General features: G+C 69.4%; 53 protein-coding genes (2 of these 53 running past the window's edge). 23 read left to right on the forward strand and 30 right to left on the reverse strand.

Annotated features, from left to right (window positions below; translation table 11 throughout):
• The 3 genes from AC0QTQ_RS12660 to AC0QTQ_RS12670 form a co-directional block, all read right to left on the reverse strand.
• On the reverse strand, positions 1-390 hold the 5' portion of the coding sequence (locus tag AC0QTQ_RS12660; RefSeq protein ID WP_480256869.1) for an adenylate kinase. It extends 300 nt beyond the left edge of the window; only the first 390 of its 690 coding nucleotides appear in the window; the start codon lies at positions 388-390; its stop codon lies off the left edge, out of view.
• Between the two features lie 3 nt (positions 391-393).
• The gene (acs, locus tag AC0QTQ_RS12665; RefSeq protein ID WP_480259230.1) at positions 394-2,328 is read right to left on the reverse strand and encodes an acetate--CoA ligase; all 1,935 of its coding nucleotides are present in this window, start codon (positions 2,326-2,328) and stop codon (positions 394-396) included.
• 392 nt (positions 2,329-2,720) lie between these two features.
• Complete coding sequence (locus AC0QTQ_RS12670) at positions 2,721-4,316, reverse strand: SulP family inorganic anion transporter (protein ID WP_480256870.1); 1,596 nt, start codon at positions 4,314-4,316, stop codon at positions 2,721-2,723.
• A gap of 120 nt (positions 4,317-4,436) precedes the next feature.
• Between AC0QTQ_RS12670 and AC0QTQ_RS12675 the strand changes: the two genes are divergently transcribed.
• On the forward strand, positions 4,437-4,940 hold the full coding sequence (locus AC0QTQ_RS12675; RefSeq protein WP_480256871.1) for a HugZ family pyridoxamine 5'-phosphate oxidase: 504 nt from the start codon (positions 4,437-4,439) through the stop codon (positions 4,938-4,940).
• Positions 4,941-4,986: 46 nt separating this feature from the next.
• Here the strand turns inward: AC0QTQ_RS12675 and AC0QTQ_RS12680 are convergent, their stop codons facing one another.
• Positions 4,987-7,275: a glycosyl hydrolase family 28-related protein gene (locus AC0QTQ_RS12680; protein WP_480259231.1), complete on the reverse strand. Its 2,289-nt coding sequence runs from the start codon at positions 7,273-7,275 to the stop codon at positions 4,987-4,989.
• 202 nt (positions 7,276-7,477) lie between these two features.
• Here AC0QTQ_RS12680 and AC0QTQ_RS12685 point away from each other — a divergent pair, with 202 nt between their 5' ends.
• On the forward strand, positions 7,478-8,392 hold the full coding sequence (locus tag AC0QTQ_RS12685) for a CHAD domain-containing protein (protein WP_480256872.1): 915 nt from the start codon (positions 7,478-7,480) through the stop codon (positions 8,390-8,392).
• A gap of 33 nt (positions 8,393-8,425) precedes the next feature.
• On the opposite strand, the gene AC0QTQ_RS12690 is transcribed toward AC0QTQ_RS12685, so the two are convergent.
• A complete protein-coding gene (locus tag AC0QTQ_RS12690) occupies positions 8,426-10,036 on the reverse strand; it encodes a lysine--tRNA ligase (RefSeq protein WP_480256873.1) in 1,611 nt (536 codons plus the stop codon).
• A 103-nt stretch (positions 10,037-10,139) separates the two neighbouring features.
• Here AC0QTQ_RS12690 and AC0QTQ_RS12695 point away from each other — a divergent pair, with 103 nt between their 5' ends.
• Both AC0QTQ_RS12695 and AC0QTQ_RS12700 read left to right on the forward strand, forming a co-directional pair.
• Entirely contained in the window at positions 10,140-10,562 is a 423-nt protein-coding gene (locus AC0QTQ_RS12695; protein WP_121533101.1) for a tellurite resistance TerB family protein, read from the forward strand.
• A 111-nt stretch (positions 10,563-10,673) separates the two neighbouring features.
• Positions 10,674-11,573: a type IV pili methyl-accepting chemotaxis transducer N-terminal domain-containing protein gene (locus AC0QTQ_RS12700; RefSeq protein WP_480256874.1), complete on the forward strand. Its 900-nt coding sequence runs from the start codon at positions 10,674-10,676 to the stop codon at positions 11,571-11,573.
• On the opposite strand, the gene dacB is transcribed toward AC0QTQ_RS12700, so the two are convergent.
• From dacB to AC0QTQ_RS12735, 7 genes are all read right to left on the reverse strand, one after another.
• Positions 11,574-12,989, reverse strand: a complete 1,416-nt coding sequence (gene dacB, locus AC0QTQ_RS12705; protein ID WP_480256875.1) for a D-alanyl-D-alanine carboxypeptidase/D-alanyl-D-alanine endopeptidase — start codon at positions 12,987-12,989, stop codon at positions 11,574-11,576.
• A 90-nt stretch (positions 12,990-13,079) separates the two neighbouring features.
• Positions 13,080-13,655 (reverse strand): nicotinate-nucleotide adenylyltransferase, encoded by a 576-nt coding sequence (locus AC0QTQ_RS12710; protein WP_480259232.1) that lies wholly within the window; start codon positions 13,653-13,655, stop codon positions 13,080-13,082.
• 92 nt (positions 13,656-13,747) lie between these two features.
• The gene (locus AC0QTQ_RS12715; RefSeq protein ID WP_245965247.1) at positions 13,748-14,782 is read right to left on the reverse strand and encodes a GGDEF domain-containing protein; all 1,035 of its coding nucleotides are present in this window, start codon (positions 14,780-14,782) and stop codon (positions 13,748-13,750) included.
• Positions 14,779-15,375 carry a heme NO-binding domain-containing protein gene (locus tag AC0QTQ_RS12720; RefSeq protein WP_480256876.1) on the reverse strand — a complete coding sequence of 199 codons (597 nt, stop codon included), beginning with the start codon at positions 15,373-15,375 and terminating at the stop codon, positions 14,779-14,781. Before AC0QTQ_RS12720 ends, AC0QTQ_RS12715 begins: the two co-directional genes overlap by 4 nt.
• Positions 15,376-15,438: 63 nt before the next feature.
• On the reverse strand, positions 15,439-17,163 hold the full coding sequence (locus AC0QTQ_RS12725) for a DUF4153 domain-containing protein (RefSeq protein WP_480256877.1): 1,725 nt from the start codon (positions 17,161-17,163) through the stop codon (positions 15,439-15,441).
• A gap of 83 nt (positions 17,164-17,246) precedes the next feature.
• Positions 17,247-17,948, reverse strand: a complete 702-nt coding sequence (locus tag AC0QTQ_RS12730; RefSeq protein ID WP_480256878.1) for an HAD family hydrolase — start codon at positions 17,946-17,948, stop codon at positions 17,247-17,249.
• 7 nt (positions 17,949-17,955) lie between these two features.
• Positions 17,956-18,234, reverse strand: a complete 279-nt coding sequence (locus AC0QTQ_RS12735; protein ID WP_121533085.1) for a DUF3572 domain-containing protein — start codon at positions 18,232-18,234, stop codon at positions 17,956-17,958.
• Between the two features lie 93 nt (positions 18,235-18,327).
• Here AC0QTQ_RS12735 and AC0QTQ_RS12740 point away from each other — a divergent pair, with 93 nt between their 5' ends.
• A complete protein-coding gene (locus AC0QTQ_RS12740; RefSeq protein WP_480256879.1) occupies positions 18,328-19,740 on the forward strand; it encodes a diguanylate cyclase in 1,413 nt (470 codons plus the stop codon).
• A gap of 5 nt (positions 19,741-19,745) precedes the next feature.
• On the opposite strand, the gene AC0QTQ_RS12745 is transcribed toward AC0QTQ_RS12740, so the two are convergent.
• The 4 genes from AC0QTQ_RS12745 to AC0QTQ_RS12760 form a co-directional block, all read right to left on the reverse strand.
• Positions 19,746-20,288 carry a periplasmic heavy metal sensor gene (locus tag AC0QTQ_RS12745; RefSeq protein WP_480256880.1) on the reverse strand — a complete coding sequence of 181 codons (543 nt, stop codon included), beginning with the start codon at positions 20,286-20,288 and terminating at the stop codon, positions 19,746-19,748.
• 17 nt (positions 20,289-20,305) lie between these two features.
• Positions 20,306-20,689, reverse strand: coding sequence for a dihydroorotate dehydrogenase (locus tag AC0QTQ_RS12750; protein WP_480256881.1), 384 nt, complete (start codon positions 20,687-20,689; stop codon positions 20,306-20,308).
• Complete coding sequence (locus tag AC0QTQ_RS12755; protein ID WP_480256882.1) at positions 20,682-21,266, reverse strand: RNA polymerase sigma factor; 585 nt, start codon at positions 21,264-21,266, stop codon at positions 20,682-20,684. The genes AC0QTQ_RS12750 and AC0QTQ_RS12755 overlap by 8 nt, the downstream gene beginning before the upstream one ends.
• Positions 21,267-21,358: 92 nt before the next feature.
• Positions 21,359-22,147 carry an EF-hand domain-containing protein gene (locus AC0QTQ_RS12760; RefSeq protein ID WP_480256883.1) on the reverse strand — a complete coding sequence of 263 codons (789 nt, stop codon included), beginning with the start codon at positions 22,145-22,147 and terminating at the stop codon, positions 21,359-21,361.
• Positions 22,148-22,337: 190 nt separating this feature from the next.
• On the opposite strand from AC0QTQ_RS12760, the gene AC0QTQ_RS12765 reads away from it, so the two are divergent.
• Complete coding sequence (locus AC0QTQ_RS12765) at positions 22,338-22,736, forward strand: DUF983 domain-containing protein (RefSeq protein WP_121533073.1); 399 nt, start codon at positions 22,338-22,340, stop codon at positions 22,734-22,736.
• Positions 22,729-23,439, forward strand: a complete 711-nt coding sequence (locus tag AC0QTQ_RS12770) for an NUDIX hydrolase (RefSeq protein ID WP_480256884.1) — start codon at positions 22,729-22,731, stop codon at positions 23,437-23,439. The genes AC0QTQ_RS12765 and AC0QTQ_RS12770 overlap by 8 nt, the downstream gene beginning before the upstream one ends.
• Here AC0QTQ_RS12770 and AC0QTQ_RS12775 read toward each other — a convergent pair.
• The 7 genes from AC0QTQ_RS12775 to AC0QTQ_RS12805 all read right to left on the reverse strand — a co-directional run bounded on the left by AC0QTQ_RS12775 (position 23,436) and on the right by AC0QTQ_RS12805 (position 29,174).
• Positions 23,436-24,317: an EamA family transporter gene (locus AC0QTQ_RS12775; protein ID WP_480256885.1), complete on the reverse strand. Its 882-nt coding sequence runs from the start codon at positions 24,315-24,317 to the stop codon at positions 23,436-23,438. The genes AC0QTQ_RS12770 and AC0QTQ_RS12775 overlap by 4 nt on opposite strands.
• On the reverse strand, positions 24,317-24,817 hold the full coding sequence (locus tag AC0QTQ_RS12780; RefSeq protein WP_121533067.1) for a lipocalin/fatty acid-binding family protein: 501 nt from the start codon (positions 24,815-24,817) through the stop codon (positions 24,317-24,319). The genes AC0QTQ_RS12775 and AC0QTQ_RS12780 overlap by 1 nt, the downstream gene beginning before the upstream one ends.
• A complete protein-coding gene (locus tag AC0QTQ_RS12785) occupies positions 24,805-25,152 on the reverse strand; it encodes a hypothetical protein (protein WP_480256886.1) in 348 nt (115 codons plus the stop codon). Before AC0QTQ_RS12785 ends, AC0QTQ_RS12780 begins: the two co-directional genes overlap by 13 nt.
• Positions 25,130-26,176 carry an aldo/keto reductase gene (locus AC0QTQ_RS12790; RefSeq protein WP_121533063.1) on the reverse strand — a complete coding sequence of 349 codons (1,047 nt, stop codon included), beginning with the start codon at positions 26,174-26,176 and terminating at the stop codon, positions 25,130-25,132. The genes AC0QTQ_RS12785 and AC0QTQ_RS12790 overlap by 23 nt, the downstream gene beginning before the upstream one ends.
• Before the next feature lie 68 nt (positions 26,177-26,244).
• Positions 26,245-26,877, reverse strand: a complete 633-nt coding sequence (locus AC0QTQ_RS12795) for an aminotransferase class IV (protein ID WP_480256888.1) — start codon at positions 26,875-26,877, stop codon at positions 26,245-26,247.
• Complete coding sequence (locus AC0QTQ_RS12800) at positions 26,838-27,965, reverse strand: aminodeoxychorismate synthase component I (RefSeq protein ID WP_480256889.1); 1,128 nt, start codon at positions 27,963-27,965, stop codon at positions 26,838-26,840. Before AC0QTQ_RS12800 ends, AC0QTQ_RS12795 begins: the two co-directional genes overlap by 40 nt.
• Before the next feature lie 60 nt (positions 27,966-28,025).
• Positions 28,026-29,174, reverse strand: a complete 1,149-nt coding sequence (locus AC0QTQ_RS12805; protein WP_480259233.1) for a CaiB/BaiF CoA transferase family protein — start codon at positions 29,172-29,174, stop codon at positions 28,026-28,028.
• Between the two features lie 255 nt (positions 29,175-29,429).
• Here AC0QTQ_RS12805 and AC0QTQ_RS12810 point away from each other — a divergent pair, with 255 nt between their 5' ends.
• The 8 genes from AC0QTQ_RS12810 to AC0QTQ_RS12845 all read left to right on the forward strand — a co-directional run bounded on the left by AC0QTQ_RS12810 (position 29,430) and on the right by AC0QTQ_RS12845 (position 38,499).
• Complete coding sequence (locus tag AC0QTQ_RS12810; RefSeq protein WP_480256890.1) at positions 29,430-30,605, forward strand: M24 family metallopeptidase; 1,176 nt, start codon at positions 29,430-29,432, stop codon at positions 30,603-30,605.
• A 171-nt stretch (positions 30,606-30,776) separates the two neighbouring features.
• A complete protein-coding gene (locus AC0QTQ_RS12815) occupies positions 30,777-32,381 on the forward strand; it encodes an ABC transporter substrate-binding protein (protein WP_480256891.1) in 1,605 nt (534 codons plus the stop codon).
• A gap of 69 nt (positions 32,382-32,450) precedes the next feature.
• A complete protein-coding gene (locus tag AC0QTQ_RS12820; RefSeq protein WP_121533055.1) occupies positions 32,451-33,458 on the forward strand; it encodes an ABC transporter permease subunit in 1,008 nt (335 codons plus the stop codon).
• A gap of 59 nt (positions 33,459-33,517) precedes the next feature.
• The gene (locus tag AC0QTQ_RS12825; RefSeq protein WP_394342952.1) at positions 33,518-34,372 is read left to right on the forward strand and encodes an ABC transporter permease subunit; all 855 of its coding nucleotides are present in this window, start codon (positions 33,518-33,520) and stop codon (positions 34,370-34,372) included.
• 7 nt (positions 34,373-34,379) lie between these two features.
• Positions 34,380-35,219 carry an ABC transporter ATP-binding protein gene (locus AC0QTQ_RS12830; RefSeq protein ID WP_480256892.1) on the forward strand — a complete coding sequence of 280 codons (840 nt, stop codon included), beginning with the start codon at positions 34,380-34,382 and terminating at the stop codon, positions 35,217-35,219.
• Positions 35,216-36,058, forward strand: a complete 843-nt coding sequence (locus AC0QTQ_RS12835) for a dipeptide ABC transporter ATP-binding protein (RefSeq protein WP_121533050.1) — start codon at positions 35,216-35,218, stop codon at positions 36,056-36,058. The genes AC0QTQ_RS12830 and AC0QTQ_RS12835 overlap by 4 nt, the downstream gene beginning before the upstream one ends.
• Before the next feature lie 132 nt (positions 36,059-36,190).
• Positions 36,191-36,655 (forward strand): MarR family winged helix-turn-helix transcriptional regulator, encoded by a 465-nt coding sequence (locus AC0QTQ_RS12840; protein WP_480256893.1) that lies wholly within the window; start codon positions 36,191-36,193, stop codon positions 36,653-36,655.
• Entirely contained in the window at positions 36,652-38,499 is a 1,848-nt protein-coding gene (locus tag AC0QTQ_RS12845) for an FUSC family protein (protein WP_480256894.1), read from the forward strand. Before AC0QTQ_RS12840 ends, AC0QTQ_RS12845 begins: the two co-directional genes overlap by 4 nt.
• A gap of 3 nt (positions 38,500-38,502) precedes the next feature.
• On the opposite strand, the gene AC0QTQ_RS12850 is transcribed toward AC0QTQ_RS12845, so the two are convergent.
• From AC0QTQ_RS12850 to AC0QTQ_RS12870, 5 genes are all read right to left on the reverse strand, one after another.
• Positions 38,503-38,874: a DUF1850 domain-containing protein gene (locus AC0QTQ_RS12850; RefSeq protein WP_480256895.1), complete on the reverse strand. Its 372-nt coding sequence runs from the start codon at positions 38,872-38,874 to the stop codon at positions 38,503-38,505.
• Complete coding sequence (locus tag AC0QTQ_RS12855; RefSeq protein WP_480256896.1) at positions 38,871-40,973, reverse strand: TRAP transporter permease; 2,103 nt, start codon at positions 40,971-40,973, stop codon at positions 38,871-38,873. Before AC0QTQ_RS12855 ends, AC0QTQ_RS12850 begins: the two co-directional genes overlap by 4 nt.
• 93 nt (positions 40,974-41,066) lie before the next feature.
• Positions 41,067-42,017, reverse strand: coding sequence for a TAXI family TRAP transporter solute-binding subunit (locus AC0QTQ_RS12860; protein WP_480256897.1), 951 nt, complete (start codon positions 42,015-42,017; stop codon positions 41,067-41,069).
• A gap of 212 nt (positions 42,018-42,229) precedes the next feature.
• Positions 42,230-43,549, reverse strand: a complete 1,320-nt coding sequence (locus tag AC0QTQ_RS12865) for a sigma-54-dependent transcriptional regulator (protein WP_480256898.1) — start codon at positions 43,547-43,549, stop codon at positions 42,230-42,232.
• A complete protein-coding gene (locus AC0QTQ_RS12870) occupies positions 43,546-45,330 on the reverse strand; it encodes an ATP-binding protein (protein WP_480256899.1) in 1,785 nt (594 codons plus the stop codon). The genes AC0QTQ_RS12865 and AC0QTQ_RS12870 overlap by 4 nt, the downstream gene beginning before the upstream one ends.
• A gap of 317 nt (positions 45,331-45,647) precedes the next feature.
• Here AC0QTQ_RS12870 and bioB point away from each other — a divergent pair, with 317 nt between their 5' ends.
• From bioB to AC0QTQ_RS12900, 6 genes are read left to right on the forward strand one after another with little or no spacing between them, the layout of a single operon-like run.
• Positions 45,648-46,652, forward strand: a complete 1,005-nt coding sequence (gene bioB, locus AC0QTQ_RS12875; RefSeq protein ID WP_480256901.1) for a biotin synthase BioB — start codon at positions 45,648-45,650, stop codon at positions 46,650-46,652.
• On the forward strand, positions 46,649-47,779 hold the full coding sequence (locus AC0QTQ_RS12880; protein WP_480256902.1) for an aminotransferase class I/II-fold pyridoxal phosphate-dependent enzyme: 1,131 nt from the start codon (positions 46,649-46,651) through the stop codon (positions 47,777-47,779). The genes bioB and AC0QTQ_RS12880 overlap by 4 nt, the downstream gene beginning before the upstream one ends.
• Positions 47,776-48,405, forward strand: a complete 630-nt coding sequence (bioD, locus tag AC0QTQ_RS12885; protein ID WP_480256904.1) for a dethiobiotin synthase — start codon at positions 47,776-47,778, stop codon at positions 48,403-48,405. Before AC0QTQ_RS12880 ends, bioD begins: the two co-directional genes overlap by 4 nt.
• Positions 48,405-49,691, forward strand: coding sequence for an adenosylmethionine--8-amino-7-oxononanoate transaminase (gene bioA / locus AC0QTQ_RS12890; protein WP_480256905.1), 1,287 nt, complete (start codon positions 48,405-48,407; stop codon positions 49,689-49,691). Before bioD ends, bioA begins: the two co-directional genes overlap by 1 nt.
• Complete coding sequence (locus AC0QTQ_RS12895; RefSeq protein WP_480256906.1) at positions 49,688-50,302, forward strand: pimeloyl-ACP methyl esterase BioG family protein; 615 nt, start codon at positions 49,688-49,690, stop codon at positions 50,300-50,302. Before bioA ends, AC0QTQ_RS12895 begins: the two co-directional genes overlap by 4 nt.
• The gene (locus tag AC0QTQ_RS12900) at positions 50,299-51,060 is read left to right on the forward strand and encodes a methyltransferase domain-containing protein (RefSeq protein ID WP_480256908.1); all 762 of its coding nucleotides are present in this window, start codon (positions 50,299-50,301) and stop codon (positions 51,058-51,060) included. Before AC0QTQ_RS12895 ends, AC0QTQ_RS12900 begins: the two co-directional genes overlap by 4 nt.
• Here the strand turns inward: AC0QTQ_RS12900 and AC0QTQ_RS12905 are convergent.
• Both AC0QTQ_RS12905 and cyoE read right to left on the reverse strand, forming a co-directional pair.
• A complete protein-coding gene (locus AC0QTQ_RS12905) occupies positions 51,039-51,647 on the reverse strand; it encodes a GntR family transcriptional regulator (protein ID WP_121533023.1) in 609 nt (202 codons plus the stop codon). The genes AC0QTQ_RS12900 and AC0QTQ_RS12905 overlap by 22 nt on opposite strands.
• Before the next feature lie 75 nt (positions 51,648-51,722).
• Positions 51,723-52,670, reverse strand: a complete 948-nt coding sequence (gene cyoE, locus AC0QTQ_RS12910; protein ID WP_480256910.1) for a heme o synthase — start codon at positions 52,668-52,670, stop codon at positions 51,723-51,725.
• A 382-nt stretch (positions 52,671-53,052) separates the two neighbouring features.
• On the opposite strand from cyoE, the gene cyoA reads away from it, so the two are divergent.
• Together cyoA and cyoB are read left to right on the forward strand one after the other, a co-directional pair.
• On the forward strand, positions 53,053-54,126 hold the full coding sequence (gene cyoA / locus AC0QTQ_RS12915) for a ubiquinol oxidase subunit II (RefSeq protein ID WP_480256911.1): 1,074 nt from the start codon (positions 53,053-53,055) through the stop codon (positions 54,124-54,126).
• Positions 54,116-55,216 carry the 5' portion of a cytochrome o ubiquinol oxidase subunit I gene (gene cyoB, locus AC0QTQ_RS12920; protein ID WP_480256912.1) on the forward strand. 894 nt of this gene lie beyond the right edge of the window, so the window shows 1,101 of its 1,995 coding nt (coding positions 1-1,101); it begins with the start codon at positions 54,116-54,118; its stop codon lies beyond the right edge, outside the window. The genes cyoA and cyoB overlap by 11 nt, the downstream gene beginning before the upstream one ends.

A 55,216-nucleotide genomic window follows, 5' to 3' on the forward strand; every position in this document is an offset into this window, starting at 1 on the left:
CTCGTCGTCGACCTCGAGGCTCACCGCTGCGGTGACCTTCTGGCCGGCATCGGCCAGAAGCGTATCGAGCGCCTCGGCCTGCCCCGCGGTGCGGGGAAAGCCGTCAAGGATCACGCCCTTCGCCACGTCGGGCTCGGCCATGCGGTCCTTGAGGATGGCCAGCACGATCTCGTCCGAGACGAGCCCGCCCGCTTCCATCACCGCCTTGGCGGCGAGCCCCGCGGGCGTGCCCTGGGCGACGGCGGCGCGTAGCAGATCGCCGGTCGACAGCTGGACCAGGCCGAAGCGCTCTTCCAGCATCCGCGCCTGCGTGCCCTTGCCTGCGCCGGGCGGGCCCAGCAGGATCAGCACCGCGGCGGTGGTCTCGACAGTGTTTCCGGTCTCTGCCATGCCTCAGCCCCGGTTCATGCGGTTGTCGATCAGCTCCTGCACCACCGAGGGGTCCGCGAGCGTCGAGATGTCGCCAAGGCTGCCATAGTCGTTCTCGGCGATCTTGCGCAGGATGCGGCGCATGATCTTGCCCGAGCGGGTCTTCGGCAGGCCGGGCGCCCACTGGATCAGGTCGGGCTTGGCGATCGGGCCGATCTCGGTGCGGACCCACTTCTCGAGCTCCTTGCGCAGCGCGTCCGAGGGCTCCTGATCGTTCATCAGGGTGACATAGGCGTAGATGCCCTGGCCCTTGAGCTCGTGCGGGTAGCCCACGACCGCGGCCTCGGCCACCGCCGGATGCGCCACCAGCGCCGACTCGACTTCCGCCGTGCCCATGCGGTGCCCCGAGACGTTGATCACGTCATCGACGCGGCCGGTGATCCAGTAATAGCCGTCCTTGTCGCGCCGGCAGCCGTCGCCGGTGAAGTAATAGCCGCGATACTGGGCGAAATAGGCCTCCTGGAAGCGTTCGTGATCGCCCCAGAGGGTGCGCATCTGGCCCGGCCAGCTGTCCGAGATGCACAGCACGCCCTCGCATTCGGTCTCGCCGATGCGCACCGCGGTCTGCGGATCCAGAACCACCGGCTTCACCCCGAAGAACGGGTTGGTGGCCGAGCCCGGCTTCGTCGGCGTGGCGCCCGGCAGCGGGGTCAGCATGTGGCCGCCGGTCTCGGTCTGCCAGAAGGTGTCGACGATCGGGCAGCGGCCCTTGCCGATGTGCTGGTCATACCAGACCCAGGCCTCGGGGTTGATCGGCTCGCCGACCGAGCCCAGAACCTTGATCGAGCTGAGGTCGTACTTGTCGACCCATTCGGTGCCCTGCCCCATCAGCGAGCGGATCGCCGTCGGCGCGGTGTAGAACTGGTTGACCTTGTGCTTCTCGCACACCGCCCAGAACCGGCCGGCGTCGGGATAGGTCGGCACGCCCTCGAACATCACCGTGGTCGCGCCATTCGCCAGCGGACCATAGACGATGTAGCTGTGCCCGGTGACCCAGCCCACGTCCGCGGTGCACCAGAACACGTCGCCGTCGTGATAGTCGAAGGTGTATTGATGCGTCATCGAGGCATAGACGAGATAGCCGCCGGTGGTGTGCACGACGCCCTTCGGCTTGCCGGTCGAGCCCGAGGTGTAGAGGATGAAGAGCGGATCCTCCGCATTCATCGGCCGCGGCGGGCAGTCGGGCGAGACGTGGTCCATCAGATAGAGAAGGTCGACGTCGCGGCCCTGCACCCAAGAGATCTGGTCGCCGGTGCGCTTGACGACGAGGCAGCGCACCTTGTCCGAGCAGTGCAGCAGCGCCGCGTCGGTATTGGCCTTGAGCGGGGTCTTGCGGCCGCCGCGCGGGGCGCTGTCGGCGGTGATGACCAGCTTCGCACCGCAGTCGTTGATGCGGTTCGCGAGCGCGTCGGGCGAGAAGCCGGCGAAGACGATCGAGTGGATCGCGCCGATGCGGGCACAGGCGAGCATCGCATAGGCCGCTTCCGGGATCATCGGCAGGTAGATGACGACGCGGTCGCCGCGCATGATGCCCTGGCTGAGCAGCACGTTCGCCATCCGGTTCACCTTCTCGGACAGCTCCTTGTAGGTGATGTGCTCGGCAGGTTCGTTCGGATCATCGGGCTCGAAGATGATCGCGGTCTGCAGCGCGCGGTCCTTCAGGTGGCGGTCGATGCAGTTCACCGAGGCGTTCAGAACGCCATCCTCGAACCACTTGATCGAGACCTTGCCGAAGGTGAAATCGGTGTTCTTGACCTTGGTATAGGGAGTCATCCAGTCGAGGCGTTTGCCCTCGCGGCCCCAGAAGGCATCGGGGTTCTCGACCGATTCGCGATACATCTCGCGGTATTTCTGCGTGTTCGCGTGAGCGTTCTCAAAGCCCGGCGGAATGTCCCGCATCTCCGGCGCAACGACAGCCTGTTCCTGAGCGGCCATAGCCAATCCTCCCTGGAAATCGAGCGGCCCTGCGGCCGCACCCTCTGCCCGCAGCCGAGGCCGCAGGCGTTCTACCCGCGACCACTGTAAACCAGAACGCCCCTTTCCGTTAAGCCCTCATGATGATTGAATTTTTCTGTAAATTACTTCACAGCACATACGGTAAGTTTGTAAATGTGACGAAAAGTGACCAGAAATAGACATTTTGTTTCAACCGCTTGTCTGTTCACGGAGTCGCGATCTGACGTCACGTCTGAAAAGCCGCAACGCAGCGTCGCCATGCCGCAGCGCAGAAAACAAACGGGCGCGGCAGTCCCCTGCCACGCCCGTTCCGAAGGTGATTCGCCTGCCGCGACTCAGGGGGCAAGAAGCGCCCCCGCCGCCCCGGCATCGGCGGCATAGCGCAGCGCAGGCTCGGTCAGCCCCTGTGCCTTCAGCACAGTTTCGACCGCAGGCCGCGCGCCGACGATCACCAGCGCCCCGCCGCGCGAGGAAAGCTTCTGCGCGAGTTGCAGGATCATCCGCGCGCCGGTCGAATCGACGAAGGTCACTTCGGAAACATCGAGCAGCACCGCCCGCGGCCGCTGCGCGATGCGGTCGAGCACCGTGCCAAGCCGCGCGACCGAACCGAAGAACACCGCCCCGTGCAGGTGATAGGTGACGAGGTCGGCACTCTGGGTGTCGGCGTCGCGCACCACTGGCTCGCCCTCGCGCAGGCCGGTCATCTCGGACATGCGGCGGATGAAGACCAGCCCGCCAAGCGCGAAGCCGAGCACGATCCCCTCGGCAAGGTCGCGGAAGACGACGACGAGGAAGGTCACCCAAAGCACCAGCGCATCGCCCTTCGACACCCGGGTCAGCGCGGCGAACTCGTGCCGCTCGATCATGTTCCAGGCGACGATGCCCAGCAGCCCGGCAAGAGCCGCGAGCGGGATATAGCCCGCAAGCGGCGCCGCGATCAGCATGAAGGCCAGCACGAAGAGCGCATGCAGCATGCCGGCCATCGGCGTGCGCCCGCCCGAGCGCACGTTGGTCGCGGTGCGGGCGATCGTGCCGGTGACGCAGAAACCGCCGAAGATCGCCGCGCCCATGTTGGCGATGCCCTGCGCCACCAGCTCCATGTTCGAGCGGTGCAGCGTGCCCGACATGCCGTCGGCCACCATCGCCGACAGCAGCGACTCGATCGCGCCGAGAAGGGTGAAGGAGGCCGCCCAGGGCAGTGCCGCGCTCACCGCCTCGGCGCTGAGCGGCGGCAGATGCGGCGCCGGCAGAAGCCGCGGCAGACCGCCGAATTTCGAGGCGATGGTCTCGACCGGCAGCCCGAGGAGCGCCGAGGCGGCGGTCACCAGCGCGATGCCCAGAAGCAGGCTCGGCCAGCGCGGACGGAAGCGCTGGATCGCCAGGATCACGCCCACCGTCGCCAGCGCCACGCCGACCGCCGCGGGGCTGAGTGTTGACCGCGCGGCCCACAGCGCCTCGACCTTCGGCACGATCGGGCCGGGTTCGGCGCCGCTCAGGCGCAGCCCGATCATGTCCTTGATCTGACTTGCGAAGATGATGACGCCGATGCCCGAGGTGAAGCCCACCGTCACCGGATAGGGCATGAAGCGGATGGTCGAGCCAAGCCGCAGCAGGCCCAGCACGGCCAGCATGACCCCCGACAGGAACGTGGCCAGCATCAGCCCCTCGACGCCCGTTTGCATCACGCAGGCATTGACCAGCACGATGAAGGCGCCGGCCGGCCCGCCGATCTGGAACCGCGAGCCGCCGAAGAGCGACACGAGGAAGCCGCCGACGATGGCGGTGAACAGGCCGCGCTCGGGCCCAACGCCCGAGGCGATGGCGATCGCCATGGAGAGCGGCAGCGCGACAATCGCCACCGTCAGCCCGGCCACCGCATCGGCGCGCAGTGCCGCCGGGCCATAGCCCTCGCGCAGCGCCGTGATGGACATTGGAATCAGGGGGTCACCCCCCGCTCGCGCCGTAAGGCTTGCGTTGGTTGTCATCGTTTCATACCGCTTGATGTGGCGCGAGCAGACGTCCGCCACCACCGATTGTCAAGAGAAAGCCAGATGACCGATATGCCCGCCGCTCCGCCCGCAGACCCGATCCGCCCGACCGATGACGAGGCCCGCGCCCTCGCCCGCGGCCTGATCTCGGGCGCGCGCTTCGGCGCACTCGGGGTGATCGACCCGGAAACGGGCTTTCCGGCAGTGACCCGCATCGCGCTCGGATCGGGCCCCGAGGGCGGGCTGTGGACGCTCGTCTCGGGGCTGTCGGCCCATGCCCGGGCGCTGCGCGCCGATCCGCGGGTCTCGGTGCTGGTGGGCGAGCCCGGGGCGAAGGGCGATCCGCTCACCCATCCGCGGCTGAGCCTGCAGGCCGAGGCGCTGCCGCTCGCCGCCGACGATCCGCGCCGGGCGGAGGCACGGGCGCGCTGGCTGGCCGATCATCCGAAAGCGAAGATCTACATCGACCTCGGCGATTTCTTCTTCGTCGAGTTCCGCCTGATCGGCGGTGCGCTGAACGGCGGCTTCGGCCGCGCCTTCCGGCTGACCGCCGAAGACCTCGCCTGAAAACGGGCGCCCGAGGGCGCCCGCCTCCCACCCTGCCGGAGGCGCCTCAGTTCGGGTTGTCCATCCGCAGCCGGATGTGCACCCGCCCCCTCACCGCCTCCTGCCAGGTCAGCGTGACCGCCTGCTTGCCCGCCCCCTGCTCGACCGTGACATAGGGCACGCCGTTGATCCGCCCGCCCGCGGCATTGGTGATCGGCCCCTCAGCGACGATCGCGCTCACGTTGCGCGCCCAGCCCCCGAACGGCAGATAGCCCGCCGCTGCCACCGTCCAGACCGCCTGCGCGCTGGCCTGATCGACCTGCACGCTGACCGGGTTCACCGTCATCTGGGTGACGCCGTTGAAGGTGTTCGCCTCGAAGACGACATTGCGCATCCGGCTGTTGTCGAGCGCGGCGAAGGTGGTGTCGACGCCGTCGATCCGCGTCACCACCCCGTCGATCGCCTTAAACACGTTGTTCGCGACGCTCAGCCCCTGGATGAAATGGCCGCGGCCATAGGGCTTGACCGAGAACCAGGTGAACCAGGGGGCGGCATCGATGCTGACGAAGGTGTTGCCGCTGACGGTGAGCCCACCGAAGGAATATTCGGTGCCGAAATCGGGGTTGGCCGAATATTCATTCGTCCATTCGATCGTCGAATTGTCGATGTAATTGCCGGTCACCGCCGACTGCACGTTCGGCTGGCAGAAGATCAGCCCCGGCAGGCGCGGCGCGGCATCGAGGTCGTCGCCCTGGAACCAGTGGTTGCCGACGATCAGATGGCCCGAGCCGTTCAGGACCATGGTGTGGCGGAAGCGCACGAAGCGGCTCTCGCGGATCTTGCTGTCATTGGCATTGACGTTGAGCGCGATCGAGCTGCGCTCGGTCGCCGCCATCGCCCCCTCGTTCGACAGGAACTGGCAGCGGTCGACCAGCAGGTCCTGACAGCCATGCCCGATCGAGGTGATGGCGCGATCCTTCGGCTTCACCACATAGCTGTCGCGGATCTGGAACATCTCGCCCGAGGGGGCCAGCAGGATGCAGCTTGCCTTGCCGTTGCACAGGAACTCAATGTCGTCGATGTTGAACCGGTCGAGTTTCGCAAGCCCCGAGAAATCAAGGACATACTTGTAGCGGGTGAAGGTGTAGCTGCGCGTGCCCGAACCGCCGAAGAAGGGCTGCGACAGGGTCAGCGAGCCTGCCGCGACATTCACCGCGCGCACATAGACCTCGCGGCCGACGCCCGCGCCACTGACCCGCGCGCCGACCGGGATGTTGGCGATATTGCCGACATTGGTCAGCGTCAGCGGCGTCGCGATCGAATAGGTCGCCTGCGAGGTGACGGTGGTATCGTCCCAGGCCGGCCCGTCGACGACGTTGAACTGGCCGTTGCGCAGCACCCGCCGGTTCGAGAACGAGCTGATGTCGGGCGACAGCGCCTTGACGTCGATGGGTTCCGTCACCTCGATCCGCCGCCCGCACAGATCGAGCGCATTGTGGTCGGTATAGCCGAAAAGCGCCTGCAGCGCCTTGCGGAACCCCGTCATCTCGTCGCCGAAGGCCGCGGCATAGGTCGGGAAGTCGAAGCTGCCGCGCAGGGCAAAGCGCGCCTCGGTCGGTGTGACGACGGTGCCGACGAAGCGGATCGGCGCGGTGAGGGTGACCGAGCCGCCGATGAAATAGGTCCCCTCCGGCACCAGGATCGAACGCCCCGCCGCGGCGGTGTCGGCCGCCTCGAAGGCCGCCTTGTCATTCGTCACCCCGTCGCCCGCGGCGCCATAGTCGCGCACGTCGACCCAGTCCATCATGTCGCGCAGGAAGGCCTCGGTGATATCCTCGATCACCAGATCCTCGATCCGCACCACGCCGCCGTTGAGCCCGGTCAGGTCGAGCCCGAAATGGCCATAGGCGGGCGCCAGCCCCCAGGGCATGTCGACCCCGCCGCGCGATCCGGTGCCGACGATCGCCTCGACGGTGACGACCGTGCCATAGGTCGGCAGCGCCACCTCGGGACCGGTCTCGATCAGCCCCGCGACATGGCCGGCCCCGCTCATCGCATAACCCGCGATCCGCACCGAGGGCAGGTTGCCGGCGACCGCCTTCACCCGCGCGCGGATCCGCAGATAGCAGCCCGGCACGATCGGGGTGTGCACCATCGCGCGCAGCTTCTGCACCGACAGCAGCTTGCTCAGCTCGAGGCAGGTGCCGAAATCCGCATCCGCCGCCACCAGCGCCGCGTTCACCACGCCGTCGTAGCTTGCCGAGCCCGCGGTGCCATTCTCGCTCGACCACGCGTCGAGCCCCTCCGCGAAGGCCGGCGGCATCAGCGCCAGCCCGTCGGTAATCGCCATGTTCATCTGCGGATCCTCCTTGTTCCGGCCCGCCCGCCGGGGCTGCACCGGCCCACCACCGGGCGCGACCAGAGCTAGGCCGAAACGGTTGACGAAGGCCGAGAGCAGCGTGCGCTGCCCCCTTTCCGTGACGTCGCTGCAACGCAGCATCTTGTCACGGAACGGCCATGGCCGCATGCTAGGCCGGTGTCGCTGCAAGGAGGCCCGCATGCCGTTCCAGTTCGACCCGAAAGACCCGCGCATCACGAAGACGGTGCGCCATATCGCCCGCGACGAGCTGCGCGCGGCGCTCGACCGGCTCTCCGCCGCCCCCGGCGAAGGCTCGCTGCTGCACGGGCTGCGCAAGCACATCAAAAAGACCCGCGGGCTGCTGCGCCTTGTCGCGCCGGTGTTTCCGGGGTTTCACCGCGAAAATGCCGTGCTGCGCGACGCCGCCGCCGGAATTTCCGAGCTGCGCGACGCCGAGGTGATGCGGATCTCGCTGCTGCGCCTCGGCGCGGCCGAGGATGCCGCCGGGCTTGCCGCACGGCAGATGCTGGCCTCGGTCGCGCCCGAGCCGCCCGCCGCGCCCCCGGCGGCGGCCCTTGCCGCCTTTGGCGAGCGCATCGCCGAGGTGCATGACCGCGCCGCGCATTGGGAATTCGAGAAGAAGGGCTGGGAGGCGCTGGCCCCGGGCCTTGCCACCACCTTCCACGACGCGCGCAAGCGCATGGCGCGCGCCGCGCGCAACGGCGATGACGAGCATTTCCACGCCTGGCGGTCGCGGGTGAAGCATCACTGGTATCAGGCGCGGCTGCTGCTGCCGATCTGGCCCGAGATGATGAGCGCACATGCCGACATCGCCGACCGGCTGGGCGAGGCGCTCGGCCAGCATCACGACCTTGCGGTTCTGGCCCGCGCGATGCCCGACCACCTCTCGCCCGAGGCCGCGGTGGCGCTCTCGACCCGCATCGAGGACGAGAAGAAGCGCCTGGAAACGCTCAGCTTCTTTCTGGGAGAACGACTGTTTGCCGAGGCGCCCGAGGCACTCATCGCCCGCTGGGGGGCATGGTATGCGCTCTGGCGGCAGGAGGATCACGCCTGCGATCCAGCCCTGCCCGAGGTCGAGGAAGCGGAGGACTGACCGGCCCGCGGCCGGTCCGTCCCCCGCCCCGGATCAGGCGTTGGCGAGCCCGCCCGCGAGCGCGGTTTCCATCCGCGCGATGGTTTCCGTCACGCCGTAGAGCGCGATGAACCCGCCGAAGCGCGGCCCCTGGCTTTGGCCCAGAAGCACCTCGTAAAGCGCGGTGAACCAGTCGCGCAGCGGCTCGAAGTCATGCTCCTTGCCGACGGCGAAGACGATGGTCTGCAGCCCCTCGGCCGGGTCCTCGTCCGGGAAGATCTCGTGCAGCTCCTGCGCGGGCAGCGCCTTCAGCCGGCCGATGAGATCCTCCATCGCCGCACGCTCCTTGTCGGTGGGCAGGCGGAAGGCCCGCGTCGGCGCGACGAAGTCCTGGAAGTAGCGCACCGCAAAGCCCGCCGCCGCGTCGAGGTCGGGGTGGCTTTCCGGCGTCGCCTCGGGGGCGTAGCGGCGGATGAAGCCCCACAGCGTTTCCTTGTCATGCGCGCCCGAGACCGAAGCCAGGTTGAGCAGCATGGCGAAGGGCACGACCAGCGTCGACACCGGCGGCTTGCCGCCGTGGATGTGCCACACCGGGTTGTCGATCTGCTTCTCGACCGGCTGCTCGGGGAAGGCGCGCAGCTGCTGGTGATACTCGTCCACCGCCTTCGGAATCACGTCCCACCACAGCCGTTTCGCGGTCTTCGGCTTCTGGTACATGAAATAGCTCAGGCTCTCGGTCGAGGCGTAGGTCAGCCATTCGTCGATCGTCAGCCCGTTGCCCTTCGACTTCGAGATCTTCTCGCCATTCGCATCAAGGAACAGCTCATAGGTGAAATGCTCGGGCGCGCGGCCGCCCAGCACCTTGCAGATGCTGTCGTAGATCGGCGTGTTGGTGGCGTGGTCCTTGCCGTACATCTCGAAATCGACGCCGAGCGCAGCCCAGCGCATGCCGAAATCGGGCTTCCACTGCAGCTTGACGTGACCGCCGGTCACCGGCAGCGTCCATTCCCGCCCGGTCTCGTCGTCGAAGGTCACGGTGCCGGCCTTGGCATCGACGTTCTTCATCGGCACGTAGAGCACGCGACCGGTTTCCGGGTGGATCGGCAGGAAGCACGAATAGGTCGAGGCGCGTTCCTCGCGCAGCGACTTCAGCATGATCGCCATGATGTCATCGTATTTCTCGGCGCAGCGCAGCAGCATGTCGTCGAACTTGCCGGCCTTGTAATACTGCGTGGCCGAGGCGAATTCGTATTCGAACCCGAAGGTGTCGAGGAAGCGGCGCAGCATGGCGTTGTTGTGGTTGCCGAAGCTGTCGAACTCGCCGAACGGGTCGGGCACCGCGGTCAGCGGCTTCTGGATGTTCGCCTTCAGCAGGTCCTGGTTCGGCACGTTCTCGGGCACCTTGCGCATGCCGTCCATGTCATCCGAGAAGCACAAGAGCTTCGTCGGGATGTCCGAGATGATCTCGAAGGCGCGGCGGATCATCGTGGTGCGCGCGACCTCGCCAAACGTGCCGATATGCGGCAGGCCCGAGGGGCCATAGCCGGTCTCGAACAGCACATAGCCTTTTTCCGGCGGCGCCTTCTCGTAACGTTTGAGCACCCGGCGCGCTTCCTCGAAAGGCCAGGCTTTGGAGTTCATCGCAGCGTCGCGCAGGTTGGTCATCGTCATCCTCTTCGGGGCACACCATGCGCCCATCCGCGCTTCACCTATTGAACGGGCGCGCCATCGTCAATAATTCATGGCGAAACCCATGAAAGGACAGACCGTGACCGACCCCCTCTCCTCGCTTTCCCCGCAGGACGCGCTGATCGCCGTGATGGTCGCGGTGTCGGCCTCGGATGAAACCATCCGCACCGTCGAACTCATCGCGATCGAGCGCATGGTGAACCACATGCCGATCTTCGCCGATTACGACATCGACCGCATCCGCCCGGTGGCGCAGACGGTCTATTCGCTCTTCGAAGAGGAAGAGGGAATCGAGGCGCTCTTCGGCCTCGTGCGGGCGGGCCTGCCCGAGAAGCTCTTCGAGACCGCCTATGCGCTGGCCTGCGACGTCGCGGCGGCGGATGGCGTGCTGCATCAGCCCGAACTGCGCATGCTCGAAGAAATCCGCGGCGAGCTGTCGATCGACCGGCTGCATGCGGTGGCGATCGAATGGGGCGCGCGGGTGCGCCACCTGACGCTCTGAGCCGGCCGGCGAAAGTTTTCGCCCTCTTTCGCGCGGGCGCGGGCGGCCGTTAACGGTTCGCTTGCGCTCTGCTGCTATGCGCATCGCACACCGGTTTGCGAGGAGTGCGACATGGCCAAGACCCCCCTTCCCCTCCGCATCGGCGCGCTGGCGCTTGCCGCCATCGCGCTGGCCACGCCCCTGCCCCTCGCCGCGGCCGGCGCGCGCAGCCCCGAGGAAACCCTGCGCATCGAGCTCGACATGGCCGGCCGGCAGCGGCTGCTGTCACAGCGGGTGATCTCGGCCGCCTGCCTGCTGTCGCTGGGGCTTGATCCCAGCACCCAGGAACTCGCCCTGGTCGAGGCGCATGACATCTTCGCCGCGACCCTCGATCAGCTCGAACAGGGCAGCCCGGCGATGCAGCTGCCGCCGGTTTCCGACCCGGTGGTGCGCTCGACCATCACCCAGGCCCGTCTGGCCTGGGCGCCGGTCTCGACGGTGATCGACGAGATCCTTGCGGGTGATGCCGGGGCCGAACGCATCGGCGCGCTCGCCGCGGCCGAACCGGCGCTGCTCACCGCCTCGCTGAACCTTGTCGCGGCGCTTGGCGCCACCGGCGCACAGGACCCGACCCGCGCCGCCGAGGCCCGCGCCCTCGACATGGCCGCACGCCAGCGCTCGCTGTCGCAGGCGGTGATGAAGGAGGCCTGCCTGATCACCGCGGCCGGCATCGCCCGGATCGACCCCGCCCCGCATGTCACCGCGCTCAACACCCGCGTCACGATGTTCGAGGACAGCGCCGGCACGCTGCGCGGCGGCGATCCGGATCTCGGCATCGCGCCACCGCCCGGCCCCGATGCCGAAACCGCGCTCGATACCGTGCAGGAAACCTGGCAGGACATGCGCGGCATGCTGAACCCCGCGCTCGAGGGCCAGCCGATGGATCTCGACACGCTCGAGGATCTCGCCCGCGATTACGAGCTGCTGCTGCCGCAGCTCGAGGATGTGGTGTGGTTCTACGTCAACCGCTGATCAGCTGCCGTAAAGCGCGCCCCAGCGTTCGAGAAGCGCGCTTTGCAGCACCTTCGAACGGCTGATCCAGGCCCGCCCGCCCTGCGGCTGCTCGTTCGCCCCGGCACGCGCACGCCGCGCCACGTCGCCGGTGAAGATCGCGAAGGCCAGATCGGTGCCGTCGGGCCCGGTCATGTAACCGGTCAGGGTCGAGACGAAGTTCAGCGTGCCGGTCTTCGCATCGACGCGCAGCGCCTGCCCCTGCTGCAGCTTGCCGCCTGCATCGCGCAGCGCGAAGGGCTTCATCAGCCCGCGCAACCCCGCCTTCGGGCCAAGCAGCGTCACCGCCCGCACCATCTCCATCGCCGAGATCCGCGTGTCGGCGCCCAGCCCCGAATGATCGACGAAGCGCGCCTGTCCGCCGCCCAGCCGGCCGTGCAGCCACTCGCTCATCGCCGCGCCCGAGGCGCCGCGGCCGGCCGGCACGCCGCGCACGACGCTCGTCGTCATGCCGACGGCCTCGGCGGTGATGTTGGTCGAATATTTCATCATCGAGCGTAGGATCACCGGCAGCGGGTCCGAGACCTGCTCGACCAGCACCGTGCCGCCGGGCAAGGTCGAGACGGATTTCGGCGGCGGCAGCGGCACGCCCTGCGCGCGGGCCAGCGTCTGGAACACGTCGCCCGCATAGGCCACCGGATCGCGCACCGGCAACCAGCGGCTGCCGGCCTTGCCAAGGCTGCCCGAGGCCACGGTCCAGTGCTCCTTGCCGCCCTGCCGCGCATAGGTGAAGAGCGGCGCCGTCCGGGTCGAGAGCCCGACATCGGCGCTGTAGACCCGCGGCACGTTGCGCGCGCCCCGCGCATCCATCGTCAGCGCATAGCCGCCCGCGGCGCGCTTCCATTCGAAATAGACGCGGTTGTAATTCAGGATCAGCCCGGAAATTCCGGGGTTGTAGCCGACCTGCACCGGCTGGTCGTCGGCGATCTGCTCGGCATAGGGCAGCGCGCCGCCCCAGACGAGGAAGCGCCCGGTGACACCGCTCACCCCCGCCTTCGCCAGCCGCGCCGCCATCTCGGCCAGCGTGTCGGTCTTGAGCGTCGGATCGCCGCCCCCCGCCAGCACCAGATCGCCCTGGATCTTGCCGCCGGCAATCGGACCGGTCGCGATCAGCCGGGTGCGGAAGCGGTAGTCCGGCCCCAGCGTCTCGAGCGCGTAAAGCGAGGTGATCGTCTTCGCGGTCGACGCAGGCGGCATGCCGCGATCGGCCCCGCGCTGTTCCAGCACCCGCCCGCTGCGCGCATCGACGACGACATAGCTGACCTCGCCGCCGAGCTGCGCCGCCGCGACCAGATCCTCGGCCGAGCCCGGCCGCAGCGCCGTGCCCTGGCCAAGCGCCGGCCCGCCCAGCAGGCCAAGCGCCGCCAGGCCCGTCATCGCTTCCCGCCGTGAAATCTTCATCCTGCCGCCGCCGTGATCGGGAGTCTCGGCGGGCATACTGCCCCCCGACGCGCGCGGCTGCAAGGCTCAGTCCCGCCCGCGCCAGGCGCCCTGCGCCCGGATCGCCGAGGAGGACAGATCCGACATCGGCATCTGCAGGAAACACCATGCCGGCGGCGCCGCGAAGGGCAGCTGCCGCGCCTCGGCCTCGGGCAACCGCATCGGCGCATACAGGCGGGCGGCGCGGGCATGGCGCACGACGAAGCGCGCGCCCGGCCGCGCCAGCACGCCCACCGGCATCAGGCCAAGGATCGCGCGCCAGTTGTCCCAGCGGTCGAACTGCAGCAGGTTGTCCGCCCCCATCAGCCAGACGAAATGCACGCGCGGATACAGCGCCGTGACCCGACGCAGGGTCTGTGCGGTAAAGCGGGTGCCAAGCCGCGCCTCGAGATCGGTGATGTCGACACGCGGATCGGGCATCACCCGCCGCGCCTCGGCCATGCGTCGCGCGATCGGGGCCGGGCCATGCGCCTTCAACGGGTTGCCCGGGCTGACCAGCCACCACACCCGGTCAAGACCGAAGCGGCGCAGCGCCTCGCGGGTGATATGCGCATGGCCTTCGTGGGCCGGATCGAAGGATCCGCCCAGGATGCCGATCCGCATGCCCGGTGACGCGATGGGAAAGCCCTGTCTCATGCAGCCCCCCTACCCGATCACGGCCCGGAATGGGAAGCGGAATGTGACAGCCTTGTGGCTCAGGCCGCCGCCCCCGCGGCATGGATCGAACAGCGCCCCCGCCCGCCGCGCTTCGAATCGTAAAGCGCCGCATCGGCATCGGCGAGCATCCGGTCCGCCTCGGGCACCGGGTAATCGCGCGAGAAGGCGATGCCAATCGAGGCCGAGATCCGGCAGGGCGTGCCGTCGACGACACAGGGTTCCTCGAGCCGCGCGATCATCCGCCGGCCCAGCGTCTGCAGCGCCGCGCGGTCGATCGCGCCGCGCAGCAGCAGCACGAATTCGTCACCGCCGGTGCGCGCCACCACGTCGCCGCGGCGCACCTCCTCGGTCAGGATCCCCGCGGCCCAGTTCAGCACCTGATCGCCCGCGGCATGGCCCATCCGGTCGTTGACCTGCTTGAAATGGTCAAGGTCGACCAGCACGAGCGCGAAGGGCGCACCGCCCTGGGTCTGGGCCCGCACCGCCTTCTGCAGCGCCCCGTCAAAGGCACGCCGGTTCGCCAGCCCGGTGAGCGGGTCGGTCAGCGCCTGCCGCTCGGCGGCGCGCCGCGCCTCCTCGAGCCGGCCGTTCAGCGCCCGCAGCTCGTCCATCACAGCGGCCTTGGCCTCGCGCAGATACAAAAGCTCGATCGCCAGATCGGAGGTGGCGAAATCGCCCTCGGTCAGGCCGAATTCGCGCACCGCATCGGCCAGGTGAATGCCGAAGGTGAGGTTCAGAAGCATCCCCTCCGCCCCTGCCGGACCGACCTCGACCGCGGTGCCGCGCAGGCCGATCTCGGGGTGCGAGAGCAGCATCAGGATCAGCTTGCGCCCGCCCGGGTGGGTCTCGTCCTGCTCGTGCCGCCGGGCGCGGGCGCGGCGCAGGTGGAAATGCGACTCGAAGGCGGTGCCGACCACCGGGCCGGGGCCGAGGATCTTCGTCAAGGTGGGCCCCGCCGCACAGATCACCCCGTGCCGGTCAAGCCACAGGAACATCGGCATCAGCTCGCCCAGCGCGGCAGGGCTCAGCCCGCCTTGCAGCACCGACATGCAGGGGGAGAGATCGCCGCTCATGCCGGCACCCGCGTCGGTGGCAACGCCAGATCGAAGCGCCGCCCGCTGGCATAGGCCGCCTCGAGCAGCATCACCTGCACCCGTTCGAGCCCCTCGCAGGGCGCGGCCGCCTCGATCAGCACCAGCGCACCGTAATCATCGGCCATCGCGCGCAGCAGCCCCGCCATCACCGCGCCCCAGCCGGCGATCGGGCCGCGCACCTCGATCACGAAGCGCCCGCCGCTTTCCGAGCGCAGCGACAGCTCGGGCAATTCGAGGTCGGGCAGCGTCATCAGCCCCCGCCCCTGCAGCTCGTCGAGCGAGAACAGGAACTCCCAGTAATCAGAACCGCCGAAGCGCAGCAGCCGGCGCAGCGGCTCGATGGTGGCGAGGAAGGCGCCGACATCCTCGAGCAGCGCCGCGCGCGGCTTGTCGAGCACGCAGGCCGCGGTGTCGATCAGCTCCTCGGTCAGACGATCGTCATAGCGCAGCATCGCCTCGAACCCCTCGGGGCCGAGGCCGAGGCCGAGGGCATGCGCAACCCGCGACCAGAGCGCGGCCCCGTAATTCTCCGTCAGGAACGCCTGCAGGGCTTTGTTGATCAGACCGTACATGATCCCTCCTGTTCGGAAGGAAGCATAGCCCAACGGCCTTAACAAAATCCCAACTGGTGCAGGTCAGGGCAGAACCGTCAGCTGTTGTCCGCCAAGCGGCAGCGCGCGCAGTTCGGTGGCGACCGGACCACCGCCCGCAGCGTAAAGCGAATCGATCATCGCCGCCCCGCTTGCCGGCACTCCGCCGCCAAGCCAGACCGGGCGCGCAACGCTCCAGCTTGCGCCGCTCTCGTGCAGCGCCAGAACGCCATCGAGGCGCAGCAACAGCGCCTCGCGTCCGGGCTGGGCCGGCACGAAATCGTCGATCACCAGAACGCAGCCCGGATGGCCTTCGGGCGTGCGCCCGGCACAGCCCGCGGCCCAGTCATCGGCGCCAAGCCGCGCGATCTCGTTCAACAGCGCCGTCGGCATCGTCTCGCCCGCGGGCAGCACGGTGATCGCCTCGCGCAGCGCGACCGCGCGGCCGGCGACATCGGGGCGCGCATAGCGTTCGAAATCCCAGCGATTCTCGGCCCGGTCGAGCTGCGCCAGCCAGTCGGCAAGCAGCTCCTGCCCCGGTTCCCCCGCCTGCGTACGCAAGCTTGCGAGCGCGCGCTGCCCGGGCAGGCCCCAGTCATGTGCCATCTCCCACAGCGGCAGCTGCTCGACGGCAATCTTGCCCTCGGCGAAACGGCCGAGCTGCGCGCGCGCCGCGATCGCCTCGGGCGAGATCAGCGGCGTCAGCCACAGCAGCGCCAGTGCCAGCGTGGCAAGTGCCATGCCGATGTTCGCGCGCCGGATCCGGCGCATCCAGCCGCGCCCGCTCAGCACCGCGCCCGCATAGCACAGCGCATAGCCCGCGATCACCGCGGCCAGCGCCGCCCCGGTCACGCGCACGGGCGTCCAGCCGTATTCGCGCACCCGCAGCACCAGCCCCCAGACCACCAGCCCGGCGAGCACCGGCAGCAGCAGCGCCAGCCCGCGCCCGGCCCAGGCGAGCAGCGGCCCATGCACCGCCTCCTCGTCGTCCTGATCGACGGCGATGGTGACGAGCGCGGTCGAGGCGAGCGCGGTCGAGATCAGGATGCCCACGACCGAGAACTGCCCGAAGAGATGGGCGAGCCCGCGCAGCGGCAGCACTGCGACGAAGACGATCTCGACCAGCAGCACCAGCGGCAACAGCAGCCGCAGCAGCCGCAGCAGCAGATAGGGCGAGACCATGTCCGACATCTCGGTGACCACGGCGAGCGCCAGCCCCAGCACCGCGCCCGACAGGATCCACACCACCGGCGCGCGGCCCAGAAGCACCGAGAGCGCGTCGATGCCGACGAGATCCAGAAGCGCCGCCAGCAGCCACAGCACCAGCCAGACCACGGCGACGAAAAGCCAGGCCCCCGCATAGCGCACGAAGATGTTCCAGCTTTCGAGGAACAGCACCCGGTAGTTCGACCAGCCCCGCCGGCCGCCCAGACCGATGGCGATCGCGAAAGGCACCGGCACGAGGCCCGCGACCGCCAGCGCCACCGGCACGTGGCTGCTGTCGAGCATCTGCCCGACATCGGTGAAGCCCAGCGATTTCAGCGCCGAAAGCCCGGCGAGCGGTGCCGCGATCACGGCCGCCGACAGCAGCGCGCGGCGCAGGCCCAGCTCGCTCAGCATCGCCAGCGCACCGCCGAAGAAGCTGAAGGCAAGCACGGCGACGACCAGGAAACCGCGGCTCTGGCGCAGCTCGAGCGGCAGGTCCGAGAGCAGCCAGAAGGCCAGCCCCGCCAGCGTCCCGAGAAGGATGAATTGCACGCGCCTGACCATGAAGCCCTCCCTGTCGCCGCACCGGCGGCATCCGGCGGAGACTAGCCGCGCGCGCCGCCGAAGGCCAGAGCGGCCGGGCGGCCTCAGGGCGCGCCGGCGTCGAGCCAGTCGGCCAGCTCGGCGATGGTGCCGAGCACGACATCGGCCGCCCCGGCGAGATCCGCGCGCGTCGCGGGCCCGCTCAGCACGCCCACCGCGCGCATCCCCGCCGCCCGCGCCGCCGCCATGTCGTGCAGGCTGTCGCCCACCATCGCGACAGTTGCGGGGGCAAGGTCGAAGGCCGCCGAAAAGGCCAGAAGCGGCCCCGCCCCGGGCTTCGCGCCATGACCGCTGTCATAGCCCGCGACATAGTCGAAAAGCGCCCCGACCCCGGCCTTTTGCAGATGCACCCGCGCCGAGGCCTCGGCATCGTTCGTCGCGACGCCCAGCCGAAGCCCCCGCGCCTTCAGCCCGCCAAGGCAGGCCGGCAGATCGGCCGCCGGCACCTGCGGTGCGCGCTGCGCACCGAGGTCGAGCATGGCGACAAGGCTTTGCTGATCGTGGCGCGGCAGCAGCGGCAGCATCAGCGCCGCGACCTCGGCCACGGTGCCCGCGATCACCGGCGAGGCGCGCTCGAACCGCGCGGCCTGCAGATCGAAGCCGATCGCCGTCGCCAGCCGCGCGGCCAGCGCCGGATCGCCCTCGGCCAGCTCGACCGCCATGCCCTGCGCCCAGGCCCCCCAGGTCGCGTCGAAATCGAAAAGCGTGCCGTCCTTGTCGAACAGCACTCCGGTGATCGTGCCCATCGTTCCCTCAGGTCCAGTGCATCCCGCCGCGCCCGCCCAGCACCGCCCGCGCGAGGCCGATGTCCTGCGGCGCAAGGTCCAGCGCCGCGGCGCAGTCGATCACCCAGTCGTCGCGCTGCGACAGGAAGTCAAGCACCGCGCCGAGGAAGGCCGGATCGGCCGCCGCGGCGCGCACCTGGGACACGTCCGCCCCGGAAGATGCGAGAAACGCATCGAAAAGTTCGTCCTGGGCGGCGAGCCAGCCGAGCGCGCGAATTCCCGTGACCTGTGCTGCATCGTGCTGCATGATGAACCGATCCAATCCTTGAAAAGGTTTTGTTAACCTTTTTGTCCGAAATCAGGCAGACAGTCGAGCACAGCTGAAGGAGCGCACGGAGCCATGGCAGGACGCATCCTGATCGTGGACGATGTAGCGACCAACCGGATCGTTCTCAAGGTGAAGCTGTCCGCAGCGCGCTACGAGACGATGCAGGCCGGTTCGGGCGCCGAAGCGCTGCGCCTTGTCGGCCAGTATGCGCCCGATCTGATCCTGCTCGACGTGCACCTGCCGGACATGACCGGGCTCGAGGTGCTGGCGCGGCTGAAGGCGGACCCGGCCACGGCCGAGATCCCGGTGCTGATGATCACCGCCTTCCCCGACCCGCGCACCCGCCTTGCGGCGCTGCAGGCCGGCGCCGCCGACCACCTGGTGAAGCCCTTCGACGAACAGATCCTGCTGGCGCGGCTGCGCGGCCTGCTGCGCACGCGCGAGGCGGATCAGGAGCTGAAGCTGCGCGAGCGCACCTTCCGCGATCTGGGCTTTGCCGAGGGACCGGCGCTGTTCGAGACCCGCGCGCTGATCGCGCTGATCGGCAGCACCCGCGAGGAGGCACAAAGCTGGAAGCGCTTTCTCGCCCGGCATCTGGGCCGGGCGGTGGTGGAGGTCGTGGCGCGCGAGGATGCACTTGGCGACGTGGCCCTCGCGCAGGGCTATGACGCCTATGTGATCTCGGCCGATCTCGGCCGGCCGGGCGACGGCCTGCGGCTGATGTCCGAGCTGCGCTCGCGCCGACGCTCGCGCGAGGCGGTGATCTGCATCGCCCTGCCCGAGGGGGCACGCGACAGCGCGGCGATGGCGCTCGACCTCGGCGCCTCGGACCTCGTGCCCGAGGTGATGGGCGCGCCCTTCGCGGCACAGGAGGCGGCGCTGCGGATCGACCGTGCGCTCGCCCGCAAGCGCCGGCACGAGCGGCTGCGCGATCACCTGACCGACGGACTGCGGCTGGCGATGACCGACCCGCTCACCGGGCTGCACAACCGCCGCTACGCGATGTCGCAACTGGCGCGGATGGCCGATCGCGCCCAGACGACGGGTCGCCCCTTCGCGGTGATGGCGCTCGACCTAGACCGCTTCAAGGCGGTCAACGACACCTGGGGGCATGCGGCGGGGGATGCGGTTCTGGTCGAGGTGGCGCAGCGGCTGCGCGCCCAGCTGCGCCAAGTCGACCTGCTCGCCCGCATCGGGGGCGAGGAGTTCCTGGTGGCGCTGCCCGACACCGCCCCCGAGGCGGCGCAGGCCACGGCCGAGCGGCTGTGTCACGCCATCTCCGAGGCGCCGATCGCACTCCCCGAGCCCGAGGCCCAGGGCCGTGCGGTGCGGATCACCGCCTCGATCGGGCTGGCGCCCTGCGATCCGCTGTCCGACAGCGCCCCGGTCGAGGCGCTGATCTCGCGCGCCGACCGGGCCCTTCTCGGATCGAAGGCCGGCGGGCGCAATCAGGTCCGCGTCTTCCGCCGCGACGCCGCGGCCTGACCCCTTCAGTTTTCGGGCGGCGGCGGCGGCGGCATCGGCCGGCCATCGGGCTTGCCGATGCGGCGGTCCATCCGGTCGGTGCGGTCGCGCAGCCGCGCGGCATAAGCCTTGCGGTCCTCGGCCGTCATCGTCTCGAGCCGTTCGAGCATCACCTGCTCGCCCAGCTCCATCCGCCGCAACGTGCGCGCCCGCATCCCGGCAAGCTCATTGCGCACCGCCGTCTCGTCCCAGGGATCGACGCTCAGCGCCGCGATCAGCCGGTCCATGTCGGCGCGGAAGGCGGTGCGCATGGAGCCGAAATCGGTGCCCGAGCGCTCGGCCGCGCGGCGCATCGCGTCGCGGTCCTCGCGCGAGAAGGCGTCGCCCAGGGGCCCGAGCGTCACGTCGCCCGCGGGCGGCCGCGGCGGGTGCCGCTCGGTGCCCAGGAAGCCGCCGACGACAACCCCGGCCACCAGCAGGTTCAGCGTGACCGAGAGGACGAAGACCGCCTTGACCCAGCCCTTCATTGCCAGCTTCGGCCCGCCTGCGGGGGTGTTCGTTTCCATCATCGCGCCCTCCTCGCCCCTCATTCCGCCGCCAGGGCGAGGATATCGCCATCGGCGAGCAGCGCGCTTGCCGTCGCGGTCTCGGTCGTCGCCGAGAAGCCCGCGACCTGCGCCAGCGTGTCCGACCCGGCAAAGCCGATCCACACGCCCGCCACCGCCGCCGTCGCCATGCCGCCAAGACCGCCCCAGCCGCCGAACAGCGCCAGCACCGTGCCCAGCACCCCGAAGCGCGCCCCTCGCGTCACCGCGGGCTGCGCCGGCACGGCGAGAAAGCCCGCCTGCACCGCCTCGGCATCCGTCAGAATCCGGCCCAGGAACGCCGCCGAAGGCTCTGGCGCGCTCTGCCGCGCCTCGGCGAAGAAGAGATCCAGCGCCGTGTCGTCGTCCTTCCGCATCTCAATCATGGCCATACCCCAGTTCCTCTCGCCGGCCGGCCAGGATCGCCGCCAGCGCCCGCTTTCCACGGGCCGTCAAGCTTTCTACGGCCTCCACGCCGATTTCCATCGCTGTCGCGATCTCGGGATTCGACAATCCTTCGAGATGGCGCAGCACCACCGCCTGGCGCTGCCGCGCCGGCAGCTGCGCGAGCGCCGCCTCGAGCGCCGCGGCGCGATCCCCGTCGATCATCTGCTCGACCGCCGAGGCCGCCCCGTCGGGCACCTCCGGCGCCTCGTCAAGGCCGATGCCCCGGCGCCGGCGCAGCCGGTCGGTGGCGAGGTTGGTCACCACCCGGTAGAGCCAGGTCGTGACCTTCGCCTCGCCCGTCCGCCACTCGGGGGCGATCTTCCACAGCCGCAATAGGGCTTCCTGTGCCAGATCCTCGGCCTCGGCCCGGTCGCCCAGCATCCGCTGCGCGACCCGGAAGGCAAGCGGCCCCATCCGCAACGTCAGCACATGCGCAGCCGCCCGGTCCCCGTTGCCATAGAGGACCAGCAAGGTCTCGTCCGAGACATCATCCAGCGCGTCGAGTGCCATGTTCATGCTTCCCCACGCCTAGCGTGAAACCATGACCTGTGCAATTTCCGTCAGGCCTCCGGCCCCGGGACAAGCCCGGGGCCGGGGTTTCGTGCCACTCAGTTGCCCTGCGGCATCCAGCGCGGGCCGCTGCCGTCGCGCGGGCCGTTCTGCCCGCCCATCATGCCGCCATAGCCGCCGCGCGGGTCGCAGTCATAGCCGCCGCGGCCCATCCGGTCGCCCCGCGGCCCGATCCGGCCCTGCATCGCGCCGGGCTGCATCCGCGGCCCCGCCGCCGCGAGCTCGTCATCGCTGAGCACCCCGTCGTTGTTGGCGTCGAGCCGTTCGAACATCCGGCTTGGCGCCGGCGGCATCGCCAGTTCCGCGGCCGAGAGCATCCCGTCGCCATCGGTATCGAGCGCGGCGATCCGCGCCTTCACCCGGGCCTCGACACCAGTCTGGATCCGGCGCATCTCGCCCGCGACCAGCTCGTCGGCGCTGAGCTTGCCGTCGCCGTTCGCATCGAGCGCCGCGGCCTCGGCCTTGCGGCCCGACTGGATCTCGTCGAGGCTGATCTTGCCATCCCCATTCGCGTCGAACTGCTTCAGATCGATGCGCGGCCAAGCACCGCCCAGCGGAGCGTCATCGGCCATCATCGGGCCACCCTGCCCGATCGGACCATAGCCCATCTGCCCGCCCAGCCCCATCATCTGACCCTGGCCTGGGCCGCCTTGGCCCATCATCGGGCCATTGCCCGGGCCCATCGGGCCCTGCCCGACCGGGCCGGTGCCGTTCTGCACCTGGGCCTGCGGCACGGGCGACTGCTGGGCCATGACCGGCACCGCGGCACCAAGCGCCACACCGGCGAGAAGCCCGGCAAGGATCGTCGTCTTGAACATCGGTTTCATCGCTCTCTCCTGCGTTCGCGTGCGGCCCTCTGTCCCGGCCGCCGATATCAGACAAACGCCACAGCCCCGCAGTTCCGTCGCCGCTCGCGCATCCGTGACCACGCGCGCCGCGACGGGGCACCGACATTCGCGCTTCCCCGCACGCCGCTTTCAGCCGATAACGGAGAAAACGCGGAGGGGAGGACGCGCGATGGAGACCTTTGTCGAGGAAGACGACCGGCCGCTTGGCCGTTCGATCGCGCGGGGGCTGATGTGCCGCTGCCCGGCCTGCGGAGAGGGGCGGCTGCTGTCGGGATACCTGACGGTGCGCCCCGCCTGCCCCGCCTGCGGCGAGGATTTCACCGCACAGCGCGCCGATGACGGGCCGGCCTATCTGACGATCCTGATCGTCGGGCACCTGATGGCGCCCGCGATCCTGTGGGCCTTCATCGCCTTCCGGCCGCAGCCGCTGGTGATGATCGCGATCTTCGCCACCGGCTGCGTGGCACTGTCGCTCGCGCTCCTGCCGCGGATGAAGGGAATGATGGTCGCGATCCAGTGGTCGCGGCGGATGCACGGGTTCGGAGAGGGAGAGTTGCGCCATGACTGAGGCGGCTCCGCAACAGACGATCGACAAGAGCGCGCTGCGCGATGCGGCAACCGTGCTCGTCGTACGCCGCGACGCACCGGGCGGTCCCGCGGTGCTGATGGGGATGCGCGGCGCGGGGGCGGCCTTCATGCCGTCGAAATACGTCTTTCCGGGCGGCGCGCTCGACCGTGGCGATGCCTCCATCCCGCTGGCCCGGCCGCTGCCCGAGACCTCGGCCCGCCGGCTGGCGCTGAATGCCCCCGCGGACATCGGCCCGGCGCTCGCCGTCGCCGCGATCCGCGAGCTTTGGGAAGAGACCGGCCTCGTCCTCGGCACGCCGGGGCGCTGGAGCGGCGACGTGCCCGCCGACTGGCAGGGCTTTGCCGAGACCGGGCACCTGCCCTCGGCCGCGGCGCTCAGCTTCGTCTTCCGCGCGATCACCCCGCCCGGCCGGCCACGCCGCTTCGACGCGCGCTTCTTCCTCGTCGATGCGGCGCAGATCGCCTCGGACCCCGACGATTTCTCGCGCGCCTGCGACGAGCTGAGCCACCTGCACTGGGTGCCGATGGCCGAGGCGCGGCAGCTGAACCTGCCCTTCATCACCGAGGTGGTGCTGGCCGAGGTGCAGGCGCATCTGACCGAGACCGCGGGCGGGCGGGCACCGCTCGCGGTGCCGTTCTTCGACAACCGCGGGGTGCGTTCGGTCTTTGCGCGCCTCGACTAGCGGCCCGTCAGCACCAGAAGCAGCAGCGAGCCGATGACGAGGGCGATCCCCGCGCCCTCGCGCGCGCTCAGCCGCTCGCGGAAGACCAGCGCCGAGACGAGCAGGGTGAAGACGATCTCGACCTGGCCGAAGGCGCGCACATAGGCGGCGTTTTGCAGCGCGAAGGCGGTGAACCAGCCGGCCGAGCCCGCAACGCCCGTCACCCCCACCCAGATCGTGCGGTGCCAGGCGCCGACCACGCGGCCCAGCTCTCCGGGTTCGCGCAGCCGCAGATAGAGCGCCATGCCAAGCGCCTGCACCGTGGTGACGCAGGCGAGCGTGACGACGGCGCGGGCAAAGGCCGCCGCCGGCATCAGCTCGAGCGTCGCGCCGCGGTAGAAGATCGAGCTGAGGCCGAAGAGCCCGCCCGCCAGGATGCCATAGACCGTGGCACGCGGCGAGAACCCGCCCTTCGGCGCGCGCGACAGCAGCAGCACGCCGCCAAGACCGATGGCGATGGCAAGCCAGCCGGGCCCGCTCACCCCCTCGCCCAGGATCAGCGCCGAGAACAGCGCGACCTGCACCGTCTCGGTCTTGGTGAAGGCGACGCCGACGGCGAAGTTGCGCAGCTGGAACAGCGCCACGGTCAGGAAGGTGCCCGCCACCTGCGCCGCGCCACCAAGCGCGACGAAGGCGGCAAAGCGGCCGCCCGGCAGCGGCACCGGCCCGCTCAGCGCAAGCGTCAGCACCGCCGCGGTGACCGCGATCGGCGCCCCGAAGAGAAAGCGCGAGAAGGTCGCGCCGCCGGTCGACAGCCCGCCGCCCGCCAGCCGCTTTTGCAGCATGAAGCGCGCCGTCTGCACCGCCGCGGCGGCAAGCGTCACCCAGATCCAGAGCATCAGCGCCCGATCCGCCGGGTGTCGTAGCTGTTGAAGTCAAGCACCTCATGCGCCGCGGTCATCAGATCGCCCCGGCCCGGCATCTCGCGCACCAGCACCTGGCCGAAGTGACCCGACGGCGTGCCCAGCACCGCGATGCGGTAATCCTGATCGACCCAGAGCACCCAGACCGGCTCCTTGCCGAAGGCCTCGGTCGGGGTGAAGCGGGCGCCGGGCCCGGTCATCGCAAGCCGCCCCTCGAGCCGGCGCGGCTTGGTGCCCGAGCAGTCGGTGCCCGACAGCGCATAGCCGGTGCCGGTCCAGGCCCAGTCCTGCCTTGCCCCGGCGCAGCCGGGAACGCCGCTTTGCGCGACATGCCAGGTGCCGCCGAACCGCGCCGGATCGAAGATCACGGCGGAAGAGATCCAGCCCTTCGGATCGCGCAGCGACACGGGTTCGGGGGCAGGTTTCGCCGCACAGGCGGCAAGGGCCAGCATCGCGGCCCAGATCAGTTGACGCATTCGGTCACACGCATTCCCACGGAGGTGATGATCTCGTTGCAGCCGGTGAGCGGGATCACCGGCGCGCAGGTCTGGGAGCGTGCAAGGCACGCCCCCAGGCAGTCAGAAGCGGTGCGGCAGGCCTTGCCGTTGTCGCGGGTGCGGGTCGCGCAGAGCTGCGCATCGTCACGGGTGATCCAGTCGCCGCCGCGCTTGACGCAGGCCGCGCGTTCCAGCGCGACCTTCGCCTCGCCCACCGGCGGCAGCGGCGCCGCGGCGCGCTCGCCCCCGGGTTTGCAGGCGGCGAGCAGCACCAGCGCCAGCGCCGCCAGCTCAGAACGGCATCGGATGCGCATGATGCACCCTTTCGATCGCCGCCAGCACCTCGGCCGGCAGCACCATCCCCGCCGCATCAAGCGATTTGTCGAGCTGCTCGACCGAGGTCGCGCCGATGATCGGCACCACCGGGAAGGGCCGGCCCATCACCCAGGCGATCGCCATCGTCACCGGGTCGAGCCCCGCCTTGCGCGCGATGTCGACGTAGAGATCGGCAATGTCGAAGGCGCGCGCGTTCGAGCGCCCGCCCAGCTCGCGCACGATCGACCGGCGCGAGCCCTCCGGCACGGCGCCGCCCGAATACTTGCCGCTCAGCATCCCCACCGCGAGCGGCGAATAGGCGAGCAGCGTCACCGCCTCGTGCACGCCGACCTCGGCCATGTCGAGATCATAAAGCCGGCACATCAGCGAATATTCGTTCTGGATCGTGGCGACGCGCGGCCCGTGGCCCTCGCCCGCCAGCCGCAGCCATTCGGTGGTGCCCCAGGCGCTTTCGTTCGACAGGCCGAAATGGCGGATCTTGCCTTCCGCCACCAGCGCCTGAAGCGTCTCGAGACAGGCGATCATGTCGGCCTCGATCACCGCCTTCGAGGGCTGTTTCGCGGCGTTGAAGCCCCAGTTCTGGCGGAAGTGATAGCTGCCGCGGTTCGGCCAGTGGAACTGGTAGACGTCGATGTAATCGGTGTGCAGGCGGCGCAGGCTGCCCTCGATCGCGGTGCGGATCGAGGCGGGGGTGATCGGGTCGCCGTCGCGCACCGCCTTCAGCCCGATGCCCGAGACCTTGCTTGCCAGCACGACCTCGTCACGCCGGCCGGTCTTCGCGAACCAGCTGCCGATGATTTCCTCGGTGCGGCCGACGGTCTCGGCGCTGACCGGGTTGACCGGATACATCTCGGCGGTGTCGATGAAGGTGACGCCGCGGTCGAGCGCGCGGTCGATCTGGGCGTGGCCCTCGGCCTCGGTGTTCTGCGTGCCCCAGGTCATCGAGCCGAGGCAGATTTCCGACACCATCACCCCGGTGCGGCCCAGTTCCAGCTTGCGCATCTTGTTCTCCTGCTTGCCCTCGTTCGCGGGCGCGACCGTGCCACACTGCGCCTGCAGAGGAAAGGGCCTCACGCAAGCGTGGCCGGGATCAGTCCGCGCAGCGCATTGCCGAGGAACAGCCCCTCGCTCAGGTCGTCGGGATGCAGCGTCGCCTCGCGCGCACGGCCCTCGTCCAGCAGCTCGGCGCGCAGCACGCCAGGCAGACAGCCCGCGGCCAAGGGCGGGGTCAGCAGCCCATCGCCGCGCGCGACGAAGAGATTGGAGATCGTGCCCTCGGCCAGCTCGCCGCGCTCGTTGAGGAAGATCAGCTCGTCCACGCCCTCGGGCAGCGCGGCGCGCGCCGTGTCATAAAGCGCCCGCTCGGTCGTTTTCAGCCGCAGCCAGGGCGAGGCGCTGTCGACTCGCGCCGGCGCAATCGCCACGCGCCAGAGCGGTTTTGCAGCTGGCAGGGGCGCCTGCACCAGCTCCGCCCGACCATCGAGCCCCACCGTCAGCCGCAGCCGCAGGGCCGTCGGCCCGGTCACGGCATCGAGCAGCGCCTCGGCCTCGCCCGGCAGCCGCGAAATGCCAAGCGCCGCACAGCCGGCATCGAGCCGCGCGAGATGGCGCGCGCGCCGCGCCGCGCCGGTCGCGGGCTCCCAGCGGAGCGTCTCGATCAGCCTCAGCCCGGCAGGGGCGCGTTCACGAAGGCCGCCTTGCACAGCGCTTCCTCCCATTCCTCGGGGCCGCGGCTGTCATGCACCACGCCGCCGCCGACATTCAGCACCGCCTGCCCATCCCGCACCATCACGGTGCGGATCGCCACGTTGAATTCCATCGCCCCCGAGGGCGCGATCCAGCCGATCGCCCCGCAATAGGCGCCGCGCGGGCCGGTCTCGAGCTCGCGGATGATCTCCATTGCCCGGATCTTCGGCGCACCGGTCACCGACCCGCATGGAAAGAGTGCCGCGCAAATCCTTGCAAAGTCGAGATTTTCAACAAGATCCGCGGTGACGGTCGAGGTCATCTGATGCACCGTCGCATAGCTTTCGATCTCGAACAGCCGCGGCACCTTCACCGTGCCCGGATGCGCGATCCGGCTCAGGTCGTTGCGCAGAAGATCGACGATCATCAGGTTCTCGGCCCGGTTCTTCTCCGAGCCGCGCAGCCACTCCGCCGCGGCACGGTCTGCCTCGGGCGTCGGCCCGCGCGCCACCGTGCCCTTCATCGGCCGCACCTCGGCCCGGCCCCGCGCATCGACGGCGAAGAAGAGCTCGGGCGAGCGCGACAGCAGCGCGAAATCGTCAGCCTCGACCAGACAGCCGTGCCCCACCGGCTGGGTGGCCTTCAGCCGGGCATAGAGCGCGCGCGGATCGGTGGCGCAGGGCGCGTGCAGCGGGAAGGTCAGGTTGATCTGATAGACGTCGCCCGCCGAGATATAGTCCTGCACCCGGTCGAAGGCCGCCGCATAGGCCGCGGGTGTGATCGCCGGGACGAAGGCCGGCACCTCGGCCGCGGGCTCGACCGCCGGACGCGGGCGCCCGGGCGCGTCATAGGCGCCGACGAGCAGCAGCGGCAGGGGGCGCTCTGCGGGCAGCAGCGGGGCGAGCCGCCCGGTCAGGCAATAGCCCAGCTCATAGCTGAACACCCCCGCCAGCCACAGCCCGTCCGCCCGCGCCCGCTCGATCGCCTCGAAGGCCGCGGCAAGGTCTTCGGGGGCCTCGGCCCGGATCACCCGGCGCGGCGCGGCAAAGCGCGCGCCAGCCCCGCCCGGCCCCCGATCGAATTCGAAACTCAGTTCCCCGGCCACCGGCCCCTCACGCGCTTGGTCGCGCGAGATATGCGGGGGCCGGCGCGCAAGTGCAACGCCTCAACCGACGGAAAAGTGCCATTCTCCGTCACCAAGCGCCGGGCTCGCGTGATCGAGCGCCAGCGGCGAGCGCGAGAAGACGATCGGCGTGCGCAGACCGGCGATACCCTCGGGCGCGATCTGCATGGCCCGCGCCGTCACCTGCGGCTCGGCCAGCGCCTCGGAGACGTCGTTGATCGGCCCGCCGGGCACGCCCGCCGCCTCCATCGCCGCGATCAGCTCGGCCTTCGGGCGCAGCGCGGTGCGCGCGGCGATCCGGGCGCAGATCTCGTCGCGGTGCATCACCCGGGCCGGGTTGGTGGCGAAATCGGGATCGTCGCATTCGCTCATCCCCAGAATGCCGCACAGCGCGCGGAATTGCCGGTCATTGCCGCAGGCGATGATGAAATGCCCGTCTTCCGAAGGGAAGACCGAGTACGGCACGATCGAGGGGTGGGCATTGCCCAGCCGATGCGGCACCACCCCGCCGAGCAGGTAATTCATCGCCTGGTTCGCCAGCACGCCGACGCCGACATCGAGCAACGACAGATCGACATGCTGGCCCTGACCCGAGCGCTCCCGCTCGGCCAGCGCCGCCTGCACGCCGATCACGCCATAAAGCCCGGTGAAGATGTCGATCCAGGCGACGCCCACCTTCTGCGGCTCGCCGCCCTTCGCGCCGGTCAGGTCCATGATCCCGCACATGCCCTGCACGAGGAAGTCATAGCCCGGCTGTTTCGCCCGCGGCCCGGTCTGGCCGAAGCCGGTGACCGAGGCATAGACGAGGCGCGGGTTCAGCGCCGCGCAGCTGGCGTAATCGAGACCGAATTTCGCCAGACCGCCGACCTTGAAGTTTTCGAGAAGAACATCAGCTTCGGCGATCAAGCCCTTGACCTTCTTCAGATCTTCCGGGTTCGAGAAATCGCAGGTGACCGAGCGCTTGCCGCGGTTCGCCGCGTGGTAATAGGCCGCCACCGTCTCGGTCGTGCCATCGGGGCGCGGGCGTTCGACGAAGGGCGGGCCCCAGCGGCGGGTGTCGTCGCCCTCGGGCGCCTCGACCTTGATCACCTCGGCGCCGAGGTCCGACAGCACCTGCCCGATCCACGGCCCCGCCAGGATCCGCGCCAGCTCCACCACCTTGAGGCCCCGCAGCGGCGCCTCTGCCCGCATCTCCATTCCGCTCTCCCGTCTCCGTCGCGATGCCGTCGCGGCACCCCGTCCCCTACCTAGCGCCGCCGGGCCCGGGGTTCGACCGTTCTTTCCGCGGCACATCATGTGTAAAACGCATGGATCGCCGCGGCAACGCCCCGCCTTGCCCCCTGATCGCGTCAGGGCTGGACCATCGCCCGGCCAAGGCCCATCCTCGCGCGCGCAAGCCGCGGGCGGGTCAGGACACCTGCCGCGGCCGGAAGAAGGACGTGGATGATGGATGATTTCGACAAGGCTCTCGAAGGGTTCGAGAAGGTCAGCGCGCCGGCGATCGGCGACGCGGAGCTGACGGCGCGGCTGTCGGGGCTGCAGGCGCGGCTGCGCGCCGAGGGGGTGAAGGCCGCCTGGCTCGATGCCTCGTCCTCGCTGCGCTATTACACCGGTCTGTCGATCGGGCTGTCGGAACGCGTGCATGGCGCGCTGATCCCGTCCACGGGCGCGCCGATCTATGTCAGCCCGCAGTTCGAGGTGCCGAAGCTCGAGACGATGCTGCGCATCGGCGGCGAGATCCTACCCTGGGAGGAACACGAAGACCCCTGCGCGATGATCGGCGCCCGTCTGGGTCAGCTCGCCGCCCCCGGCGCGGGGCTGGCGCTTGATCCGGCGACGCCCTTCCGCTTTGCCGGCCGGCTGAGCGCGGCGATGGCGGGGGCGGTGGTGCCGGCCGAGGCGATGATCGCGGCACAGCGGCAGGTGAAATCGGCGGCCGAGATCGCCATCATCCAGACCGCGATGGACGCGAGCTGGAGGTTGCAGAAGACCGTGCACGACCTGCTGCGCCCCGGGCTCACCACCACCGAGCTGTGCGATTTCATCGACGAGGCGCACCGCCGGATGGGGCTCGCGCCGCTCTTCGTCGCGGTGCAGTTCGGCGAGGCGACGGCCTATCCGCATGGCGTGCCCTATCCGCAGGTGCTGAAGGAGGGCGACATGGTTCTGGTCGACCTCGGCGGCATCCTGAACGACGGCTATCGCTCGGACATCACCCGCACCTATGTCTTCGGCACGCCCACCGAGCGCCAGCGCGCGATCTGGAACGCCGAGCGGCGCGCCCATGCCGCGGCCTTCGCGGCGGCACGGCTCGGCACGCCCTGCGAGGCGGTCGATGCCGCCGCCCGCGCCTCGCTTGCCGCGGATGGCTATGGCCCCGACTACACCGTGCCCGGCCTGCCGCACCGCACCGGCCACGGGCTTGGCCTCGACATCCACGAGGACCCGTTCATCGTGCGCGGCAATGTGACGCCCCTCGCCCCCGGCATGGTGTTCTCGATCGAGCCGATGCTGTGCGTCTATGGAGAATGCGGCGTGCGGCTCGAGGATATCGTGCACATGGGCGAGGATGGCCCGCACTGGTTCTGCCCGCCGGCCATGACCCTCGACGCGCCGTTCTGAATCGGCTTTACTGACGTCGGGTTGCCCATTGCACCGGCAACGCGATATTGTGATTTTCGAACGAGCGGTCAAATTTGCAACATCGGCAGAATACCCGCAACGCCTTGAAAAAACTACCGGATCACAACGGCATGTCGAATCACTAACAACAGTGAGTGAAAGGAAGCACCCATGAAACTCCTCTCCCGCAGCCTTCTGGCCGCCTCGGCGCTTGCGCTGATGTCGGCGGCCCCGGCGCTGGCGAAGACCTTCGTCTACTGCTCGGAAGCCTCGCCCGAGGGCTTCGACCCGGCGCCCTACACCGCCGGCACCACCTTCGACGCCTCGGCGCACCCGGTCTACAACGGCCTGGTCGAGTTCAAGTCCGGCACCACCGAGGTCGTGCCCGCGCTCGCCGAGAGCTGGGACGTTTCGGAAGACGGCACCGTCTACACCTTCCACCTGCGCAAGGGCGTGAAATGGCAGTCGAACGACGTCTTCACGCCCACCCGCGAGCTGACCGCCGATGACGTGGTCTTCTCCTTCGTCCGTCAGGGCGATGCGACGAACCCGTGGCACGAATACATCCCCGGCATCACCTACGAGTATTACACCTCGATGGAGATGCCCGATCTGGTGAAATCGGTCGAGAAGGTCGATGACCTGACCGTCAAGGTCACCCTGAACCACCCCGAGGCGCCCTTCATCGCCAACCTCGCGATGCCCTTCATGCGCATCGTGTCGCAGGAATACGCCGACACGCTGGCCAAGGCCGGCACCAAGGAAGACTTCAACAACAAGCCGATCGGCACCGGCCCGTTCAAGTTCGTCACCTATCAGAAGGACGCGGTGATCCGCTTCCAGAAGAACCCCGACTACTGGGGCGAGGCGCCGAAGATCGACGACCTCGTCTTCGCGATCACGCCCGACGCCTCGGTGCGCCTGCAGAAGCTGAAGGCGAACGAATGCCAGCTGATGCCGTTCCCGGCGCCGGCCGACCTCGCCACGATCAAGGCCGACCCGAACCTCAAGCTTGACGAGCTGCCGGGCCTGAACGTCGCCTATCTCGCCTACAACACCACTGTTGCCCCCTTCGACAAGGTCGAGGTGCGCAAAGCGCTGAACATGGCGATCAACAAGCAGGCGATCATCGACGCCGTGTTCCAGGGCGCCGGCCAGGTCGCGAAGAACCCGATCCCGCCGACCATGTGGTCGTACAACGACGCCGTGCAGGACGACGCCTACGATCCGGAAGCGGCGAAGAAGATGCTCGCCGATGCCGGCGTCAAGGATCTGTCGATGAAGATCTGGGCGATGCCGGTGCAGCGTCCCTACATGCCGAACGCGCGCCGCACCGCCGAGCTGATGCAGTCCGACCTCGCCAAGGTCGGCGTCAAGGCCGAGATCGTCTCCTACGAATGGGGCGAATACCTGAAGAAGTCGATGGAAGAGGGCCGCGACGGCGCCGTCATCCTCGGCTGGACCGGCGACAACGGCGACCCGGACAACTTCCTGTCGGTGCTGCTGTCCTGCGCCGGCGCCAAGGCCGGCGGTGCGAACCGCGCCTTCTGGTGCAACCAGGAGTTCTCGGACCTGCTGACCCAGGCCAAGAAGACCTCGGACGTGGCCGAGCGCACCAAGCTCTACGAGCAGGCGCAGGTCATCTTCAAGGAGCAGGCGCCGTGGGACACGCTCGCGCACTCGACCCAGTTCGTGCCGATGCGCAAGAACGTGACCGGCTTCACGATGAGCCCGCTGGGCGACTTCACCTTCGAAAACGTCGACATCACCGAGTGATCCTCGGCTGACATCACAGGCGGGCGCGCAGGGGCAAAACCCCTTGCGCGCCCGTCGAGGATATAACGCATGATACGCTTCCTTCTCACCAAGCTGCTCTATCTGGTCCCGACCTTCCTCGGGATCACGATCGTCGCTTTCGGTTTCGTCCGGGTGCTGCCCGGTGACCCGGTGCTGCTGATGGCCGGCGAGCGCGGGCTGACGCCCGAACGCCACGCCGAACTTGCCCACCAGCTCGGCTTCGACAAACCCGTCTGGGCGCAATATTTCGACTTCCTGACGCGGCTTCTGCATGGCGACCTCGGCAATTCTCTGGTGACGAAGAAGCCGGTTCTGGGCGAGTTCCTGACCCTCTTCCCCGCCACTGTCGAGCTCGGCATCGTGGCGATCATCATCGCGACCCTCGTCGGCGTGCCGGTGGGCGTCCTGGCCGCGATCAAGCGCGGTTCGTGGTTCGACCAGGTGTCGATGACGGCCGCGCTCGTCGGCTTCTCGATGCCGATCTTCTGGTGGGGTCTGCTGCTCATCATCCTGTTCTCGGGCATCTTGCAATGGACGCCGGTGTCGGGGCGGATCTCGCTGATGTTCTTCTTCCCGCAGGTCACCGGCTTCATGCTGATCGACAGCCTGCTGTCGGGGCAGAAGGGCGCGTTCGTCTCCGCGCTCAGCCACCTGATCCTGCCTTCTGTGGTGCTCGCCACGATCCCGCTTGCGGTGATCGCGCGGCAGACCCGCTCGGCGATGCTCGAGGTGATGGGCGAGGATTACGTGCGCACCGCGAAGGCGAAGGGCATGCCCTATTCGCGCGTCGTGATGGTGCATGCGCTGCGCAACGCGATGATCCCGGTGATCACCACGATCGGGCTGCAGGTGGGCGTGCTGCTTGCCGGCGCGATCCTGACCGAGACGATCTTCTCCTGGCCGGGGATCGGCAAGTGGATGATCGATTCGATCTCGCGCCGCGACTATCCGGTGGTGCAGTCGGGCCTGCTGATGATCGCCGCCATCGTGATGCTGGTGAACCTGCTCGTCGACCTGACCTATGGCCTGATCAACCCGAGGATCCGCCACAAATGACCGAGACCGTCACCAACACCCCGGCCGTGAAGCTGAGCGACGCCGCAATCCGGCGCCGGATGCTTGCGGATTTCTGGTTCCACTTCAAACAGAACAAGGGCGCGGTCGCGGGGATGATCGTCTTCGTGCTGCTCGTCCTGGCCGCGGTCCTTGCCGCGGTGATCGCACCGCATGACCCGACCCAGCAATACCGCGATGCGCTGCTGGTGCCGCCGGTCTGGCAGGAGGGCGGCCGCGCCGACTTCCTGCTGGGCACCGATGCGGTCGGCCGCGACATGCTCTCGCGGCTGATCTATGGCGCGCAATATTCGCTCTTCATCGGCATCGTCGTGGTCTCGATCGCCCTCGTCGGCGGCATCGTGATCGGCATGGTCGCTGGCTTCTACGGCGGCTGGGTCGATACCGTCATCATGCGGGTGATGGACGTGATCCTCGCCTTCCCCTCGCTGCTGCTGGCGCTGGTGCTGGTCGCGATCCTCGGGCCGGGGCTGCTGAATGCGATGATCGCCATCGCGATCGTCTACCAGCCGCATTTCGCCCGCCTGACCCGCGCCGCGGTGATGGGCGAGAAGGAACGCGAATATGTCACCGCCGCGCGCGTTGCCGGCGCCGGCAACATGCGGCTGATGTTCAAGACCATCCTGCCGAACTGCCTTGCGCCGCTGATCGTGCAGGCAACGCTGAGCTTCTCCTCGGCGGTGCTGGATGCGGCCGCGCTTGGCTTCCTCGGCATGGGGGCACAGCCGCCCGCCTCGGAATGGGGCACGATGCTCGCCGAGGCGCGCGAGTTCATCCTGCGCGCCTGGTGGGTCGTCACCTTCCCCGGTCTTGCCATCCTGATCTCGGTGCTGGCGATCAACCTGATGGGCGACGGCCTGCGCGACGCGCTCGACCCGAAACTGAAGAAGAGCTGAGGTCTCCATGGCACTCCTGACCATCCGCAACCTCACCGTCCGCTTCGCCACCTCGACCGGCAGCTTCACCGCCGTCGACGGCATCGACGTGCGCGTCGATGCCCGCGAGGTGCTGGCGATCGTCGGCGAATCCGGCTCGGGCAAGTCGGTCTCGATGCTGGCGATGATGGGGCTTCTGCCCGACACCGCCACCGTCACCGCCGACGAGATGACCTTCGACGGCCACGACCTGCTGCACATGACCCCGGCCGAGCGCCGCCAGGTCATCGGCCGCGAGATCACGATGATCTTCCAGGAGCCGATCGCGTCGCTCAACCCCTCCTTCAGCGTCGGCTTCCAGATCGAGGAGGTGCTGCGGCTGAACCTCGGCCTCAAGCGGCACGCGGCGCATGAACGCGCGCTCGAACTCTTCCGTGCCGTCGGCATCCCGGAACCCGAGGTGAAGATCCACGCCTACCCGCACCAGATGTCGGGCGGCCAGTGCCAGCGCGTGATGATCGCGATGGCGATCGCCACCAACCCGCGCCTGCTGATCGCCGACGAGCCGACCACCGCGCTCGACGTGACGATCCAGAAGCAGATCCTCGACCTGCTGATGAAGCTGCAGGAGGATTACGGCATGGCGCTGATCCTCATCACCCATGACATGGGCGTGGTGGCGGAAACCGCCGACCGGGTCGTGGTGCAGTACAAGGGCCGGAAGATGGAGGAGGCCGACGTGCTCACCCTCTTCGAGGCACCGCAAAGCGCCTATACCCGGGCGCTGCTCTCGGCGCTGCCCGAGAACGCCACGGGCGACCGGCTGCCCACGGTGTCGGACTTCTTCGGTGCGGAGGGCGTGCAATGACCGAGATCGTCGTCGAGGGCGTGGCCCTCACCCAGGACTACCTGATCCCGGGCGGCATGTTCGGCAAGGCCCGGACGCTGCGCGCGGTCAAGGGCGCCTCCTTCGCGGTGGAAAAGGGCAAGACCCTGGCCATCGTGGGCGAGTCGGGCTCCGGCAAGTCGACGCTCGCGCGGATCATCGCGCTGATCGACCACCAGTCGGGCGGCGTGCTGAAGATCGCCGGCGAGGCGGTCGACATCGCGCGGCGCAAGCCTGACCATGCCCTGCGATCGAAGGTGCAGATGGTGTTCCAGAACCCCTATGGCAGCCTCAACCCGCGCCAGAAGATCGGCGACGTGCTGATGGAGCCCTTGCTGCTGAACACCACGCTGCCTGCGGCCGAGCGGCGCGCCCGCGCCGAGGCGATGCTGGTCAAGGTCGGCCTCGCGCCCGAGCATTTCAACCGCTACCCGCACATGTTCTCGGGCGGGCAGCGGCAGCGCATCGCCATCGCCCGCGCGCTGATGCTGAACCCGGCGCTTCTGGTGCTCGACGAGCCGGTCTCGGCGCTCGACCTGTCGGTGCAGGCGCAGGTGCTGAACCTGCTCGCCGATCTGCAGGAAGAATTCGGCCTGACCTATGTCTTCATCAGCCATGACCTGTCGGTGGTGCGCTACATCGCCGACGACGTGATGGTGATGCACAAGGGCGACGTGGTGGAACAGGGCACGCGCGACGAGATCTTCTCGAACCCGCGCCACCCCTACACCCAGCAGCTGTTTGCCGCGACGCCGGTCACCGACATCGCCGCGATCCGCGCCCGGGTCGAGCGCCGCAAGGCACTGCTCGCCGCACGCTGAGGCCTGCGGCCAGGACGGAAACCCGAAGGGGGCCGGGCAGCGATGCCCGGCCCCTGCCCGTTCCGGCCCCGACCACATCGCTTGCCCCCAAAATAGTTTGCAATGCAAATCATTTTGAGGCACAGGCAGCCGATGCGCATCGAGCCCGATTCCCCCCGCCTCCGCTTCGGATACCTCTTCGTCTCGCTCGGCCGTGCCTGGCGGCGCGTGCTGGACCTGCGCCTGGCCGAGGCCGGGCTCAGCGACGCCACCTGGGCGCCGCTCGTCAACCTTGCCCGCCACGGCGACGGCATCAGCCAGACCGAGCTGGCCGCGCGCGTGGGGCTTGACGGCTCGAGCCTGGTGCGGCTGATCGACCTGCTCGCCGAGCGCGGTTTCGTCGAGCGTCAGGTCGACCCGGCCGACCGCCGCGCCCGCCGGCTGCTGCTGACCGAGGCCGGCCGCGCCGAGGTCGAGCGCATCCTGACCGAGCTCGGCCGGATCGAGACCGAGCTGCTCGCCGATGTCGAGGAGGCCGAGATCGGCCGGATGCTCGATGCGATGGAACGGATCAAGGCCCGCACCGAGGCCATGCTCGACCGGGAGACCTCGAAATGACCGCCACCCTCGAACGCTATGGCTTCGACGCCGCCCGCACCGCCTTTGCCGGGCGCACCGCGGTCGCCGCCTGCATCGCCTTCGTCATCGGCTGGGCGCTCGGGCTCGAACATCCGCAATGGTCGGCGATGGCGGTCTGGGCCGCCTCGCAACCGACGCGCGGGCAGCTGCTGGAAAAGGGCTTCTTCCGCGTCGCCGGCACGATCAGCGGCACGCTCGCCGGCATCGCGCTGGTGCTGGCGATGGAGATCCACCCGGCGCTCCTGGTCCTCGGGCTTGCGCTCTGGGTCGGGCTGTGCACCGCGATCGGCAACCTGCAGCGCGGCTTTGTCGCCTATGGCACGGTGCTTGCGGGCTATACCGCGGCGATGGTGTCGCTGCTCGATGCCGCGCACCCCGATCAGGTGCTGCACCTTGGCGCGGACCGCTTCGCGACGGTGCTGACGGGTGTCGTCACCGCGATGGTGGTCGGCGCCTTCTTCGCGCCGCCGGCCGCTCGCGGCGCGCTGCGCGCGCGCCTCGCCGCGCTGGTCGCCGACCTGCTCGAGGCCGCGGCGACGCCCGCAAGCGACGAGCGCGCGCCGGCCCTTCTGGCCGAGATGTCGGCGATCGAGGACGGGCTCGACCCGCATGGCGCGGGCTCGTTCCGCTCGCGGCGCGACGTGCGGGCGGTGCGCGCGGTGCTGATCGCGGCGATGGCGCTGCTCTTGTGGCGGCGCACCGCCGAGACCCTGCCCGCCGCCGTCGCGGCCGAGCTGATGCGCGCGGCGCAGCTGCTGCGCGCCGATGCCCCCGAGGCCGCGGCCGAGGCGCTGACCCGCGCCTGCGCCGGCCGACCCGACCTGGCCGAGACCCTCGCGCCCCTCGCCGCCGCCCTGCACGGCTGGCTGCGCCCCGAAACCCCGCCGACCGAGACCGCCCTGCCCGTCGTGCTGCACCGCGACTGGATCGGCGCGCGCGAGGCGGGGCTGCGCGCCTTTGGCGGGCTGTTGCTCTTCGGCGCGATCTGGCAGCTCACCGGCTGGGGCGCAGGCGCCTACATGCTGCTTGGCCTGTCGGTGATGCTGTCGCTGTTCTCGAGCTTCGAGAACCCCACCGCACAGATGCGCAACGTCTTCTACGGCCAGATCCTCGGCGTGATCGGTGCGCTTGCCTGTCGCTGGCTCGCGTGGCCCCTGGCCGGCAGCGAGCTGCAGATGATCCTCTCGACGCTGCCCTTCATCCTGATCGGGCCGCTCTTCGTCGGTCATCGCCGCACCGTGGGGGCAAGCTTCGACTACAACATGGTGCTGATGCTGATGCTGCAGCCGCACTGGCCGCTGAGCGGCAGCCTCAACGCCTCGCTGGCGGCGGGGCTTGCGGTTCTGGCCGGGCCGGTGGTGGCGATGATCGCCTATCGCTTCGTCTATCCGACGAGCCTGCGGCGCCGGCAGGAGACGCTGATCGCGATGATGCGGCGCGACCTTGGCGATCTGGCTGCCGATCCGCAGGCGCTCAGCCACCGGCAGGTGTGGCGGGCGCGGCTCTATCACCGGGTGCTGCGGCTGGTGCGGCTGTCGGGGCGCTCGGCCCGGGCAAGCGGCGAGGCGATGGAGATCGGCCTGGCGCTTCTGGGCCTTGGTCAGGCGACGATGCGCGCGCATGAGATCGAGGCCTCGGGCGTGCCCGCGGCGCGGGCGGCGCGGGCGGTGCTGGCACGACTGGCACGGTTCCCGGCCGATCCCGGGCACAGCAGCGCGGCGCTGGCCCGGCTTGGCGCGCGGCTGAGCGGGGCGGATGCCACGCTTTTCGCCGAGGCGGCGGCGCAGATCACCGCCCCCGCCGTCACCGGCCGCGCGGCCTGAGCCTCAGCCGTCGCAGCCGGGCGCGACCCAGAGCCGGATCGGCGCGCCCTCGGACGTGCCGATCTCGCGGCAGCTGCCCTCGGCGCAGAGCGTCCAGCCGCCGAGCGTGGCGCCCGAAGCGGCAAGGAAGACCTCGCGCTGCAGCGGCAATTTCGGGAAATAGTGCCAGCCGTCGGATTCGAGGATCGCATCGGGCGGCGCTTCCATGCCCGCCCCCGCGCTCGTCACCCGGGCCTCGACCGGGCGCAGCCCGGCGCCCGTGACCTCCCAGCGTTCCCACCAGGTGGTGTGCTGGACCGAATGGGTCCAGCTCAGGGTGAAGGTGCCGACGGCAAGGGCAAGCGCCTTGCCGCCAGCGAGGATGCACAGCGTCATGCCGCAGCGGGGGCAGCCTTGCGCCCGCGCAGCCAGAGCAGCACCGCCACCAGCACCGTGATGCCGAACCCGATCTCGTCCGAGATCGGCAGCGCCACGATCAGCGACACGCCACCGGCGAACGCGAGCACCCGCTCGTACCAGCGCAGCGGCATGTTCAGATAGCCCACCACCGCAAGGCCCCAGAGCGCGATCGCGATCACCGTCTTCGCCACGACATAGGCGACCTCGACCGGATAGCCGAGCATCTGCGCCATCGCACCACCGTCCTGCAGCATCAGCGAGGGGGTGAAGACCGCCATGAACGGCACGATGAAGCCCGCCGCCGCCATCCGGATCGCCTGCAGCGAGATCTTCAGCCCCGAGGACTTGGCGATCGGCCCGGCGGCAAAGCAGGCCAGCGCCACAGGCGGCGTCAGGTCGGCCATGATGCCGAAGTAGAAGACGAACATGTGGCTGACGATCAGCGGCACGCCGAGTTCCAGCAGCGCGGGGCCGGCAAGCGACGAGGTGATGATGTAGTTCGGGATCGTCGGGATGCCCATGCCGAGGACCAGGCAGGTGAGCATCGTCAGCACCAGCGACAGGAACAGGTTGTTGTGCCCGATCTGGATGATCGCCCCGATGAAGGTGGAGGCGATGCCGGTCAGCGTCAGCGTGCCGATGACAATGCCGACGATGGCGCAGGCCATGCCGACGGGCAGCGCGTTGCGCGCGCCTTGCGCCAGCGCGTCACGCACGATGGCGAGGGTGTGCCGCGCGCCCTTGAACGGGATCGTCACGATGACGAGCGCCGCGATCACCGCGAAGAGCGCCTTCACCCCGAACTCGAGGAAGGAGGCGCAGCCGAGGCCGAGCGCCAGCCAGAACACCACGCGGAAGGCGGTGGGCCCGATCAGCGCGGCCAGCGGCGTGCCGAGGATCAGCACGACGACCAGGCCAAGGCCCATGGTGCCCGCGAAGATCGGCGTATAGCCCGCGAAGAGCAGGTAGACGAGCGCCGCAAGCGGCAGCACCAGCGGCCACTGTTCCTTCACCGCGGTCCAGGGGTTCGGCAGTTCGGCCTTCGACATGCCCTTGAGGCCCATCCGGCCGGCTTCCAGATAGACCATCCAGAACACCACGCCGAAATAGAGCATCGCCGGGATGATCGCCGCCTTGACGATCGCGGCATAGGGCACGTTCAGGGTCTCGGCCATGATGAAGGCGACGGCGCCCATCACCGGCGGCATGATCTGCCCGCCCATCGAGGCGGTGGCCTCGACGCCGCCGGCAAAGGCCGAGCGGAAGCCGAATTTCTTCATCAGCGGGATGGTGAACTGACCCGAGGCCACGACATTCGCCACGCCCGAGCCCGAGATCGTGCCCATCAGCGCCGAGGACAGCACCGCGACCTGCGCCGGGCCGCCGCGCAGATGGCCCACGAGGCCAAGCGCGAAGTCGTTGAACAGGTTCAGCATCCCCGCCCGCTCGAGGAAGGCCGCGAAGACGACGAAGATGAAGATGTAGGAGCTGCTGACATAGATCGGCGTGCCGTAGATCCCTTCGGTGCCGAAGGAGAAGTTCTCGACCAGCTGGGCGAAGTCATAGCCGCGGGTCTGGAACACGCCCGGCGCATATTCGCCGAAGGCGGCATAGGCCAGGAACAGCGAGGCGATGATCGCCAGCGGCCAGCCCATCAGCTGGCGCGAGGCGATGAAGACGACGACGATCAGCACCGTGCCGGTGACGAGGTCGGCCGTCGTCAGATAGCCGGTGCGCTGGATGATGTCGGTGTAGAAGATCCAGTTGTAGATGCCGGTCGCGAAGCCCGCGAGGCCGACGATCCAGTACCAGATCTTGCCGAGCTTCGTCTTCATCACCAGGTTCGAGATGAGGACGCAGCCCAGAAGCACGAGGAAGCCGACGTGCAGCGCCCGCAGGATCTGGCTCGGCAAGGTGCCATAGGCGGCAACGAAAAGCTGGAACAGCGAGAAGACGAAGGCGATCCAGAACGCGATCTTGCCGCTCAGCCCCTCGCCGAAGCCGGGCGGCAGCCCCTCGAGCGCCTCTTCGTGCTCGGGCTGTGTAGTGTCATGGATGGATTGGGATGCGGACATCAGGGGTCTCCGGCTGGGCAAGGGAAAAGCGGGCGCCGAGGGCGCCCGAAGGTCCGGGCGGCCGCGCCGCCCGGGGGTCCGGTCCTGCCCGGTTTACTTGATCAGACCGACTTCGCGGTAATAGCGCTCGGAACCGGGGTGCAGCGGGATCGAGAGGCCCGAAACCGCGTTCTCGAGCTTGATGTTCTTCGCCGCCGAATGCGCCGCCTCGAGCTTGGTCAGGTTCTCGAACAGCAGCTTGGTCATCTGATAGGCGGTCTCGTCGCTGACGCCCGCGCGGGTGACAAGGATATTGCCCACGGCCGCGGTCGGGATGTCCTCGGTCTGGCCCTGATAGGTGCCCGCCGGGATCACCGCCGGCACATAGGGGGCGCCGATCTTCTCGACGACTTCCTTCGGGATCGCGACGATGGTGATGTCATGGGTCGAGGCGAGGTCCTTGATGAAGGCGACGCCCAGGCCCGAGGACTGCAGCGTTGCCTGCAGCTGGCGGTTCTTGATCAGCTCGGCCGATTCCGCATAGGGCAGGTATTCGACCTTGCCGAGGTCGTCATAGCTCATCCCCGCCGCCTTGAAGATCTCGCGCGCGTTGAGCTCGGTGCCCGAGGCCGGCGCGCCGACCGAGAGCGTCTTGCCCTTCAGGTCGTAGATCGTCTTGATGCCCGAATCCTTCTCGGCGACGATCTGGATGTAGTTCGGATAGATCGCGGCGAGCGCGCGCAGATCGGTCAGCGGCTTCGGGAAGCCCGCCTCGGCATTGCCTTCCCAGCCCGCCTTGACCGAGTCGCCAAGCGCGAAGGCGAGCTCCGCCTTCTTCGCGCCGAGCAGGTTCAGGTTCTCGACCGAGGCCTTGGTCGCCTGCACCTGGGTGCGCGCGCCCGAGATGTTCTCGCCGTAGATCTCCGACAGCGCCACGCCGAGCGGATAATAGACACCCGAGGTGCCGCCGGTGGCGATGTTGATGAATTCCGCCTGCGCCGCCGGCGCGATCAGCGCGGCTGCCGTCATCGCGGCGGAAAAGACCTTGGCCTTGAAACCGATCATGCGATTTCCTCCCCTTGCAGTGGCTTCGATGGGCGAAAGCCTGACCGAGCGCATCCGTCGCGCAAAGAAATTTCGCGCCCCGGCAATGAATTCGTCACAATGATGCAATCGGCTGATTTTGCGTCACTTTTCCGGGAGAGAAATGTGATCGCCACCGTCAAAACGGGCAACAAATCGCCAGAGATGAGTCTACGGGCGGATTTCCGCCCACCTCAATCCGCCCGCAATCCGTATTTCGCGATCTTTTCGTTCAGCGTCCGGCGCGGGATGCCCAGCATTTCCGCCGCCTCCGAAGAGCGCCCGTCATGCAGGCGAAGCGCCTCGGCGATCGCCTCCGCCTCGAAGCGCGCGACGCGCTCGGGCAGGGTGCCGGCCTCGGGGATCGGGGCGGCGACCGGCAGGCGCAGGCCGAGGACATGGCGCTCAGCCGCGGCCTTCAGCTCGGCCGCGTTGCCCGGCCAGTCCTGCCCCTCGAGAAGCCGCAGATCGGCATCAAGCAGCACCGGCACCGGCCGGCCGAAGCGCTCGGCCGCGTCCTCGACGAAACGGGTGAACAGCAGCGCGATGTCCTCGCGCCGCTCGCGCAGCGGCGGCACCGCGAGGTCGATCGCCGTCAGCCGGTGATAGAGGTCGGCGCGGAACCGGCCGGCGGCGATCTCCGCCCCCATCTCGGCATGGGTCGCGGCGATCACCCGGATGTCGACGGGGCGCGGCGCGTTCGAGCCGATGCGCTCGATCGTGCGGTCCTGCAGCACGCGCAGCAACCGCGCCTGCAGCGCCGGGCTCAGCCGCTCGATACCGTCGAAGAAGACGGTGCCGCCGTTCGCATGTTCCAGCTTGCCGACCCGCACCGCGGTGGTGCCGGCGACGAAGCCGCGCTCGTGGCCCAGAAGCTCGGCCTCGAAGGCCTGTTCGGGGCGCGGCGCGCAATCGATCACCACGAAGGGGCGGCGGGCGCGGCGGCCGAAGTCGTGCATCGCCCGCGCGATCTCTTCCTTGCCCACCCCCGGCTCGCCGCGGATCAGCAGGTCGACCGGCAGATCGGCCAGCACCCGCACCGCCTCGCGACACGCCGCCATCGCCGGCGAGACGCCCGCGAGCCGCGATTCCAGCCGCACCGAGGCGATCTCGGACCAGCGCGCCGCGCGCACCTCGCGCCGCATCCGGCGCAGCTCGACGGCGCGGTCGATCGCTGCCACCAGATGCTCGGCGACATAGGGTTTCTCGATGAAGTCATGCGCGCCCTCGCGCATCACCTCGACCGCGACCGGCACATCGCCATGGCCCGACAGCAGGATCACCGGCAGGTCGGGATCGGCCGCGCGCAGATGGCGCAGCACATCGCGCCCCTCGATCCCGGGCATACGCAGGTCGGTCACCACGCAATCGGTCGCCGCCGGGTCGATCGCGGCCAGCGCCTTGTGCGGGTCGGTGAAGGTGGCGACGGCAAAGCCCGAGGCCTCAAGCCAGTCGGCCGCCGCCTCGCACAGCCGCGGCTCGTCGTCGATGAAGGCGATGGTGCCGCGCGTCATGGCTGTCCTCCGTCCCGGGGCGCGAAGAGCGGCAGCTCGAGCACGGTGAGCGTGCCGCCGCCCGGCCGCGCCCGAAAGCTGAACCCCGCCCCCATGTGATCGAGGATCGTGCGCACGATGGCAAGGCCAAGGCCCAGCCCCTCGCCGGTGACGCGGGTGGTGAAGAAGGGCTCGAAGACCTTGTCGCGCAGCTCCTCGGGGATGCCGGGGCCGCGGTCGGCAAGGATCAGGGTCAGCCGCCCCGCCCCCACCTCGGCGCTCAGGGTGACGGGGGCGGTGCCCCCTACCCCCGCCGTCGCCTCGGCCGCGTTCAGCACGAGGTTGGTCAGCACCTGCTGCAACTGGCCGGGGTTGCCGGCGACGGGCGGCAGATCGGCGGGCAGATCCGCCGTGACCGGCACGGCCAGTTCGCGCAGCCGCGGCGCCAGCACCTCGAGCGCGGTGTCGAGCGCGGCCGCCACGCTGACCGGCGCGGCGGGCTCGGGCCGGGTGCGGGCGCCAAAGCGTTTGAGACTGCGCACCATCTCCTGCATCCGCCGCAACAGCCCGCGCGCCGAGGCAAGGCTCTTCTCCGCCTTCGCCTGCGCGCCGGCCGCCAGATGCAGCTCGGCCGCGGCAAGGGTGTTGTCGAGCGCCGAGAGCGGCTGGCTCACCTCGTGCACGATGGTCGAGGACATCCGCCCGAGAACCGCCAGCTTCGCCGCATGCACAAGACTTTCATGGGTGCGGCGCAGCTCCTCCTCGGCGCGGCGACGCTCCTCGACCTCGCGCGCGAGATCCTCGGTGCGCTCGGCCACCCGACGCTCCAGCACATCGGCCTGCTCGAGCCGCATCCGCACGATCTGCCGGCGCTGGCGCCAGAACAGGCCCGCGCCCGACAAAAGCGCCCCGCCAAGCGCCGTCATCGCCGCGACCAGCCAGGCGGTGGCGGTCGCCGGCGCCTCGGGCGCGGCCGCCAGCACCTGCCAGCCGTCGGGCTCGAGGCCCAGCCCCGCCAGCCGCAGCCGCTCGCCCCCCGCGACAAGCCGCCCGCCCTCGATCAGCGGCGCGCTCGTCGCCACGCCGAGCCCCTCATAGCGGCGCTCGGCCACAAGCTGTGCCACCGCCGCATCGGAAAGCGCATGCAGCGGGCGATAGCGCCAGTCGCGCCGCCCGGCGAGGAAGACGATGCCCAAGCCATCGGCGAGCCCCACTGCCTCGTTCGCCCGCACCCAGGTGCTCTCGAGCGAGGCCATCTCGATCTTCACCACGGCCACGCCGATCGGATGCGCCGCCGGCCCGATCCGCACCGAGAGGAAATAGCCCGGCTTGCCGGTGGTGACGCCGACCGCGTAATAGCGCCCCTCGCCGCTCGTCAGCGCCTCGCGGAAATAGGGGCGGAAGGCATAGACCTGGCCCAGGAAACTGTCCGGCGTGTTCCAGTTCGAGGTTGCGACCGTGCGCCCCGAGGCGTCGAGCAGGAACAGCTCGTCGACATGCGACAGGTCGCGCACGGTCTGCAGATAGGCATTCGCCTCGTCCGCCGCCCGCGCGTCGCCGCCATCGAGCAGCCGCAGGATGCGCGCATCCTGCCCGACGACCGAGGGCAGGTAACGATAGCGCTCGATCTCGGAGACGACGGCATAGCGCGTCACCGTCAGCCGGTCGGCGAGTTCCTGATCGAGGGCCGCCAGCGCCGTCTCGCGGGTGGCGACGAAGGCGCCGCCCGAGGCGGCCAGCGTCACCACCACCGCGGCGGCGATCAGGGCGTGCTGTGTTTCACCGGCCGGTCTGCGGATCACGGGGCGGGCTCCTTCGCTCTCGCCCGAGCTTTGCCCGCTTGCCACCCGGGGTGCAAGCCGCCGGCCCGCTGCGCGGCGGCACAGCGGCCGGAGATCGCCGGGCATCCGCGCCCTCAGGTAAAATCATAGATAATTTTTTCACGCATATTTTCTGAACGAAAATTCAGGAACTTCGCAAGTTCCGGCGGATCTTCCGGCCTTACCGCCGCCGTCCCGCAAGCCACATCCGGCAAAATCATAGATTATTTTACGGATGAATCCGGAAAGTCAGCATCGCTATCAATAATCGACGCCACAGACCCGCAGGGAGGATGCGCATGAGCCTTAAGACTCGCCCCGCCGCCGAGATCTACCACCAGCCGCTGATGGACCTTCTGTTCGAGGCGCAAACCGTGCACCGCGCGCAGTTCGACCCGAACCGGGTGCAATGCTCGATGCTCGTCTCGATCAAGACCGGTGGCTGTCCCGAGGATTGCTCCTATTGTTCGCAATCGGCGCGCAACGGGTCGGAGCTGTCGGCCTCGAAGTTGATGGAGGTCGAGCGGGTGCTGGCCGAGGCGCGCCGGGCGAAGGCCGCGGGCGCCACGCGCTATTGCATGGGCGCCGCCTGGCGCTCGCCGAAGGAGCGCGACATGCCCGCGGTCGAGGCGATGATCCGCGGCGTCAAGGCGCTCGGGCTCGAGACCTGCATGACGCTTGGCATGCTGTCGGGCGACCAGGCGGTGCGGCTGCGCGGCGCGGGGCTCGATTACTACAACCACAACATCGACACCTCGGAACGCTTCTACCCCGAAATCATCACCACCCGCAGTTTCCGCGACCGGCTCGACACGCTCGAGGCGGTGCGCGCGGCGGGGATCTCGGTGTGCTCAGGCGGCATTCTGGGGCTGGGCGAGACCGCCGCGGACCGGATCTCGATGCTCGAGACGCTCGCCAATCTGCCCGAGCCGCCGCAATCGGTGCCGGTCAACATGCTGATGCCGATGGAGGGCACGCCCCTGGCCGCGGCGCCACGGCTCGACCCGATCGAGTTGGTGCGCACCATCGCCACCGCCCGCATCCTGATGCCGCGCTCCTATGTCCGCCTCTCTGCCGGGCGCAGCGAGATGAGCGACGAGCTGCAGGCGATGTGTTTCTTCGCCGGGGCGAATTCGATCTTCGTGGGCGAGCGGCTGCTCACCGCCGGCAACCCCGGCGAGGACCGTGACGCGGCGCTCTTCGCCAAGCTCGGCCTGGCCGCCGAGACCGGCCCCGAGGTCGAGATCGAGGCGACGCCCGACGGCAGCTGCGGCACCGGCTGCTGCGGCGGATGCGCGGCATGAGCGCCTTTCCCCGCCACGCCGCGGCGCTGCACGCGCTGGCCGCGCGCGGCCGGGGCCGGGGGCTGGCGCCGGCGCGGGGGCTCGATTTCGCCTCGAACGACTATCTGGGCCTTGCGGCCTCCCCCCTGCTGCGCGAGGCCGCCACCGCGGCGCTGGCCCGTGGCGTGGCGATCGGCGCCGGCGGTTCGCGTCTGTTGCGCGGCAACGATCCCGAGCACGAGGCACTGGAGGCCGAAGCCGCGGCCTTCTTCGGGGCCGAGGCGGCGCTGTTCATGGGCGGCGGCTTTCAGGCGAACCAGGCGATCTTTGCCACGCTGCCGATGCAGGGCGACCTGATCCTGCACGATGCGCTGGTGCACGCGAGCGCGCATGAGGGGATGCGCCTTGGCCGCGCCGAGACCCGCGCCTTCGCCCATAACGACGTGACCGACGCGGCCGCGCAGATCGCCGCATGGCGGCGCGCGGGTGGCTCCGGCCGGGTCTGGATCGCGGTCGAGAGCGTCTATTCGATGGAGGGCGACCTTGCGCCCCTCGCCGATCTTGCCACCCTCGCCCGCGCCCATGACGCGGTGCTGGTGGTCGACGAGGCGCATGCGACCGGCGTCTTCGGCCCGCATGGCGCGGGGCTTGCGCATGGGCTGAGCGACGTTGCGCTTGTCACGCTGCACACCGGCGGCAAGGGGCTTGGCGCTTCGGGCGCGCTGATCTGCGCCGAGCGGGTGCTGATCGAGACGCTGGTGAACCGCGCCCGCCCCTTCATCTTCGCGACCGCCCCCGCGCCACTGACCGCCGCGATCCTGCGCGCGGCGCTGCGCGGCCTTGCCGAACACCCCGAGCTTCAGGCGGCGGCGCAGGCGCGCATTGCCCATGCCGGGGCCGAGGCCACGCGGCTGTGCGGCCTGCCCCCCGCCGCCAGCCAGATCCTGCCGGTGATCGAGGGCGAGGACGGCCGCGCCCTCGCCCGCGCCGCGGCCCTTCAGGCGCGCGGCTTCGACGTCCGCGCGATCCGCCCGCCGACCGTGCCGCGCGGCACGGCGCGGCTGCGCCTCTCGCTTACCGGAGCAGTGGGCCCGGCCGAGATCACCGCCCTGTTCGAAACCCTCGCCCAGCTCAGGAGCCAATCATGAGCCGCCCCGAAACTGTCGTCGTCACCGGCACCGATACCGATATCGGCAAGACCGTGTTCAGCGCGGGCCTGACCGCCGCACTGCAGGCAAGCTATTGGAAACCCGTGCAATCGGGCCTTGACGGCCCGACCGACAGCGACACCGTTGCGCGGCTTTCCGGCCGCCCCGTGCTGCCCGAGGCCTATCGGCTGCACCTGCCCGCCTCGCCGCATCTGTCGGCCGAATGCGAGGGGGTGGAGATCGACCCCGCCCGCCTCGCCCTGCCCGCGGGCGCGGGGCCGCTGGTGGTCGAGGGCGCGGGCGGGCTGATGGTGCCGCTGACCCGCCGCAGCCTCTTCCTCGACGTCATCGCCGGCTGGGGCGCGCCGGTGATCCTCGCCGCGCGCACCGCCCTTGGCACGATCAACCACACGCTTTTGTCGATCGAGGCGCTGCGGGCGCGCGGCGTGCGCGTCGCCGGCGTGGTGTTTCTGGGCGAAGAGGTCGCCGACACCCAGTCGGTGATCTGCGAGATCGGCCGGGTCGCGACGCTCGGCCGCCTGCCGCGGCTCGACCCGCTCACGCCCGCCACCCTCGCCGCGGCCTTCGCCGGGCTCGATCTCTCGCCGCTGCACGAGGTGTGGTGATGGACCCGCTGGCGATCGACCGCAGCCACCTGTGGCACCCCTACACCTCGATGGCCGCGCCGCAACCCGTGCACCGGGTGCGCGAAGCCGAGGAGATCTGGCTCACCCTCGACGACGGCACGCGGATGATCGACGCGATGTCGTCATGGTGGTGCGCGGCGCATGGCCACCGCCACCCGCGGCTGGTCGCGGCGCTCGAGGCGCAACTGCACAGCCTGCCGCATGTGATGTTCGGCGGGCTGACGCATGACGCGGCGATCGGGCTGGCGGCGCGGCTGGTGGCGCTGCTGCCGCCGGGGCTCGACCGGATCTTTTGCTGCGACAGCGGCTCGGTCGCGGTCGAGGTGGCGCTGAAGATGGCGGTGCAGGCACAGCACGCGCGCGGCGCCCGTGGCCGCACCCGCTTTGCCACGGTGCGCGGCGGCTATCACGGTGACACGTGGTCCGCGATGAGCCTGTGCGACCCGGTCACCGGCATGCACGGCCATTTCGGCGCGGCGCTGGCGGTGCAGCATTTCACCCCAGCCCCGCCGGTGGCCTTCGGCGCCGACTGGCCCGAGGACCCGGCCCGAAACGGGCTTGGCGCGGTGGCCGCGCTCTTCGAGGAAAAGGGGGCCGAGATCGCGGGCTTCATCCTCGAACCCGTGGTGCAGGGCGCGGGCGGGATGCGGTTCTACCACCCCGCCTTCCTGCGCGGGCTGCGCGCGCTGTGCGACCGGCACGGGGTGATCCTGATCTTCGACGAGATCGCCACCGGCTTTGGCCGCACCGGGCGGATGTTCGCGATGGAGCACGCCGGGGTCACGCCCGACATCCTGTGTCTGGGCAAGGCCCTGACCGGCGGCATGCTGAGCCTAGCCGTCACCGTCGCCAGCACAGCAATCGCAGCCGAGATCTCGGCCGGCGAGCCCGGGGTGCTGATGCACGGGCCGACCTTCATGGCGAACCCGCTCGCCTGTGCGGCGGCCTGCGCAAGCCTCGATCTGCTGGCCGAGACCGACTGGCAGGGCGCCGTTGCCCGGATCGGGGCGCAGCTTGCCCGCGAGCTTGCCCCCGCCCGCGACCTGCCCGGGGTGGCCGACGTCCGCACCCTCGGCGCGATCGGGGTGATCGAGATGCGCGCGGCCCTCGATGGCGCGCAGGTGCATGGGTTCTGCCGCGAGGCCGGGGTCTGGCTGCGCCCCTTCGGGCGGCTTCTCTACACCATGCCGCCCTTTGTCACCGGGCCCGAGGACGTCTCGCGCATCACCACCGCGATGGTCGCCATCGCGCGGGAGGCGACATGAGAGCCGAGTGGCTGAGCCGCGTGGGCCGGGCCGATCTGCTGCTGGTCCTTGGCGGATGGGCGGTCGGGGCCGAGCCCTTCCGGCACCTTGGAACCGCGGCCGACGTGCTGGTGCTGAGCGATTATCGCGCCCTCGACTGGCACGACGCGGTAACGGCGGGCTATGACCGCGTCACCCTCGTCGCCTATTCCTTCGGCGTCGCGGCGGCGGGCGCGGTGCTCGCGCAACTGACCCGCCCGCCCGTGCAACTCCATGCCGTCTGCGGCTCGCCCTTCCCCTGCGACGCGCGCCGCGGCATCGCGCCCGGGGTGTTGCGCGCCACGGCCGAGGGGCTGTCGGAGGCAAGCCTTGCCCGCTTTGCCCGCCGCGCCGGTGCGCCCGTGCCCGCCCCCGACATCGCCGCGCTGCGCGACGAACTGCATGCCGTCGCCGCGCGCCTGCCCGCGCCGGTGCCCGCCTTCGACCGGATCACTCTTGCCCGCCGCGACCGGATCTTTACCCCCGAGGCGCTGGCGCTTGCCTGGGAAGGGCAGACCTCGCGGCTGCGCTGGACCGAGACCGGCCACAACCCCTTCGCCGGCTGGCAAACCTGGGCGGAGGCACTGGCATGACCCCCCTCACCCCGCGCGTCGCGCACAGCTTTGCCCGCGGCGCGGACAGCTATCACGGTGCCGCCCTTGCACAGTGCGAGATCGCCACCCGCCTGTTTGCCGCACTGCGCGCCGCCGCCGGGCCGAAACGGTTCGCCCGCGTGCTCGAGGCGGGTTGCGGCACCGGCCATCTGAGCCGGCATCTGAGCACCCTCGCGCCCGAGCGGCTCTGGCTCAACGACCTCAGCACGACGCCCCCCGCCCTGCCCCGCGCCGTGGCGCTGCCCGGCGACATCGCGCAGATCGCGCTGCCCGGAACGCTCGACCTCGTCGCCTCCTCCTCGATGATCCAGTGGCTCGAAGACCCGGGCGCGGTCGTCGCGCGGCTGGCGGGGGCGGTGGCGCCGGGCGGGTTCCTGGCGCTCTCGGGCTTCGGCCCCGACCATTTCCCCGAACTGCGCGCGCTTGGCAGCTGCGCGGGCGCACCGTCCTGCCTGAGCGGGGCCGAGCTTGCCGCGCTTCTGCCCGCGGGCTGGCAGGTCGCGGGCGAGGGAGACTGGCCGATCACGCTGCAGTTCGACAGCGCGCTTGCGGTGTTGCAGCATCTGCGCGCGACCGGGGTGAATGCACGCGCCGGGCAGATCCGCTCGCGTGGCGCACTGCTGCGGTTCCTGCACGCCTACGAGGACCGCTTTGCCACGACCGAGGGCGTGCCGCTGACCTATGCCGCAAGCTGGCTGGTCGCGCGGCGCGCGTCTCAGCTCATCCGCGACAGGTGACGTTCCAGCACCGCGCCCGCGGCCTTCGGATCGCGGCGCCGGATCGCCGCCATGATCGCGTGATGGTCTGGGTCGATGCGCGGCCGCCAGCGTTCCTTGTAATGCACCAGCTGATAGCGCGCGGCGAGCAGTTGCAGGTTCGCCACCTCTTCTTGCAGCCGCGGCATGCCGCAGCCGGCATAGGTGGCGCTGTGAAAGGCGCGGTTCGCCTCTTCCCAGTCGAAGATGTTCTGCGCCGCGTCGCAAAGGCGCCGCGCGGCCTCGGCCTCGGCGATCTGCACCGGACTCAGATGCGGCACCGAATGGCGCAGCGCCAGCGGTTCGAGCACGCCGCGCATCGCCCGCAGCTCGCGCTGCGCGGCGGGGTCGAGCGGCGCGACGCGCACGCCGCGATTGGGCTCGCTCACCGCCAGCCCCTTGCCGATCAGCCGCAGGAAGGCCTCGCGCACCGGCACGTGGCTGGTGCCGAATTCCTCGGCGATATGGTCCTGACGCAGCCGCTCGCCGGCGATCAGCTCGCCGCGGATGATGCGGAAGATCAGCTCCTCGGCGATGCGGGCGGAACTGGGCTGGCGTGTCTCGGTCATCGGCGGCCCCGGCGCTGTGCCCCGACCCCGGGGCTCAGGGGCATTTAGACCGGCCCGCGCCCCGATGCCAACCGTCTACCAGCGGGCGAGCCCCGCGCCATGCAGTGCCGCCTCGGCCAGAAGCGCGCAGAAATGCAGGAAGAGATAGGAGAGCGACAGCCGGAACAGCCGCTTCTCGGCGGCCTGGCCATCGGCCTCGGCAGCAGACTCGGGCCGGCGGAAGACCCGCCAGGCGCCGGCGAGGAAGCGCAGGTTCAGCCCCGCCGCCACGGTCAGATAGACCGGCCCGCCGATCGCGGTCAGCCCGAGCGAAAGCGAGGTCGGGATCAGCAGCAGGGTGTAGCCGAGGATGTGGTTGCGCGTGACGCGGCGGCCATGCGTCTCGGTCAGCATCGGGATGCCGGCGCGGCCGTAGTCCGACTTGACGAAGAGCGCCAGCGCCCAGAAATGCGGCGGCGTCCACATGAAGACCAGCGCGAACATCAGGAGGCTTTCGAGCGAGACGCCGCCCGTCGCCACCGCCCAGCCGATCATCGGAGGGAAGGCCCCGGCAGCACCGCCGATCACGATGTTCTGCGGCGTCGAGCGCTTCAGCCAGATCGAATAGATCACCACATAGAAGAAGATGGTGAAGGCCAGCAGCGCCGCGGCGATGCCATTCGCCACCACCGCCAGAAGCCCGACCGACAGCACCGACAGCGCCAGCCCGATCGCCAGAGCCTCGCGTGCGGCCACGCGGCCCGCCGGGATCGGCCGGCCGGCGGTGCGCTTCATCTTGGCGTCGATGTCGGCATCCCACCACATGTTCAGCGCGCCCGAGGCACCGCCGCCCACCGCGATGCAGGCAATCGCCATCGCGGCGCGCAGCGGATCAAGGTGACCCGGCGCGACCAGCATGCCGACGAGCGCGGTGAACACGACAAGCGACATCACCCGCGGCTTCAGCAGCACGATGTAATCGCCCGCGCGCGGGCCCGGCTGCCCCTCGGCGAGGGTCGGATCGGCGATCTGCTGCGTCCTCATGTCCTCTTGCCCCTGCTGGTCCCGCAACGGACGGGAGTCGGGGCTTGATATGACAGGGCGGCGCATCGGGGCAAGGCGCAGGGGCGTCGGCGGTGCCTTGCTCACGCAAGCGTGCGCAGCTGCGCGATCCGACTCGGAGCGGCCGGAGTTCTGCCCCCACGCGCACAAAACCCGGGCATCGGCCCATTTCCGCCGCACGCGGCCGCTCACACACGGTCACGAATGCGCGAGGATTTTTCTCAATATTGGGGTTTCAAGACCGTGCGACAGAATGTCGCGGCGCATATTGTCGCATCGCGCCCTAGCCCGATAGCGCAAACGCGCCCGGCCTGCCCGCCTCCCCGGCCCGCAGCCGCGCCCGGACAAGCTCAAGAGGCAAGACTTGCTCAGATCACCGAAACTCCTGCTGGCGACGGCTGGCGCATTCGCGCTTTCCGGCTGCCAGTTCGACGTTCTGTCGCCCCAGGGCTGGGTCGCAGGACAAGAGCGCAACCTTCTGGTCATCGCGACGCTGCTGATGCTGATCGTGATCGTGCCGGTGCTGTTCATGGCGGTCTACTTCCCGCTGCGATATCGCGCCGACCGCCCCGACAGCACCGATTACGATCCCACCTTCACCCATTCGAACAAGCTCGAGGTGGTGGTCTGGGGCGTGCCGATCCTGATCATCCTCGCACTTGGCGCGGTGACCTGGATCTACACCCACCGGCTCGATCCCTATCGCGACCTGAGCGCGCTGAACGCCGGCACCCCGGTCGAGGTCGAGGCCGTCTCGCTCGACTGGAAATGGCTGTTCATCTATCCCGAGCTCGGCGTCGCCTCGGTGAACGAGCTGGCCATTCCCGCCGGCCGGCCGGTGAACTTCCGGATCAGCTCCTCGACGGTGATGAACACGCTCTCGATCCCCGCGCTTGGCGGCATGGTCTATGCCATGGCCGGGATGGAGACCCAGCTGCACCTGATCGCCGACAATCCCGGCACCTTCGCCGGCCGTTCGGCGCATTACTCGGGCCCGGGCTTCTCGCAGATGACCTTCGACACCCGCGCGATGAGCGACGACGACTTCAACGCCTGGGTCGCGGCCGCCAAGGCCAGCCCCGAGGCGCTGACCCGCGACACCTATCTGGCGCTCGAGCGGCCGACCATCGCCGAACCGGTGCGCCATTACGGCTCGGTCGAGGACGGGCTGTTCGCCCGCATCGTCGGGCTCTGCGTCGAGGCCGGCAAGGTCTGCGTCGGCGACATGATGATGCAGGACAAGATGGGCGGCGGCGGGCTGAACGGCATCGCGAACGCGCCCGCCTACGACTATGACCGCGCCCGCGCGATCGACGGTTTCGGCAATCCGCTCGACCTGCCCGCACCCGAACCGAAGGCTTTCCACGAGGCCTTCCTGACCAACCCCGACCTGATCTGCGGCACCGGCCGCACGGAGGCTGCGATCCATGTCAACTGAAGTTGCAAACGCCGGCGAGGTGATCTCCCCGATCTTCGGGCGGCTGACCCTCGACTGGATTCCCTATCACGAGCCGATCCTGATCGGCACCTTCGCGGGCGTCGCGCTCGGCGGCCTCGCCGTCCTGGCGCTGATGACCTATTTCCGGCTGTGGATGCCGCTGTGGCGCGACTGGGTCACCTCGGTCGACCACAAGAAGATCGGCATCATGTACATGGTGCTCGGCTTCATCATGATGGTGCGCGGCTTTGCCGATGCGCTGATGATGCGCGCGCAGCAGGCGATGGCTGCGGGCGGCGCGACGGGCTATCTGCCGCCGCACCACTTCGACCAGGTCTTCACCGCCCATGGCGTGATCATGATCTTCTTCGTCGCCATGGCCTTCGTGACCGGGATCATGAACTATGTGATGCCGGCGCAGATCGGCGCGCGCGACGTGGCCTTCCCGTTCCTGAACAACTTCTCGTTCTGGATGACGGTGGCGGGCGCGCTCCTCGTGAACATCTCGCTCTTCGTGGGCGAGTTCGGGCGCGTCGGCTGGCTGGCCTTCCCGCCGCTCTCGGGCGCCGCCTATTCGACCGGGCCGGGCATGGACTATTACCTGTGGTCGCTGCAGATCGCGGGCGTCGGCACGACGCTCTCCGGCATCAACCTGATCGCCACCATCCTGAAGATGCGCGCGCCGGGGATGAAGCTGATGGACATGTCGGTCTTCACCTGGACGACGCTGTGCACCAACGTGCTGATCGTCGCGGCCTTCCCGGTGCTGACCGCCTCGCTCGCGCTGCTGACCCTCGACCGCTATCTCGGCACGCATTTCTTCACCAATGACTTTGGTGGCAATGCGATGATGTACATCAACCTGATCTGGATCTGGGGCCACCCGGAAGTCTATATCCTGATCATCCCCTGCTTCGGCATCTTCTCGGAGATCGTCGCGACCTTCTCGGGCAAGCCGCTCTTCGGCTACAAGGCGATGGTCTATGCGACCGCCTGCATCATGGTGCTGAGCTTCGTCGTCTGGCTGCACCACTTCTTCACCATGGGCTCGGGCGCGAACGTCAACACCTTCTTCGGCATCACCACGATG

Source organism: Paenirhodobacter sp. YD-8 (assembly GCF_056590935.1).

Coding starts and splice junctions, on each gene's coding strand:
- acs (WP_480259230.1), bottom strand. CDS start 2,328: ATGCGGGACATTCCGCCGGGCTTTGAGAACGCTCACGCGAACACGCAG.
- AC0QTQ_RS12670 (WP_480256870.1), bottom strand. CDS start 4,316: ATGTCCATCACGGCGCTGCGCGAGGGCTATGGCCCGGCGGCACTGCGC.
- AC0QTQ_RS12675 (WP_480256871.1), top strand. CDS start 4,437: ATGACCGATATGCCCGCCGCTCCGCCCGCAGACCCGATCCGCCCGACC.
- AC0QTQ_RS12680 (WP_480259231.1), bottom strand. CDS start 7,275: ATGAACATGGCGATTACCGACGGGCTGGCGCTGATGCCGCCGGCCTTC.
- AC0QTQ_RS12685 (WP_480256872.1), top strand. CDS start 7,478: ATGCCGTTCCAGTTCGACCCGAAAGACCCGCGCATCACGAAGACGGTG.
- AC0QTQ_RS12690 (WP_480256873.1), bottom strand. CDS start 10,036: ATGACCAACCTGCGCGACGCTGCGATGAACTCCAAAGCCTGGCCTTTC.
- AC0QTQ_RS12700 (WP_480256874.1), top strand. CDS start 10,674: ATGGCCAAGACCCCCCTTCCCCTCCGCATCGGCGCGCTGGCGCTTGCC.
- dacB (WP_480256875.1), bottom strand. CDS start 12,989: ATGACGGGCCTGGCGGCGCTTGGCCTGCTGGGCGGGCCGGCGCTTGGC.
- AC0QTQ_RS12710 (WP_480259232.1), bottom strand. CDS start 13,655: ATGCGGATCGGCATCCTGGGCGGATCCTTCGATCCGGCCCACGAAGGC.
- AC0QTQ_RS12715 (WP_245965247.1), bottom strand. CDS start 14,782: ATGAGCGGCGATCTCTCCCCCTGCATGTCGGTGCTGCAAGGCGGGCTG.
- AC0QTQ_RS12720 (WP_480256876.1), bottom strand. CDS start 15,375: ATGTACGGTCTGATCAACAAAGCCCTGCAGGCGTTCCTGACGGAGAAT.
- AC0QTQ_RS12725 (WP_480256877.1), bottom strand. CDS start 17,163: ATGGTCAGGCGCGTGCAATTCATCCTTCTCGGGACGCTGGCGGGGCTG.
- AC0QTQ_RS12730 (WP_480256878.1), bottom strand. CDS start 17,948: ATGGGCACGATCACCGGAGTGCTGTTCGACAAGGACGGCACGCTTTTC.
- AC0QTQ_RS12735 (WP_121533085.1), bottom strand. CDS start 18,234: ATGCAGCACGATGCAGCACAGGTCACGGGAATTCGCGCGCTCGGCTGG.
- AC0QTQ_RS12740 (WP_480256879.1), top strand. CDS start 18,328: ATGGCAGGACGCATCCTGATCGTGGACGATGTAGCGACCAACCGGATC.
- AC0QTQ_RS12745 (WP_480256880.1), bottom strand. CDS start 20,288: ATGATGGAAACGAACACCCCCGCAGGCGGGCCGAAGCTGGCAATGAAG.
- AC0QTQ_RS12750 (WP_480256881.1), bottom strand. CDS start 20,689: ATGATTGAGATGCGGAAGGACGACGACACGGCGCTGGATCTCTTCTTC.
- AC0QTQ_RS12755 (WP_480256882.1), bottom strand. CDS start 21,266: ATGAACATGGCACTCGACGCGCTGGATGATGTCTCGGACGAGACCTTG.
- AC0QTQ_RS12760 (WP_480256883.1), bottom strand. CDS start 22,147: ATGAAACCGATGTTCAAGACGACGATCCTTGCCGGGCTTCTCGCCGGT.
- AC0QTQ_RS12765 (WP_121533073.1), top strand. CDS start 22,338: ATGGAGACCTTTGTCGAGGAAGACGACCGGCCGCTTGGCCGTTCGATC.
- AC0QTQ_RS12770 (WP_480256884.1), top strand. CDS start 22,729: ATGACTGAGGCGGCTCCGCAACAGACGATCGACAAGAGCGCGCTGCGC.
- AC0QTQ_RS12775 (WP_480256885.1), bottom strand. CDS start 24,317: ATGCTCTGGATCTGGGTGACGCTTGCCGCCGCGGCGGTGCAGACGGCG.
- AC0QTQ_RS12780 (WP_121533067.1), bottom strand. CDS start 24,817: ATGCGTCAACTGATCTGGGCCGCGATGCTGGCCCTTGCCGCCTGTGCG.
- AC0QTQ_RS12785 (WP_480256886.1), bottom strand. CDS start 25,152: ATGCGCATCCGATGCCGTTCTGAGCTGGCGGCGCTGGCGCTGGTGCTG.
- AC0QTQ_RS12790 (WP_121533063.1), bottom strand. CDS start 26,176: ATGCGCAAGCTGGAACTGGGCCGCACCGGGGTGATGGTGTCGGAAATC.
- AC0QTQ_RS12805 (WP_480259233.1), bottom strand. CDS start 29,174: ATGCGGGCAGAGGCGCCGCTGCGGGGCCTCAAGGTGGTGGAGCTGGCG.
- AC0QTQ_RS12810 (WP_480256890.1), top strand. CDS start 29,430: ATGGATGATTTCGACAAGGCTCTCGAAGGGTTCGAGAAGGTCAGCGCG.
- AC0QTQ_RS12815 (WP_480256891.1), top strand. CDS start 30,777: ATGAAACTCCTCTCCCGCAGCCTTCTGGCCGCCTCGGCGCTTGCGCTG.
- AC0QTQ_RS12820 (WP_121533055.1), top strand. CDS start 32,451: ATGATACGCTTCCTTCTCACCAAGCTGCTCTATCTGGTCCCGACCTTC.
- AC0QTQ_RS12825 (WP_394342952.1), top strand. CDS start 33,518: ATGCTTGCGGATTTCTGGTTCCACTTCAAACAGAACAAGGGCGCGGTC.
- AC0QTQ_RS12830 (WP_480256892.1), top strand. CDS start 34,380: ATGGCACTCCTGACCATCCGCAACCTCACCGTCCGCTTCGCCACCTCG.
- AC0QTQ_RS12835 (WP_121533050.1), top strand. CDS start 35,216: ATGACCGAGATCGTCGTCGAGGGCGTGGCCCTCACCCAGGACTACCTG.
- AC0QTQ_RS12840 (WP_480256893.1), top strand. CDS start 36,191: ATGCGCATCGAGCCCGATTCCCCCCGCCTCCGCTTCGGATACCTCTTC.
- AC0QTQ_RS12845 (WP_480256894.1), top strand. CDS start 36,652: ATGACCGCCACCCTCGAACGCTATGGCTTCGACGCCGCCCGCACCGCC.
- AC0QTQ_RS12850 (WP_480256895.1), bottom strand. CDS start 38,874: ATGACGCTGTGCATCCTCGCTGGCGGCAAGGCGCTTGCCCTTGCCGTC.
- AC0QTQ_RS12855 (WP_480256896.1), bottom strand. CDS start 40,973: ATGTCCGCATCCCAATCCATCCATGACACTACACAGCCCGAGCACGAA.
- AC0QTQ_RS12860 (WP_480256897.1), bottom strand. CDS start 42,017: ATGATCGGTTTCAAGGCCAAGGTCTTTTCCGCCGCGATGACGGCAGCC.
- AC0QTQ_RS12865 (WP_480256898.1), bottom strand. CDS start 43,549: ATGACGCGCGGCACCATCGCCTTCATCGACGACGAGCCGCGGCTGTGC.
- bioB (WP_480256901.1), top strand. CDS start 45,648: ATGAGCCTTAAGACTCGCCCCGCCGCCGAGATCTACCACCAGCCGCTG.
- AC0QTQ_RS12880 (WP_480256902.1), top strand. CDS start 46,649: ATGAGCGCCTTTCCCCGCCACGCCGCGGCGCTGCACGCGCTGGCCGCG.
- bioD (WP_480256904.1), top strand. CDS start 47,776: ATGAGCCGCCCCGAAACTGTCGTCGTCACCGGCACCGATACCGATATC.
- bioA (WP_480256905.1), top strand. CDS start 48,405: ATGGACCCGCTGGCGATCGACCGCAGCCACCTGTGGCACCCCTACACC.
- AC0QTQ_RS12895 (WP_480256906.1), top strand. CDS start 49,688: ATGAGAGCCGAGTGGCTGAGCCGCGTGGGCCGGGCCGATCTGCTGCTG.
- AC0QTQ_RS12900 (WP_480256908.1), top strand. CDS start 50,299: ATGACCCCCCTCACCCCGCGCGTCGCGCACAGCTTTGCCCGCGGCGCG.
- AC0QTQ_RS12905 (WP_121533023.1), bottom strand. CDS start 51,647: ATGACCGAGACACGCCAGCCCAGTTCCGCCCGCATCGCCGAGGAGCTG.
- cyoE (WP_480256910.1), bottom strand. CDS start 52,670: ATGAGGACGCAGCAGATCGCCGATCCGACCCTCGCCGAGGGGCAGCCG.